Source organism: Parajatrophihabitans canadensis (assembly GCF_053764775.1).
Genome location: NZ_CM132445.1, coordinates 3,659,757 through 3,717,427, shown reverse-complemented (window position 1 = coordinate 3,717,427; position 57,671 = coordinate 3,659,757). Strand labels below are relative to the sequence as shown.

General features: G+C 63.4%; 46 protein-coding genes (2 of these 46 cut by a window edge). 18 read left to right on the top strand and 28 right to left on the bottom strand.

The annotated features are described in order from the left end of the window. The 3 genes in view from purE to ACSMXN_RS17860 are tightly spaced (each overlapping or abutting the next) and all read left to right on the top strand, a layout consistent with a single transcriptional unit that may run on beyond the window. Positions 1 to 443, top strand: partial view of a 5-(carboxyamino)imidazole ribonucleotide mutase gene (gene purE / locus ACSMXN_RS17870; protein WP_022913169.1) — the 3' portion only. Its footprint begins 106 nt before the window's first position; only the last 443 of its 549 coding nucleotides appear in the window; its start codon lies beyond the left edge, outside the window; the stop codon is at positions 441 to 443. Then, positions 440 to 3,247, top strand: a complete 2,808-nt coding sequence (locus tag ACSMXN_RS17865) for an alpha/beta fold hydrolase (RefSeq protein WP_022913168.1) — start codon at positions 440 to 442, stop codon at positions 3,245 to 3,247. The genes purE and ACSMXN_RS17865 overlap by 4 nt, the downstream gene beginning before the upstream one ends. Then, positions 3,240 to 4,169, top strand: coding sequence for an ABC transporter permease (locus ACSMXN_RS17860; protein WP_022913167.1), 930 nt, complete (start codon positions 3,240 to 3,242; stop codon positions 4,167 to 4,169). The genes ACSMXN_RS17865 and ACSMXN_RS17860 overlap by 8 nt, the downstream gene beginning before the upstream one ends. 32 nt (positions 4,170 to 4,201) lie before the next feature. On the opposite strand, the gene ACSMXN_RS17855 is transcribed toward ACSMXN_RS17860, so the two are convergent. Next, a complete protein-coding gene (locus tag ACSMXN_RS17855) occupies positions 4,202 to 5,554 on the bottom strand; it encodes a UDP-glucose dehydrogenase family protein (RefSeq protein WP_022913166.1) in 1,353 nt (450 codons plus the stop codon). A gap of 164 nt (positions 5,555 to 5,718) precedes the next feature. On the opposite strand from ACSMXN_RS17855, the gene ACSMXN_RS17850 reads away from it, so the two are divergent. Further along, positions 5,719 to 6,879, top strand: coding sequence for an acyl-CoA dehydrogenase (locus ACSMXN_RS17850; RefSeq protein ID WP_022913165.1), 1,161 nt, complete (start codon positions 5,719 to 5,721; stop codon positions 6,877 to 6,879). Between the two features lie 41 nt (positions 6,880 to 6,920). Here ACSMXN_RS17850 and ligD read toward each other — a convergent pair whose 3' ends face one another. From ligD to ACSMXN_RS17825, 5 genes are all read right to left on the bottom strand, one after another. Further along, the gene (gene ligD, locus ACSMXN_RS17845; RefSeq protein ID WP_081649101.1) at positions 6,921 to 7,862 is read right to left on the bottom strand and encodes a non-homologous end-joining DNA ligase; all 942 of its coding nucleotides are present in this window, start codon (positions 7,860 to 7,862) and stop codon (positions 6,921 to 6,923) included. Between the two features lie 50 nt (positions 7,863 to 7,912). Further along, a complete protein-coding gene (locus ACSMXN_RS17840; protein ID WP_022913163.1) occupies positions 7,913 to 9,310 on the bottom strand; it encodes an SIR2 family protein in 1,398 nt (465 codons plus the stop codon). Between the two features lie 61 nt (positions 9,311 to 9,371). Beyond that, positions 9,372 to 10,130, bottom strand: coding sequence for an ATP-binding protein (locus tag ACSMXN_RS17835; RefSeq protein WP_022913162.1), 759 nt, complete (start codon positions 10,128 to 10,130; stop codon positions 9,372 to 9,374). 139 nt (positions 10,131 to 10,269) lie between these two features. Continuing rightward, a complete protein-coding gene (locus ACSMXN_RS17830; RefSeq protein WP_022913161.1) occupies positions 10,270 to 13,044 on the bottom strand; it encodes a helix-turn-helix transcriptional regulator in 2,775 nt (924 codons plus the stop codon). Between the two features lie 427 nt (positions 13,045 to 13,471). Next, positions 13,472 to 14,305 carry an SDR family NAD(P)-dependent oxidoreductase gene (locus ACSMXN_RS17825; RefSeq protein WP_022913160.1) on the bottom strand — a complete coding sequence of 278 codons (834 nt, stop codon included), beginning with the start codon at positions 14,303 to 14,305 and terminating at the stop codon, positions 13,472 to 13,474. A gap of 160 nt (positions 14,306 to 14,465) precedes the next feature. On the opposite strand from ACSMXN_RS17825, the gene ACSMXN_RS17820 reads away from it, so the two are divergent. Genes ACSMXN_RS17820 through ACSMXN_RS17810 form a run of 3 tightly spaced genes read left to right on the top strand, consistent with a single transcriptional unit; the run spans position 14,466 to position 18,281 of the window. After that, entirely contained in the window at positions 14,466 to 15,071 is a 606-nt protein-coding gene (locus ACSMXN_RS17820; RefSeq protein ID WP_081649100.1) for a (2Fe-2S)-binding protein, read from the top strand. Then, positions 15,058 to 16,047: an FAD binding domain-containing protein gene (locus ACSMXN_RS17815; RefSeq protein ID WP_022913158.1), complete on the top strand. Its 990-nt coding sequence runs from the start codon at positions 15,058 to 15,060 to the stop codon at positions 16,045 to 16,047. The genes ACSMXN_RS17820 and ACSMXN_RS17815 overlap by 14 nt, the downstream gene beginning before the upstream one ends. Continuing rightward, positions 16,044 to 18,281, top strand: coding sequence for a xanthine dehydrogenase family protein molybdopterin-binding subunit (locus ACSMXN_RS17810; RefSeq protein WP_022913157.1), 2,238 nt, complete (start codon positions 16,044 to 16,046; stop codon positions 18,279 to 18,281). Before ACSMXN_RS17815 ends, ACSMXN_RS17810 begins: the two co-directional genes overlap by 4 nt. Here the strand turns inward: ACSMXN_RS17810 and ACSMXN_RS17805 are convergent. Both ACSMXN_RS17805 and ACSMXN_RS17800 read right to left on the bottom strand, forming a co-directional pair. Next, positions 18,265 to 18,852: an STAS domain-containing protein gene (locus ACSMXN_RS17805; RefSeq protein WP_022913156.1), complete on the bottom strand. Its 588-nt coding sequence runs from the start codon at positions 18,850 to 18,852 to the stop codon at positions 18,265 to 18,267. The genes ACSMXN_RS17810 and ACSMXN_RS17805 overlap by 17 nt on opposite strands. An 86-nt stretch (positions 18,853 to 18,938) precedes the next feature. Continuing rightward, a complete protein-coding gene (locus ACSMXN_RS17800; protein WP_027139400.1) occupies positions 18,939 to 19,466 on the bottom strand; it encodes a hypothetical protein in 528 nt (175 codons plus the stop codon). 247 nt (positions 19,467 to 19,713) lie between these two features. On the opposite strand from ACSMXN_RS17800, the gene ACSMXN_RS17795 reads away from it, so the two are divergent. After that, positions 19,714 to 21,471 (top strand): MFS transporter, encoded by a 1,758-nt coding sequence (locus tag ACSMXN_RS17795; protein WP_022913154.1) that lies wholly within the window; start codon positions 19,714 to 19,716, stop codon positions 21,469 to 21,471. 31 nt (positions 21,472 to 21,502) lie between these two features. On the opposite strand, the gene ACSMXN_RS17790 is transcribed toward ACSMXN_RS17795, so the two are convergent. From ACSMXN_RS17790 to pdhA, 3 genes are all read right to left on the bottom strand, one after another. Then, positions 21,503 to 22,825, bottom strand: coding sequence for a dihydrolipoamide acetyltransferase family protein (locus ACSMXN_RS17790; RefSeq protein WP_027139399.1), 1,323 nt, complete (start codon positions 22,823 to 22,825; stop codon positions 21,503 to 21,505). Further along, positions 22,825 to 23,814, bottom strand: a complete 990-nt coding sequence (locus ACSMXN_RS17785; RefSeq protein WP_027139398.1) for an alpha-ketoacid dehydrogenase subunit beta — start codon at positions 23,812 to 23,814, stop codon at positions 22,825 to 22,827. The genes ACSMXN_RS17790 and ACSMXN_RS17785 overlap by 1 nt, the downstream gene beginning before the upstream one ends. Before the next feature lie 83 nt (positions 23,815 to 23,897). Then, positions 23,898 to 25,010, bottom strand: a complete 1,113-nt coding sequence (pdhA, locus tag ACSMXN_RS17780) for a pyruvate dehydrogenase (acetyl-transferring) E1 component subunit alpha (RefSeq protein WP_027139397.1) — start codon at positions 25,008 to 25,010, stop codon at positions 23,898 to 23,900. A gap of 141 nt (positions 25,011 to 25,151) precedes the next feature. Here pdhA and ACSMXN_RS17775 point away from each other — a divergent pair, with 141 nt between their 5' ends. Next, complete coding sequence (locus ACSMXN_RS17775) at positions 25,152 to 25,634, top strand: Lrp/AsnC family transcriptional regulator (protein WP_022913150.1); 483 nt, start codon at positions 25,152 to 25,154, stop codon at positions 25,632 to 25,634. A 63-nt stretch (positions 25,635 to 25,697) separates the two neighbouring features. Here ACSMXN_RS17775 and ACSMXN_RS17770 read toward each other — a convergent pair whose 3' ends face one another. The 6 genes from ACSMXN_RS17770 to ACSMXN_RS17745 all read right to left on the bottom strand — a co-directional run bounded on the left by ACSMXN_RS17770 (position 25,698) and on the right by ACSMXN_RS17745 (position 33,351). Continuing rightward, the gene (locus ACSMXN_RS17770) at positions 25,698 to 26,600 is read right to left on the bottom strand and encodes a hypothetical protein (protein WP_155958353.1); all 903 of its coding nucleotides are present in this window, start codon (positions 26,598 to 26,600) and stop codon (positions 25,698 to 25,700) included. Between the two features lie 186 nt (positions 26,601 to 26,786). Further along, positions 26,787 to 27,512 carry a DsbA family oxidoreductase gene (locus tag ACSMXN_RS17765; protein WP_455407611.1) on the bottom strand — a complete coding sequence of 242 codons (726 nt, stop codon included), beginning with the start codon at positions 27,510 to 27,512 and terminating at the stop codon, positions 26,787 to 26,789. A gap of 76 nt (positions 27,513 to 27,588) precedes the next feature. After that, on the bottom strand, positions 27,589 to 29,271 hold the full coding sequence (locus ACSMXN_RS17760; RefSeq protein WP_022913147.1) for a Na+/H+ antiporter: 1,683 nt from the start codon (positions 29,269 to 29,271) through the stop codon (positions 27,589 to 27,591). Positions 29,272 to 29,351: 80 nt separating this feature from the next. Continuing rightward, positions 29,352 to 31,292, bottom strand: coding sequence for a propionyl-CoA synthetase (locus tag ACSMXN_RS17755; RefSeq protein ID WP_051148859.1), 1,941 nt, complete (start codon positions 31,290 to 31,292; stop codon positions 29,352 to 29,354). Beyond that, positions 31,286 to 32,626 (bottom strand): MFS transporter, encoded by a 1,341-nt coding sequence (locus tag ACSMXN_RS17750; RefSeq protein WP_022913145.1) that lies wholly within the window; start codon positions 32,624 to 32,626, stop codon positions 31,286 to 31,288. Before ACSMXN_RS17750 ends, ACSMXN_RS17755 begins: the two co-directional genes overlap by 7 nt. Positions 32,627 to 32,658: 32 nt before the next feature. Continuing rightward, positions 32,659 to 33,351 carry a methylated-DNA--[protein]-cysteine S-methyltransferase gene (locus tag ACSMXN_RS17745; protein WP_196811257.1) on the bottom strand — a complete coding sequence of 231 codons (693 nt, stop codon included), beginning with the start codon at positions 33,349 to 33,351 and terminating at the stop codon, positions 32,659 to 32,661. An 81-nt stretch (positions 33,352 to 33,432) separates the two neighbouring features. Here ACSMXN_RS17745 and ACSMXN_RS17740 point away from each other — a divergent pair, with 81 nt between their 5' ends. Continuing rightward, positions 33,433 to 34,473 carry a class I SAM-dependent methyltransferase gene (locus tag ACSMXN_RS17740; protein ID WP_022913143.1) on the top strand — a complete coding sequence of 347 codons (1,041 nt, stop codon included), beginning with the start codon at positions 33,433 to 33,435 and terminating at the stop codon, positions 34,471 to 34,473. Here ACSMXN_RS17740 and ACSMXN_RS17735 read toward each other — a convergent pair. Genes ACSMXN_RS17735 through ACSMXN_RS17720 form a run of 4 tightly spaced genes read right to left on the bottom strand, consistent with a single transcriptional unit; the run spans position 34,470 to position 38,365 of the window. Further along, positions 34,470 to 35,108 carry a CoA transferase subunit B gene (locus tag ACSMXN_RS17735; RefSeq protein ID WP_022913142.1) on the bottom strand — a complete coding sequence of 213 codons (639 nt, stop codon included), beginning with the start codon at positions 35,106 to 35,108 and terminating at the stop codon, positions 34,470 to 34,472. The two genes, ACSMXN_RS17740 and ACSMXN_RS17735, sit on opposite strands and share 4 nt — an antisense overlap. A 2-nt stretch (positions 35,109 to 35,110) precedes the next feature. After that, the gene (locus ACSMXN_RS17730) at positions 35,111 to 35,902 is read right to left on the bottom strand and encodes a CoA transferase subunit A (RefSeq protein WP_022913141.1); all 792 of its coding nucleotides are present in this window, start codon (positions 35,900 to 35,902) and stop codon (positions 35,111 to 35,113) included. 57 nt (positions 35,903 to 35,959) lie between these two features. Then, a complete protein-coding gene (locus tag ACSMXN_RS17725) occupies positions 35,960 to 36,670 on the bottom strand; it encodes a TIGR03089 family protein (protein WP_022913140.1) in 711 nt (236 codons plus the stop codon). After that, positions 36,671 to 38,365, bottom strand: a complete 1,695-nt coding sequence (locus ACSMXN_RS17720; RefSeq protein WP_022913139.1) for an LCP family protein — start codon at positions 38,363 to 38,365, stop codon at positions 36,671 to 36,673. Positions 38,366 to 38,512: 147 nt separating this feature from the next. Here ACSMXN_RS17720 and rfbB point away from each other — a divergent pair, with 147 nt between their 5' ends. After that, positions 38,513 to 39,517 (top strand): dTDP-glucose 4,6-dehydratase, encoded by a 1,005-nt coding sequence (gene rfbB, locus ACSMXN_RS17715; RefSeq protein ID WP_027139395.1) that lies wholly within the window; start codon positions 38,513 to 38,515, stop codon positions 39,515 to 39,517. After that, positions 39,514 to 40,467 carry a dTDP-4-dehydrorhamnose reductase gene (rfbD, locus tag ACSMXN_RS17710; RefSeq protein WP_022913137.1) on the top strand — a complete coding sequence of 318 codons (954 nt, stop codon included), beginning with the start codon at positions 39,514 to 39,516 and terminating at the stop codon, positions 40,465 to 40,467. The genes rfbB and rfbD overlap by 4 nt, the downstream gene beginning before the upstream one ends. On the opposite strand, the gene ACSMXN_RS17705 is transcribed toward rfbD, so the two are convergent. Beyond that, positions 40,446 to 41,591 (bottom strand): glycosyltransferase family 4 protein, encoded by a 1,146-nt coding sequence (locus tag ACSMXN_RS17705; protein ID WP_022913136.1) that lies wholly within the window; start codon positions 41,589 to 41,591, stop codon positions 40,446 to 40,448. The two genes, rfbD and ACSMXN_RS17705, sit on opposite strands and share 22 nt — an antisense overlap. Before the next feature lie 145 nt (positions 41,592 to 41,736). Between ACSMXN_RS17705 and ACSMXN_RS17700 the strand changes: the two genes are divergently transcribed. Beyond that, a complete protein-coding gene (locus tag ACSMXN_RS17700; protein ID WP_022913135.1) occupies positions 41,737 to 42,870 on the top strand; it encodes an FkbM family methyltransferase in 1,134 nt (377 codons plus the stop codon). 31 nt (positions 42,871 to 42,901) lie between these two features. Here ACSMXN_RS17700 and ACSMXN_RS17695 read toward each other — a convergent pair whose 3' ends face one another. Genes ACSMXN_RS17695 through ACSMXN_RS17675 form a run of 5 tightly spaced genes read right to left on the bottom strand, consistent with a single transcriptional unit; the run spans position 42,902 to position 49,170 of the window. Beyond that, positions 42,902 to 44,101, bottom strand: a complete 1,200-nt coding sequence (locus tag ACSMXN_RS17695; protein ID WP_022913134.1) for an ABC transporter ATP-binding protein — start codon at positions 44,099 to 44,101, stop codon at positions 42,902 to 42,904. Next, positions 44,101 to 45,003, bottom strand: coding sequence for an ABC transporter permease (locus ACSMXN_RS17690; RefSeq protein ID WP_022913133.1), 903 nt, complete (start codon positions 45,001 to 45,003; stop codon positions 44,101 to 44,103). Before ACSMXN_RS17690 ends, ACSMXN_RS17695 begins: the two co-directional genes overlap by 1 nt. Next, the gene (locus tag ACSMXN_RS17685; protein ID WP_022913132.1) at positions 45,000 to 46,568 is read right to left on the bottom strand and encodes a glycosyltransferase family 4 protein; all 1,569 of its coding nucleotides are present in this window, start codon (positions 46,566 to 46,568) and stop codon (positions 45,000 to 45,002) included. Before ACSMXN_RS17685 ends, ACSMXN_RS17690 begins: the two co-directional genes overlap by 4 nt. Further along, positions 46,565 to 48,169 (bottom strand): glycosyltransferase, encoded by a 1,605-nt coding sequence (locus tag ACSMXN_RS17680; RefSeq protein ID WP_022913131.1) that lies wholly within the window; start codon positions 48,167 to 48,169, stop codon positions 46,565 to 46,567. The genes ACSMXN_RS17685 and ACSMXN_RS17680 overlap by 4 nt, the downstream gene beginning before the upstream one ends. Next, entirely contained in the window at positions 48,166 to 49,170 is a 1,005-nt protein-coding gene (locus ACSMXN_RS17675) for an FkbM family methyltransferase (RefSeq protein WP_022913130.1), read from the bottom strand. Before ACSMXN_RS17675 ends, ACSMXN_RS17680 begins: the two co-directional genes overlap by 4 nt. 138 nt (positions 49,171 to 49,308) lie before the next feature. Here ACSMXN_RS17675 and ACSMXN_RS17670 point away from each other — a divergent pair, with 138 nt between their 5' ends. From ACSMXN_RS17670 to ACSMXN_RS17660, 3 genes are all read left to right on the top strand, one after another. After that, positions 49,309 to 50,295 carry a GDP-mannose 4,6-dehydratase gene (locus tag ACSMXN_RS17670; protein WP_022913129.1) on the top strand — a complete coding sequence of 329 codons (987 nt, stop codon included), beginning with the start codon at positions 49,309 to 49,311 and terminating at the stop codon, positions 50,293 to 50,295. 29 nt (positions 50,296 to 50,324) lie between these two features. Further along, complete coding sequence (locus ACSMXN_RS17665; protein ID WP_455407610.1) at positions 50,325 to 51,299, top strand: GDP-mannose 4,6-dehydratase; 975 nt, start codon at positions 50,325 to 50,327, stop codon at positions 51,297 to 51,299. Between the two features lie 148 nt (positions 51,300 to 51,447). Beyond that, entirely contained in the window at positions 51,448 to 53,616 is a 2,169-nt protein-coding gene (locus ACSMXN_RS17660) for a glycosyltransferase family 39 protein (protein WP_022913127.1), read from the top strand. Positions 53,617 to 53,634: 18 nt separating this feature from the next. Here ACSMXN_RS17660 and ACSMXN_RS17655 read toward each other — a convergent pair whose 3' ends face one another. Next, the gene (locus ACSMXN_RS17655; RefSeq protein WP_196811256.1) at positions 53,635 to 55,536 is read right to left on the bottom strand and encodes a carbohydrate binding domain-containing protein; all 1,902 of its coding nucleotides are present in this window, start codon (positions 55,534 to 55,536) and stop codon (positions 53,635 to 53,637) included. A 309-nt stretch (positions 55,537 to 55,845) separates the two neighbouring features. Here ACSMXN_RS17655 and ACSMXN_RS17650 point away from each other — a divergent pair, with 309 nt between their 5' ends. Then, positions 55,846 to 56,838 (top strand): glycosyltransferase family 2 protein, encoded by a 993-nt coding sequence (locus ACSMXN_RS17650; RefSeq protein WP_022913125.1) that lies wholly within the window; start codon positions 55,846 to 55,848, stop codon positions 56,836 to 56,838. Positions 56,839 to 56,905: 67 nt separating this feature from the next. Then, on the top strand, positions 56,906 to 57,671 hold the 5' portion of the coding sequence (locus ACSMXN_RS17645) for a lysylphosphatidylglycerol synthase domain-containing protein (RefSeq protein WP_022913124.1). Its footprint extends 203 nt past the window's final position; the window shows 766 of its 969 coding nt (coding positions 1-766); its start codon is at positions 56,906 to 56,908; the stop codon falls past the right edge of the window.

Below are 57,671 nucleotides of genomic sequence, written 5' to 3'. Positions count from 1 at the left end.
TTCAGGCGTTGCGGGAATTCAACGTGCCCTGCGAGGTGCGGGTGGTCTCTGCCCACCGAACTCCGGAGGGCATGCTCGACTACGCGCGGGCCGCGGCCGATCGCGGATTGAAGGTGATCATCGCCGGCGCTGGCGGAGCGGCACACCTGCCAGGGATGGTCGCCTCCCTCACTCCCTTGCCGGTCATCGGCGTGCCGGTACCGCTGAAATATCTCGACGGCATGGACTCACTGCTGTCGATCGTTCAGATGCCCGCAGGCGTCCCGGTGGCGACCGTTTCGATCGGCGGTGCGCGCAATGCGGGCCTGCTGGCGGTGCGCATTCTGGCTGCGTCTGACGTATTGCTCCGCGGCCGCGTCCAAGAGTTTCAGCGGGCCCTGGCTGAGAGTGCCCTCAGCAAAGACGCCGCACTGGCCGAGAAGCTCCGTACGCTCGCAGAGTGATCGACCCTTCCCGGAATCAGTCCGGCCTCAGGTCGTCGTCAGCTGCGTCATGGTCCGCCCGACTTCGGGTCATAGTTTCACGTCGAAACCGCTGGTGGTTGGTGGCAGCACTCGCCGTGCTGGCAATTGTCATCTCAGCGGTTCTGGTTCTGGTCAATCAGCCCGCCAAGGTAAGCGTGAGCGATCAGTTTGTGGCGGGCGTTGCTGAGTCGGACGGCTCGGTCGTCCAACTGGATACCTCCCTATTTCTTCCCGCCGCTGTTCCCGCCCCTGCCGTGCTCCTCGCGCACGGGCTCGGCGGCACCAAGGCGGACCTGGTTACCCAGGCGCGCGATCTGGCCAGACACGGCTATGTAGTGCTGACCTACACCGCCCGGGGATTCGGTCGCTCAGGCGGGCTCATCCATTTGGACTCGTTGCAGTACGAGGTTGCAGATGGTTCGAAACTGCTGGATTGGCTGCAGCAGCGGCCAGAGGTCGAACGGCGCTCCGGCGTGCCGGTCGTCGGTGTCGCAGGCAGTTCCTACGGCGGCGCGTTGGCCCTGATGCTCGGGGCGGTTGACCATCGCGTGGACGCAGTCGCGGCCGACATCACCTGGAACAACCTTGCGACCGCGCTGTTTCCCAATAATGCCGTCGCGGCTGACGGAGCTGGATCGACCGGGACAGCCGCCGGCGTGTACAAGAAACTCTGGACCAGCTATCTGTTCTCGTTCTCGATGGGCTCTGGCGGGGCTGTGGGCTCTGACGGATCTGTGGGTTCGGTGGAATCCGGCCCCTCGGCCGGTCCAGGCTGTGGACGGTTCGCGCCCGACATCTGCAAGATCTATCAGCAGATGGGCGTTGCTCAAACCGCGCAGGCGGCTGCGGCCGTGCAGACGGCGAACCACCAGCGACTGCTGCAATCGAGCCCGACCGCCGTGCTGAGCCGGATGAGAGCGCCAACGCTGTTGACGCAAGGTGAGCAGGATTCATTGTTTCCGCTCAGTGAGGCCGACGCCAACGCCAAGCAAATTGCGCAGGCCGGCGCGCCGGTGCAGGTGCGCTGGCGAGCCGGTGGTCATGATGCGGGCGATAACAGCGACAGTGTCGATACCTGGCAGCGCGCCTTCTTCGACCAGCACTTGAAATCGGCGACCGGTTCCGACGACGGGGCCGCGGATTCAGTTTCCGCAGCGGGTTCGGGCGGTTTCCTGCTTTCCGAGCGAGGCGCGGGGATCTCCGGCTCGACGGGACGGGCAGTGAACACCACACTGCGCGCGGTGAATGGCTATCCAGGGTTGCCAGGTAACGCGCATAACACCGCCAGCGTCGCCTTGACCGGGCCTACGCAGGTAATCGACGCGCCGCCCGGCGGCAGTCCGGCGGCGGTGTCGTCCTCACCTGGTCTCGGGCAGTTACTCAATGCGGCAGCGTCAGCGGGCGCCGCCGGGGCCATCGGAGCGGTCGGCCTATCCGAACTGCCTGGCCAGACCGCGACGTTCAGCACCGCCGCGTTGCCCGATGCCAGGTTGATCGTTGGATCGTCCAAGGTTTCCCTGACGATCGCTGCTCTTCCTCGCTCGGACGCGACTCAACGTGTTAGCAATGCGACTCTGTTCGTGAGCTTGCGCGACATAGCTCCCGACGGAGCCAGCACCCTGCCGGCGAACCTGGTCGCACCCGTGAACGTCGAGCTTGGCGCGGCGCAGGCGAAGGCCGTGTCGATTGATCTGCCCTGGATCGTGACCCAGATACCAGCAGGCCATCGGCTGGCAGTAGTCGTATCAACGACAGACAGCGGCTACGCAATGCCGGCCGATGCACGTGCGTACACGGTCACGTTGAATCCCAGCCAGTCCCAGTTGACGATCCCCGTTGTCGCCACGAAGACAATCCGCAACGGGAGTGTGCTCTGGTGGCCGATCTCAGCCGGGCTGGTCCTGCTCGTCTGCGCCGGCTATCTCGGCTGGCGATTCCGGTCCCGGCGGCAGGCCGATCGCGATCCCTTGCTGGCTGATGTACCGGTAGCGGTCTCGAACCTGGTGAAGGAATACTCCGACGGCTATCGGGCCGTCGACGGCGTGACGTTCCGGGTGGAACGTGGCCAGGTGGTTGGCCTGCTCGGGCCCAATGGCGCGGGTAAGACGACCACCCTGCGCGTCCTGATGGGGTTGATCATGCCGACCGAAGGCTCGGTGCGGGTGTTTGGCGAAGAGGTCGTACCGGGAGCGTCCGTGCTGTCTTCGTTGGGCGCCTTCGTCGAAGGGCCCGGCTTGCTTCCGCATCTTTCCGGACGTGAGAACCTCGAGCTGTACTGGGCGGCCTCCGGGCGCCCGAGGGAGGCAGCAGAGTTCGACACGGTGCTCGAAATTGCTGGTCTCGGTTCATCGCTGGATCGTCGGGTGAAGACGTTCAGCCATGGCATGCAACAGCGGCTGGCGATAGCGCAGGCCATGCTCGGTCTACCCGAAGTGTTGGTGCTGGACGAACCGACAAATGGCCTCGACCCACCGCAGATCGCCGAGATGCGTGAGGTGCTGCACCGCTACGCCGCGAGCGGTCGCACCGTGATCATCTCATCGCATTTGCTTGCCGAGGTCGAGCAGACCTGTACCCATCTCGTGGTCATGGCACGGGGGCGACTGGTCGCCGCGGGATCGGTCGCGGAGGTCGCCGGTGCGGGTGCTGAGCAGCTGGTCGTGCCCGACGCCGGCCAGGCTCTGGATGTCCTTTCCGCTGCTGGCATATCGGCACGGGCGGTGCCGGCCCGGCGTGCCCTCGAAGATGTCTTCCTCGATCTGATCGGTGAGCGCCATGAGTGACGAGCCCGAATCGACTAGCGCACCCGCCGCGGCCACTCGCCGGGGTATTCACGATCGCTTGGCGGCGTTGCCTGACGACCTGCCTGCAGCCTATCGACCCTTCGATCCTGGTAGGACGTTGCCGCTGCGGGTGGAATTCATCCGGCAGCTCAAACGCCGTCGAACACAGTGGACCGGTGTGTTTCTGCTTATCCTGCCGATCATCATGGCCTTGGCGTTCAAGATCGGCGGCTCGACCTCGAGCTCGCCAAACGGTGCCTTGGTCGACCTTGCTACCGCTGGCGCCGGGAATTTCGCATTGTTCGCCGAGTTCGCGTCGGTCGGGTTCCTGCTGGTTGTCATCGTTGCGATGTTCTGCGGCGACACCATCGCGAGCGAGGCTAGCTGGTCCTCATTGCGTTATCTGCTGAGCCTGCCGGTTCCGCGGGCCAGGTTACTTCGGCAGAAACTCATCGTCGCGCTCTGTTTCAGCTTCGCGGTCAACGTTTTGCTGCCGTCCTGGGCCTACGTGGTGGGCGGAGCGTTCTTCGGCTGGGCGCCGGCAAGATCACCGTTCGGCGGTAGCTTCAGCTACTCCGAAACGCTGCAGCGAATGGTGATAGTCGCGGTGTACGCATCCATTCAGGCCATCTTGGTTGCAGCCCTGGCCTTCTTGCTCAGCGTCTTGACTGATGCTCCGCTCGCCGCCGTTGGCGGAGCGACGTTTCTTGTCGTCGTGTCCAACATCCTCGACTCGATCACGGCACTCGACCCGTATCGAGTCGTGCTGCCGACGCACTTTCAGTACTCCTGGCTCGATGCACTGACCCCGACCATCTCGTGGGACGACATGGTTCGAGGTACCGCCTTGGCTGTGATGTACTCGGCGATCTTCTTCACGGCGGCCTGGACCCGCTTTGCCCGTAAGGACATTACGAGCTAGGTCGGCCGTTTGGGTCGCCAGCCGGACAAGCGCTAAGGACGCCCAAGCGACCGATACACCCAGCCCGCACCGCGCCACCGCTCCGGGTCAAGCACGTTGCGCCCGTCCACGACGTTGCGTTTGCGGACCTTCGAGCCGATGTAGTCGGGATCCATCGAGCGGAACTCCTCCCACTCGGTCAGCAACATCACCAGATCGGCCCCGGCAACAACCTCGTCCAGCGAATCGGCGTAGGTCAGTTCTGGGTGCAACCGTTGCGCGTTGGCGTTGGCCTGCGGGTCATAGAGCACGACGTCGGCGCCGCGGCGGGCGACCGCCGAGGCTACGTCGAGCGCAGGGGAATCGCGAACGTCGTCGGAGTTGGGTTTGAACGCTGCGCCGAGCACAGCGACCTTGGTACCGCGGTAGCTGCCATCGTTGAGATCCAAGCCAAGCTCGACCGTGCGGGCCCGTCGGCGCAGGTTGATCTCGTCGACATCGCGCAGGAACGACACCGCTTGATCGACGCCGAGCTCACCGGCCCGCGCGATGAACGCTCGGATGTCCTTCGGCAGGCAGCCGCCGCCGAATCCCAGGCCGGCGTTGAGGAATTTGCGTCCGATCCGTACATCGTGGCCGATTGCGTCGGCGAGTTGGGTGACGTCTGCACCCGTGGCCTCGCACACCTCGGCCATTGCGTTGATGAAACTGATCTTGGTGGCCAGAAATGAGTTCGCGGCTACTTTTACCAACTCGGCCGTCGCGAAGTCGGTGACGATGACAGGTGTTCCGGCCGCGATCACCGGTGCAAAGGCGGACCTGATGGTCTGCTCGGCCCACTCGCTCTGGACGCCGAAGACCAGTCGGTCGGGGCTGAGGGTGTCCTCGACCGCGAAACCCTCACGGAGGAATTCTGGGTTCCAGGCGAGCTCGACGTCTGAGTTCGGCGACTTTCGGGCCAGCAGCTCAGCCATCCGTACGGCGGTACCCGCTGGAACGGTCGATTTGCCGACCACGAGGGCCTTGCGAGTCAGTTTTTCGGCCAGCGACGAGAAGGCAGCCTCGACATAGGTCATGTCCGCTGCGTATTGGCCCTTTTTCTGCGGCGTACCGACACAGATGAAGTGCACATCGGCGAAATCAGCCACCTCGGTGTAGTCAGTGGTGAAACGCAGCTTGCCGGAGTCCATGTGCTTAGCTAGCAATTCGGGCAAACCGGGCTCGAAGAAGGGGATTTTGCCCGCCCGCAGCGCGTCGATCTTGGCCTCATCGACGTCGAGCCCGATCACCTCATAGCCCAGTTCGACCATGCACACCGCATGGGTGGCTCCCAGGTAACCGGTTCCGATCACAGACAGGCGAGGCTTCTCGGGCTTCTGAGGCTGCTGAGTCTGCCCTTGAGTCATGGTTGCGTTTCTCCAAATCTGGTCTTGCGGTAGTAGACACGATCAGCATGGCAATGACTGCATCAGGTTACGGGGCGCCGTATAGACGCTACTCAGGCGCGCTCACTGAGCTGGCTCAGGCGCCGAGTTGCACTTCGGCATGCTGCTGAGGAAGCCTTGTCGTCATGGCCCCGAATCGCGACTTTTCGCTCTACGAGCTTCCAGAGGAACACCAGATGCTGCGCGCGGCTGTTCGAGAGCTTGCCGATGACAAGATCGCTCCTCGGGCGGCCGAGATCGATGAGTCAGCAGAGTTTCCGTACGACGTGCTGGAGGCTTTGACCACTGCCGGCTACCACGCCACCCACATTCCTGAGGAATACGACGGACTGGGGGCAGACTCGATCGCAACCGCAATCGTGATCGAGGAGATTGCCCGGGCCTGTGCGTCTTCATCGCTGATCCCCGCGGTCAACAAGCTGGGAACACTGCCGATCATCCTGGCTGGTTCGGAGGACCTCAAGAAGCAGGTCCTGCCCCCCGTTGCGCACGGTGAGGCGATGTTCTCCTACGCGCTGTCCGAGCGGGAGGCCGGCTCAGACGCAGCGTCGATGCGCACCCGCGCGGTGTTGAGCGGCGAGAACTGGGTGCTCAACGGAACCAAGTGCTGGATCAGCAATGCAGGCGTTTCGTCGTATTACACGGTGATGGCGGTGACGGAGCCGGGCGCCGGCGCGCGGGGGATCTCTGCCTTCGTCGTTCACAAGGACGATCCCGGGTTCTCGGTCGGCACGAAAGAGCGCAAGCTCGGAATCAAGGGTTCGCCGACGTGCGAGATCTATTTCGAGGACTGCACCATTCCGGCTGATCGGATCATCGGCGAGCCGGGCACCGGCTTCAAGACCGCTTTGCAGACCCTTGACCACACCCGGTTGACGATCGGGGCGCAGGCGGTTGGCCTGGCTCAGGGGGCGATCGATGCTGCGATTGCCTACATGAAGCAACGCCGCCAGTTCGGCCAGGCGATTGCTGACTTCCAAGGACTTCAGTTCATGCTGGCTGACATGGTCATGCAGACCGAGGCAGCGCGGCAGTTGATCTACGCGGCGGCCGCAAAGGCCGAGCGCGGCGAACCCGGTCTGACCTGGATGTCGGCATCAGCCAAGGCCTTCGCCTCCGACGTTGCCATGAAGGTCACCACCGACGCGGTGCAACTCTTCGGCGGTGCCGGCTACACCCGCGATTTTCCGGTTGAGCGGATGATGCGCGACGCCAAGATCACCCAGATCTACGAAGGAACGAACCAGATCAACCGGATGGTGATCGCCCGCCAGATCTTGAAGTAACGCTAGTTCGTGCGTCACGACAGACGTAGCGACGGATCTAGCTACTGACGCAGCGACTGATCAGGGCGCTCGCGTACAACATCCGCCGCATTCTTGTCGGTGCGCAACCCGGTGTAACGCGGATGCCGCAACAACCCGGCCCGGGTCCATTCGGTGAAGCCGATCTGTGCCACGAGCTGCGGTTGAACCCATCGGACGTCCCGTTCGCGTACCTGCCCTTTGGTGAAGGGCGATTTCTCCTGCTCGAGACGTTGCATCCGCGCGTGTAGGTCGTTGAGAACGGCGGTGTCGAAGCCGGTGCCGACCTTTCCGGCGTAGACGAAATCCGCGCCTTCGTGGTAACCGACCAGCAATGCGCCGAATCCGATTCGCGAGCCCTTCGGTGCGGTGTAGCCGCCGATGACCAATTCCTGGTCATGTACACACTTGAACTTCAACCAATCGCGGGAACGACCTGCTGTGTAAGGGGAATTCGCCCGCTTGGCGACTACGCCCTCGTCGCCTCGCGCGCACGCCTTGCGGAACTCCTCCTCGCCGGTGGTGTTGCGGTGTGCCGTGAAGCGTAAAGGGTCGGCGAAGTGCACGGCGCCGCGCAGCAACCTCTTACGCTCGCGCAGCGGCAATGCACGGAGGTCGTAACCGTCGAGATGCAAGACATCGAAAACGTAGTAGTACACGGCGATGCCCGTTGCCCGCTCGAGGCCGGAATCTGTCAGCCCCATCCTGCCCTGCAGGCGCTCGAAACTGGTCCGTCGACCCGCGAACGCCACTATCTCGCCGTCCAGCACGGCCGCGACATCACACTCCTTGGACACGGCCTCGGCAATCTCAGGAAAGGTGCGTTCGAGCGGCTGGTCGTTTCGCGAATGCAGTCGTACCTCACCGGACTCGCTGCGGAACGCCAGGCAGCGCTCGCCGTCCCACTTGCGCTCGAACAGCCACTCCGGATCGGAAAAACGCTCATCGGTCAGCGTGGCCAACATTGCGCTCGCTGTCGTGGGCAGCGCCTGTCGCGTGCGATTTTCGGTCGCCTTCACTCGTCCTCCCTTCTCGGCCGGCACATCGCTTGGTCGATCGCGGTCATGGCGGCCATGACGGCGACGTCTGGATCAGCGTCGGCCAGATTGCGCCACACGGTGGGATCGCAGGGGCGACCGCCGAGGTCCGCTGGTGTTCCTGAGCTTTCCCAGACAGCTAGCGCGGTTGCTCCGCTGGCTGCCAGCGGGATGACGCTCACCCCGCGATCGAGTGCCCATTGCACCTCTTCGCTGGTGCCGCTTCCGCCACTGATGACAAGTAGCGCGCGGCAGTGGTCGAGGACGCTGCCGACGAGTTCTTCGCGCTGCAGGTCGGTGAAGATCGCGGTGCCAACGTGAGCATCCGTCGGTTGCGCTTGTTCCTCGGGCTTCTTCCCGAAGTAGAGGCGGAACCGGTCCGGCGTGTAATGGTTGTGCGCTCGTAGGAGCTCGGCTAGCCGGCTGGTGATGCCCCACCCCGCTGGGCCGCCGACGCAAGCCAGCTGCCACGAGGCCGGACGAGTCGCGAGTGCTACCGCGAGCTTGTCACACCACGGTTGTAGGTCGGCCCTGTCGCCGCTTCCGCTGAGGAATAGGCGCTCTGGTCTGGTGCGAAGGGTGATTGCTTGCAGCAGCGGAGTGAGCTCGCTGAAGTCGCCGATCTCGCAGACATGCACACCGCTGTTCTCCAGATCGCGAACCCGCAGTTCATGGAGTTGGATCGCCGCGGGGTCGGTCGGACGACGAAGCACGGTGAGGTGACGGTCGGCGGCTGTCGTGCCGTAACGGCGCGCTAGGCGCAGGAGGACATCAATGTTGGGATCAGCAAAGCTGAAACCGAGGAAGAGCATGGTGCGGGTCAGGTACGAGGCTCGCAGAAGTGCCCACATTCGTGGGTGGGTGTCCTCATACTGCTCGAAGTCGCTGCGGGTGATCACCGGTGACGAAGTCCATCTGGGGGTGGCATCGAGGCTCAGGCTGCCATGCATCTTGATGATCGTCCGACGCCCGGTACCGATATCGAGGGCGTCGTTGTCCTGAGCGGCGACGCTGGCGTCTGGAGCTGCCGTTTCGAGCAGCGGATCAAAGTTGGTCGTCCAAATCTCGTCGATCGGGAGCTTCGCGATGAGGTGATGGCTCTCCGCCGGCGTTCGGTATGCCGACAATGCCTCACGCATGTGGTTCTCCAACGCCGGACGCCGACCGGGAGCGTTCTGCTCGTAGTATTCGGCGAGCAACGGCAGATCAGAGAACTCGCCCGGTACGCCGATCTCAGCGGCGAGCGGGACGAGCAGATCGTTCCAGGTCGGTAACCCGGCCGCTGTCGAGAGGCCGGCGCCCACGAACAGCGACGCGACGCCCGCATCAACAGCGCCGCCGAAGATGCCCACGAGCTCGTACGGGTCGACGCTCACCCGACCAGCGTGCCACGTACCGCGCGAATAGTTCAGCGCCGTTATGGATCTAAACCGATTGCTAGCAGCGCGAGGGCTGCGCCCGAGGCGCTGTGAAGCTGAACCGTGCGCCGCCTTCGGGAGCCGTGTCAACCCAGATGCGTTGTCCATGAGCCTCAACGAATGCCTTTGCGATCGCTAGGCCAACACCGGTGCCCGAACCACCATGTGTAAAGATCTCGAAGATCTTTGCGCGCTGATGCCTCGCCACGCCAGGGCCCGTGTCGCTCACTGAGAAGGTGACCAGGCCAGCACCCGCCTCGGCCCGGATCGCGATGGGAGCTTCCGGGGCGCCATGTTTGGCCGCGTTCTCGACGAGGTTGACAAGAACTCGGGTAATCAGTCCCACATCGACAACGATGAGTGGGAGTGCAGCCGGTAGGCAGACCCGTGATGCGCGATCGTGGGCCTGCGCAGTGAGGCCATCGAGTGCGCCGTCGACGAGCGCGGTGGGTGATACGACTGTGCATTGAGGCGACAACACCCCCGCTTGGATCCGACTCATGTCCAACAGATCCCCGATAAGCCTGGCGAGTCTGTCCGCCTCGAGGTCGATGAGGCTTGCGAGGCTGATTCGCGTATCGCTGTCGAGGTAAAGTTGATTGTCCGACAGCGTTGACGATGCGATCTTTATCCCGGCCAGCGGAGTTCGCAGATCGTGCGATACGGCAGCTATCAGCAAAAGCGCAGTCTGATCGACGGCGTCTGGTCTCGGTGCTTCGTCCTTGCTTGTGACCGCGCGTCCGCGAACTCGATGACTGACACGTGTTGAGGCGTTCATAGCAGGCCCCTTCTGGTCTGGCTGCCGTCTCTTCCGTGAGTCCCCATCAGCATCACTGACCCGGGGGTCAGGTCGCACCTGTGGGTACCCTGGTCGATCACCGGGTCAGCCCAGCTGTTCAGCCCAGCCGGTCAACTTGTCAGGTGTTGGCGGCTTGCTGGCCGAGTTCGGCGTGCACCTGCTGGAGCTCTTGGCGTGAGGCAATTCCCAGTTTGCTGAACACCTTTCCGAGGTGCCATTCGACCGTGCGCGGGCTCAGGAACAACCGCCCGCCGATCTCGGGATTGGACAGACCCTCGCGTGCGTACCGGGCAACCTGTATCTCCTGTGACGTGAGCTTGCCCGGGACCTGGACGCGCCTCCTGAGCACTTTCTCGCCCGTCGCACGAAGCTCCCGCGCTGCTCGATCACCGAAGCCTTCGATCCCCATATCGCTCAACATGTCCGCGGCCATCCGAAGCTGATTCCGCGCCTGGACACGACGTTGCTGGCGGCGCAGCCACTCTCCGTAGACGAGGTGAGCCCGGGCCAGCTCCGCCCGCAGCCGCGTTCGGTCGAGTCGGTCGATCGCCTCGTGATAATCATCTTCGGAATCGGTCAGCAACGCCCGGGAACGAGCCTCGATGCCCAGTGCCCAGTTGCTCTGCACGCTCTGGGTGCCAGTCGACAGTCGCTCGAAGGCCATCCATGCCTGCTCCACCGACCCGGTCCGTGCCGCGGCTTCGACGAGCTCAACGAGGCCCCAGTAACTGGAGCTGAGTTCGGCTGGAAAGGCGCTGGAAATCTCCGCTTCGACTCGTGCATCCTCGTAGCGGCCGAGGCCGTTGTACATGAGCGCCAGCGCCCAATGTGCGACCGTCAGGCCGTTGCCCTCACCTCGCCGTGTGACGTCGGCGATGCAGGTCGTAGCGATGGAGCGGGTCCGCTCCTCCAGGCCACGCCACGCCGAGGCGGCCAGTGCGCCGTACGGTGCCAGCGCGGTTCCGGTCGCCTCGACGGCTGTGGACGCCTCGTCCACGAGTCCGTCAGCGGTCGCCAGCTGGCCGGCGAACGAGAGCGCTGTGCTGCGGTGGTTGAGGCAGAAGGGCAGTTCGCTGAGCGCGCCGCTGTATCGCACGATGTCGACATAGCGTGCCGTGTCTTCGAGCCAGCCTTCGTCATCCCACAATTCGACGCTTGCCGTGCACGACAGTCGTAGCCAACGCATCTTCTCCTCGGGCGCCAGGTCAGGCCCGCGTACAGCCTCAATCGCCTTCTGCAAGATCGGGCGGGCGACCGCGTGACCTTCGGTGAACAACAGGGCGAGGCCTTCTAGCAACAAGTCCGCCGGACGAGCGGACGCCGGCGCTGGGAGTCCGCGGGCCGCGAGCGCGACCTCGACGACCCCGGGGCCGACTGCCAAGCGGCCGCAGAACAGGCCGGCTAACAGGGCGTCGAGGTAAGCCTCTCGGGCTGCTGTTGTATCGAGGCTCTCAAATCGCCGAGCGGCGTCCAGAAGTAGGGAGGTTGCTTCGTTGCCGCGGTTCGCCGCGAACGCGATGTGACCGCGGAGCAGGCGCGATCGAGCATGGAGCAGGTCGTCGTCGGGGCCGGCCTCGACGACCGCCAGAAGCGATGTTGCCCTGTCCAACGCGCCCGCTTGGAGCTTCATCTCTGCCGCGTCAATTGAACGGAGCCGACGTCGACGGGAATCGACGGACAGCTCAGCCGCCCATTCCAGGAAAGCGGCTGCTGCAGCCACCCCGCCGCGTGCTCGAGCGCGGCCCGCCGAACGCTCGAGTTCGGCCGCCACGTCCTCATCGGGTCCGTCCGCGGCGTGCGCCAGGTGCCACGCACGCCGGTCTGGGTCGATCTCGGCGTCGGTGGCGATGGCCAGGGCGCGATGCACCCGACGCCGCGCCTCGGGCAGCGCAGACTGGTAGACCGTTGAACGGATGAGTGGGTGGCGAAATCGCAGCCACGCTCCGACATCGATCAGCCCTTCGGCCTGGGCCGGTCGCAGCGCATCGGCGTCGATGCCGAGCGCATCGGCGGCACGAATCAGCAACCGAACATCGCCCACGGGCTCGGCAGCAGCCGCCAGGACCAACAGTTGCGAATCGTCTGGCAAGGACTGCAACCTGCGCAGATAGCTTCGTTCGATGGTGATGGACATCGGGTGGGCATCAGGGACCGCAAATCCACCAGCTAGCTCGGTTGACGTCAGGGTGCGCGGCAGCTCGAGCAACGCGAGTGGATTTCCACGTGCCTCGGCGATGATCCGTTGCCGCACCTGCTCATCCAGACGTCCGGGCATCGTCGAGGACAGAAGCTGTCGGGCGTCGTCATCGCTCAACGGCGACACCGACAAGGTCGGTAGATCCTCCAGGTCGTGTCGGTCGTCTGCACCTTCTCGCAGCGCGAGGACGACAACGATCGGTTCGGCAGCCAGCCGTCGAGCAGCGAACACGAGCGTGTCCACCGAGGCGTGGTCGAGCCATTGGGCGTCGTCGACCAAGCAAAGCAGTCGCTGTTCGTCAGCAGCATCGGCGAGCAGGGTCAGCACCGCCAACCCGGTTAGGAACCGATCAGGTGCTGGACCGTCGAGCCGCCCGAACGTCACTTCCAAGGCGTTGCGTTGCGGCGGAGGCAACCGCTCGAGACGGTCGAGCAGCGGCGCGCAAAGCTGGTGAAGGCCAGCGTACGGAAGCTCCATCTCCGACTGCACGCCGGCGACGCGCAGGATGCGAAACCCGGACGCCTGATCGCGGGCATAACGCAGTAAAGCAGTTTTGCCGCAGCCAGCTTCGCCCCTCAGTACGAGTACACCGCTGGTGCGATGGGTTCGGGCCTGGTCCAGACAGCTCAGCAATTCTGCACACTCGCGGTCACGACCAGATAGCCCTGAGCTTGCCGAGCCGGTGCCCGCATACATAGCGAAAGCTAACTCCACACATAGCTAACTGGCAATGGTCATAGCGTGATGCGTTGCCGATTACCCGCGTTGCGCTGCGCTTAGGGGCTGGCATCACGGGCCAACGCGATCGCCCAAACGGCCTCCGATTGCGATTTCAGCGGTGCCGTTTCTGGTTTAGGTTCAAGGGTGAATAAGAATTATTCGGCGGCGCAGCGGCCGTACCGTGCAGCCTCGGCTTGAGGTAAATTCGCGATCTATAGGCCGATGTTCGCGTTGCCGTTGCTGGTCTGTGGCCTGCCTGAGGTCGTCTTACCGTGCCATCCCACGGGCCAGAGAGATCTAAACGTCGGCATCGCATTTGTTTCCTCTCTGTACGGTAGGACACCGCATATGCAATGCTTTACAGCTAACATATGCGCCGCATTACCGATAAGTTGTCAACGATTCATGTGTCAATCGCTTTCACCAAGCCGTTCAGCCGGAGGGCCGTCAGCTCGTGCAATCGATTTTGCGCTTCGATGTCCAGGGCGATTGGGTTCGGCGCGGCCTGACGGGCCTCGTCGTAATACGAACCGTTGTCTGCTGTTCGGGAGGCCACTGCGACGATCCGATGTGCCGCCAGCCGTGCAGGCTCGCCACCGATTGAGAACATTGCGTGCAGGAGCCCGGTCGAGATGACGCCGGGGTGCATGCTCACGGCCTCGATGTCAGGCGCGGGTAGCTGTGCGGCCAGCCAGCAGGTGTAGGTAACGAGGGCGAGTTTGGACTGAGCGTAGGCGGTGGTCGGCGCGTACCCAACTGCAAGATCCAGATCGTCCCAGTGCAAAGTCGCAGACAGGTGCGTCGCCGATGAGATGTTGACGATCCGACCGCCGGCTTCGGTCTGTAGGTGTTCGCGAAGCAGTGCGGTGAGCGCGACGGGCGCCAGGTAATTGACCTGGAAGGTCAGCTCGTTGCCGTCTGAGCTCATTGCTCGGTCGGGAGCACCGGGGATCGCCGCGTTGTTGATCAGCACGTGCAACTCTTGCGTCTGCAACCGGACCTGCTCGGCCAGCCGGACGACATCCTCCAGCCGTCCATAGTCTGCTTGAAGGTAGACGACCCGGCCGCCGGGGCGTAGCCGCAGCTGCACCTCATTGACCAAGTTGTTGACCGCAGCCTCTGGTTCCGGGCCATGCAGCAGCAGTTCCCCAGCAGAGGGCGCCAGGGCCAGAGCAGTCTCGCGTCCGATACCGCTGGTTGCTCCGGTCAGAAAAATCGTCTTGCCGGTGAGATCCATCAGTCTGCCCCCTTACTCCACAGACTTCCACCGATGTACGCGGGAGACACGCACCGGCGACGGCGTCCCGGGGATGAACCGGGGTATGCCCAGGGGCGAACAGCCCACGCCTGAACGATGGTAGGTGTATCCGGTGGTCCGCCAGCTGAATCGAGGTCACATGACCACGCACGAAGTAGAGAACTCTCTGAAAACTCCGGCCCAATTGCCCCGTCTCGCCTCGACTCTCAGCACGATGATGGCCGTCAACGGCCAGGCCCGGACGGTGAGCGCGGACTCCCGGATGACGCTCCTTGATGCGCTACGAGACCGGTTGAGGCTAACCGGGACGAAGAAGGGCTGCGACCAAGGTGCCTGCGGAGCCTGCACCGTTTTGCTGGACGGCAAACGGGTGTTGTCCTGTTTGACCTTATTGGCGCAGTGCAACGAGCGCACGGTGGTGACCATCGAAGGACTCGCCGACGACGGTCGGCTCCACCCGCTCCAAGACGCATTCGTGCGACATGACGGATTTCAGTGCGGATACTGCACGTCCGGACAGATCATGTCAGCGTTGGCGCTGCTGGACGAGGGCCGCGCGCAGTCCGATGACGACATCCGCGAGTTCATGAGTGGAAATATCTGTCGCTGCGGTGCCTATCCGAACATCGTCGCGGCGATCCGTGACATCGCGGCGATCCGTGACGTTGCCGCGAACGAAGTTGCCCCGAACGAAATGGACTCGAACGAAATGGCCCCGAGCGGAGTTTCCGATGCGAGCATTTGAGTACCTCCCCGTCCGCGACGTCGACGACGCGATTGCCACGATGACGGCACTGCCAGGGGCCGCATACTTGGCCGGCGGCACGACGCAGCTCGATCTGATGAAGGACGGCGTGCTCGCACCTGATCAGCTTGTCGACATCAGCCGCCTGCCACTTCGTGGTGTTGTGCTGCGCACTCAGTCCATCCAGGTCGGCGCGCTCACGACGATGGAGGAATTCGCCACCGACCCCATAGTGACGGCCCGCTTCCCGATCCTGCGGGAGGCGTTACTACTCGGCGCCTCGACGCAACTCCGTAACATGGCCACCATCGGTGGCAACCTGCTGCAGCGGACGCGCTGTCGCTACTTTCGCGATCCAGCGGTGGCGGCGTGCAACAAGCGGATGCCGGGCTCGGGATGTGCGGCAGTGACCGGAGCCGCGCGCATGCACGCCATCGTCGGAGTCAGTGATCGATGTATCGCACTGCACGCCTCCGACGTCGCTGTCGCGCTGGTCGCGCTGGATGCAGTTGTTCATCTGCAGGGCCCAGCGTCGGCTCGGCGGGTTGCCTTGACCGAGTTCTACGTCGAGGCCGCCGAGGATCCTGAGATTGAAAATGTGCTCGGGCACGGCGAACTCATCACCGGCATCGAGATTCCTCTGCTGCCGCAGGGCACGAGGTCGGGGTACCTGAAGGTCCGAGACCGCGTCTCCTACGAATTCGCGCTCGCGTCTGCTGGTGTGGCACTGCACTCTGCCGAAGGCTTGATCCGCGAGGCGCGAGTGGGACTCGGCGGCGTGGGTTCCAAGCCATGGCGAGCTCGCGAGGCGGAACGAGTCCTGATCGGCGCACCCGCGACCGGGGAGACGTTCGAACGGGCAGCACGCGCCGAACTCACCGACGCGTGGACGGTGCCGGGTACCGAATTCAAGGTAGAACTTGGCCGACGGACTCTGCAGCGGGCGCTGCAGGTCGTCTCGGGGGTTGCGCCGTGACGAGATCGACTTCAAACACCGCGACGTCAAGCACCACCACTTCATTGCCTTTCATCGGTGCGCCGCTGAACCGGGTGGACGGGCCGCTCAAGGTCACCGGCCATGCTCAGTACCCTGCCGATTTCGACGCGGTGAATACTGCCCATGCTGCGCTGGTGCAGAGCACCGTCGCCGCGGGCCGGATCGTTGCGATTGACACCTCCGCGGCCGAGGCGGCGCCGGGTGTTGTCAGCGTGATCACGCATCTCAACGCGCCGCCTTTGGATCGGGGTCCGATGACCGGCCTGGGCGCTTCGCCACCGCCACCGCTGCAGGACGACCGGATTCTGCATCACGGGCAGCACATCGCCCTGGTCGTCGCCGACACCGCCGAGCAGGCCGTGTACGCCGCAGGGCTGGTCTCCACTCGCTACGAAGCAACCGAAGCCGTCCTGCGGATCGACGATCCGGGGGCGGCAGTGGTGATGAACCCGTGGAATCTGGACAGCGACCGCGGCGACGTCGATCGGGCATTCGCCGATGCGGATGTGACGGTCGAAGGCGACTTCAGCACGCCGGACAACACCAACAACCCGCTCGGGCTGTTCTGCACTTTCGCCGAGTGGGACGGGGACCGGCTGACCGTCCACGACTCGACCCAGTGGCCCTCGATGGAGCGTGACTCACTGGCCATGATCTTCGGCGTACCGGCGGAGAACGTGCGGGTACTTGCTCCTTTCGTCGGTGGCGGATTCGGTAACGGCCTGCGGGCTTGGCCACACGTGATCCTGACCGTACTGGCGGCGCGACTGATCGAGAGGCCGGTCAAGCTCGTCCTGACCCGACCGCAGATGTTCACGTCGCTGGGTCATCGGCCGGCGTCGGAGCAACGCATCCGGGTAGGTGCCAACGCAGCGGGCCATCTTGTTGCAGTCGAGCACAGTAGCGTGTCACCGGTCGCGATGGAGGACGACGACTACGAGCCAGTAGCTGCCGGATCGGCCGTGGCGTACGCCTGCCCGAACGTTGCGACGCGAGACCGCCAGGTGCGGCTGAACATCCCGTGTCCCACTTCGATGCGGGGCCCTGCTCATGCTCAAGGCAACTTCGCGCTGGAATGCGCGATGGACGAGCTCTCCTACGCCCTCGGCGTCGACCCCGTCGAACTACGGCTACGTAACTATGCCGCTGTCCATCCGCAGCTCGGGATGGCCTGGACGAGCAATGCGCTGCGTGAGTGTTACGAGGTAGGCGCCAGGCGATTCGGCTGGTCTGCTCGCAAGCCCGAACCACGCGCCACTCGGGACGGAAACTGGCTCGTCGGCTACGGCATGGCGGGCGTCGGTTATCCGTGGTACCAGGCGCCTTGCCAGGCGCGCGCGACGATAACGGCCGATGGGCGGGCCTACGTGAGCAGCGCGGCCACCGATATCGGCACCGGCACGTACACGGTGATGGCACAGTTGGCGGCGGAGGCTCTGGGGCTTCCCTTTGATCGTGTCCGCTTCGATCTCGGCGACTCCAGCTTGCCCGAGTCCCCGCAGGCTGGCGGATCCGGCCTCACGAGCGCCCTCGGATCTGCCGTTTATGACGCCTGCAACCGCCTGGTGGCGGCCTTCGCCGACCTGGTGCGCGCTGACCCAGAGTCGCCCCTGCGAGGCGCGAAACCGCCCGGCGTCGCGGTCGATGCCGGCCATCTCTACCGGATCAATGACCCCTCGCGGCGCGAGGCCTATACCGACGTGCTCGCGCGACACCGGCTGTACGAACTGGCGGCCGACGGAGCAAGCGTGCCGGCCACGACCCAGGGTCTCAGCCTGGCGCCGGCGGGAGCGTTCGGCGCGAAGTTCGTCGAGGTGAGAGTCGACGCCGAGCTTGGGCTCGTCCGCGTGAACCGCGTCGTGTCGGTGATAGACGGCGGACGCATTCTGAATGAGAAAACGGCCGCTAGCCAGATCATCGGCGGAACCGTCGGCGGAATCGGAATGGCGTTGTTCGAGGAGACCATCACCGACGCCGTCTCCGGGCGGATCGCCAATGCGACCTTCGGTGACTATCTCGTCGCTGTGAACGCCGATATCCCCGAGCTCGATGTCGTCTTCGTCGGCGAACCCGATCGAGGCAACCCGATCGGGACGAAAGGGGTGGGCGAGGTCGGCCTGGTCGGAGTCGCGGCCGCAGTCGCCAACGCGGTTTACCACGCAACCGGAAAGCGCATCCGGTCGCTCCCGATCACCATCAACGACCTGTTGTGAAATCCGTCTGACCGCCAGGAGTGGTCGACGTCCCGGACTCGCACGATAACAACGCTTCCCTCAAACGGCCTACGTCCAGACTCGAGATCAACTCAACCGGGACGTTTGCGATCACAAAATCGCTGCCTCGGGTCCGGGCGCGGAGATCGACTCGCGCCAGCAGGGCGCCGAGCCGACCGTCATACGATCCGACATCGCCGAGATCCAGCACGATGCACCGCACGCCGCTTCCGAGGAGGTTGTGCAGGTGCTGTCGAAGGAGCGCGAGAGCTGCGCCATCCAATGCACCCGCTACGACCAGTGCCGCGTAGTCGCTGCCGGCTACCACGCAGGCCAGACTGAAATCGGTACGAACTGTTCCCGAGCTGCCTTGGCTCAACCCTGGCACGTCGGGTCGCGTCACTGACGCCCAGATCGCGGAATCGCGTAGCGAGGAGAGTTGCTCGTGGAGGGGACGGGCGCAGTGTCCGACGTTATGCCAGTGCACCGTTGGCGCTGTGTGCGGCGCCGCTGGGTCGAATGCCGCTGGGTCGAATGCCGCAGGGTCGGATGTCGAATATTCGGCGGTCATACCAGGCGTCCCCTCAGTGCGTTCGATCCCACTTCCCGTCACGGCGGACGGGCGAGCCTCAGGCGGCCAGGCAGAGGGCAAACCCGCTAGTAGCCGTTGCCGGTGGACGTGGCGGCACCTGAGTTCGAACCGGAAACGGGCGCGCCCGCCGGGGACACGACGGTCCACACCCCGCCGTTGAGGTTGACTCCCTGACCCTTTGTCTGACCGGGCGCCGAATCACCCGCGAAGGTGTACACGGGATGTGTCGCTACGGTGAGCTGCTTGCTGCCGTCCGAACGCGTGATCGAGCCGAGCATGCCGGTCACACCGGCGACAGACGTCGGCAGCGGTGTGGGCGCCGCGACCGGAGGCCAGTCCGCTGCACAGGCTGCGTTGCAGTTCGAGGTGTTGGCCGTGTCGTTGGCGAACACGTAGACGGTGCGGTTCGAGCCGTCGACGAGGATCGTGCCGAGAGAGCTTGACTGGGCGCTGACCACGCCGCCGGTAGTCGCGGCGGCAGGCGCGGATGTGGTCGAACTACTGGAGTCGCCAGAGCTGCTGCAGGCGGCGCCCATCGCGAGGCTTGCCGCGGCGAGTGAGACCAGCCCTATGTTGCGTGTCTTGAGCATCATCGGTTTCTCCTTGTCACGTTGGTAGATCCACCATCGCACCGAAGTCCGCTGGTCGCCCCCGAGTGCACCCGTGGGCTGTCCCGGGTCTGCAGGACCGGTGCACCAGGGCCCAAACCCCCGAATCGTGTAACTCTCGGCATCAATGTGATGCCGGTTGTCACACGATTCGGGAATTTGGACGGAGTAACGTTAGTTAAGCGAACGAAGAAGATCCGCCAGCGCGGTACGCGAGTCAGGAGTTGCATACGTGAGTGGGCAGTCCACCCAACCGGAAGCTCGGACGAGGGTCTCTCGGTTCACTGTTGATCAAGATCATCCCAATTACAAATGGGTAGCACTGTCGAACACGACGCTCGGCGTGCTGATGGCGACGATCAACTCCTCGATCGTCATCATCTCGTTGCCGGACATCTTCCGGGGGATCAAGCTCGACCCATTGCAGCCCGGCAACGTCAGCTACCTGCTCTGGATCCTCATGGGTTTCCTGCTCGTGACGGCGGTTTTCGTGGTGACGCTCGGGCGTCTCGGCGACATCTACGGCCGGGTGAAGATCTACAACCTTGGCTTCGTCGTTTTCACGCTCGCGTCGATAGCCCTGGCCTTCGATCCGGCGACGGGCGGTGCCGGGGCGATGTGGCTGATCATCTGGCGAGTCGTCCAAGGCATCGGTGCGGCGATGTTGTTCGCAAACTCGACGGCGATCCTGACCGATGCGTTCCCGTCCAACCGCCGCGGATTCGCCCTCGGCATCAACCAGGTGGCTGCTATTGCGGGCTCGTTCATCGGCCTTATCGTCGGTGGCCTGCTGGCCCCGGTGAACTGGCGCCTGGTCTTTTTCATCTCCGTTCCATTCGGGATCATCGGCACCATCTGGTCCTATCGAAGCCTCCGCGAGACCAGCGCTCGCACACCTGCGCGCATCGACTGGTGGGGCAACATCCTCTTTGCTGTCGGCCTCACCGCGATACTCGCGGCAATCACGTACGGCATTCAACCGTACGGCGGCAACAACATGGGCTGGACGAACCCCTGGGTGCTTGCCGGCCTGATCGGCGGGGCAGTGCTGTTGGCCATCTTCTGCCTCGTCGAGGCACGGATCGCCGAACCGATGTTCGACTTGGCATTGTTCAAGATCAAGGCGTTCACGGCCGGTAACATCGCCGGCCTGCTGGCGTCCGTCAGCCGCGGTGGCCTGCAGTTCATGTTGATCATCTGGCTGCAAGGCATCTGGCTCCCGCTGCACGGCTACACGTTCGAAAAGACGCCGCTGTGGGCAGGTATCTACTTGCTGCCGCTGACCGTCTCGTTCCTCATCGCGGGGCCGCTGTCTGGCTTCTATTCCGACCGATTCGGCGCCCGCACCTTCGCCACCGGCGGCCTCATCGTCGTAGCCCTCAGCTTTCTCGGCTTCCTGTTATTGCCGACGGACTTCAGCTACTGGGCGTTTGCGGGACTGTTGGTTTTGAACGGCATCGGTTCCGGCTTGTTCTCCTCGCCGAACACCACAGCGATCATGAACAGCGTGCCCGCGAATCGCCGTGGCGCCGCTGCGGGAATGCGTGGCACATTCTTCAACGCGGGAACTTCGCTCTCAATTGGCGTCTTCTTCACGATGATGATCATCGGGCTGTCCTCCACCCTGCCGCAGGCGCTGACTTCGGGCCTGCAAGCACACGGAGTATCGCCGGACGCGGCAGCCAGCATCGGTAACCAACCGCCAGTCGGCAGCTTGTTTGCGGCCTTCCTCGGTTACAACCCGATCGGGACCTTGCTCGGGGCGCAGCCGGCGTCCGCGACGCAGGGCGCGGACTTGAACAGCCTCACCAGCAAGGAGTTCTTTCCCCAGCTGATCTCCGCTCCCTTCCATCACGGCTTGGTAATCGTCTTCAGCGTGGCGATAATTATGTCGCTGATCGGCGCGGTTGCCTCACTGTTCCGCGGCTCGCGGTATGTCCACGTCGAGCCGGCGACAGCACCTGCAACTGATGCCAAGGTGAGCGTGTGATCAAGGAAACGTCTTTCCGAGCAGCGGATTACTAGACCTCGCCGAGGGCGATAATCGGCGATTCGACGCAATCAGCGACGAAGCGCAAAAAGCCCCCGGCCGTTGCGCCATCACAGACGCGGTGATCGAAGGTCAAGGTCAACTGGGTCACCTTCCGGACGGCCAGCGTGCCTGCAACCACCCATGGGCGATCGATGATCCTTCCTAGGCCAAGAATCGCAACCTCGGGGTAGTTGATGATGGCTGCTGAGCCGTCCACACCGAACACCCCGTAGTTGTTGACGGTGAAGGTGCCACCGGTGAGATCGGCGGGGCTCAGTGCCCCCGCGCGGCTTGCGGTCGTGTAGCGAGTAAGCGTGGTTGACAGTTCGCGGGTGGTCAAGAGGTGAGCGTCCTTGACGACCGGCACCATCAGGCCGCGATCGGTTTGTGCCGCGAAGCCTAGGTTGATGCCGGTCGGTAGCACGATCTCTGCGGGTCCGGAGTCGGAGCTCTCGACGCGCCCATTCAGCTCGGGGTACTTGCGCAGGCCGAGCATCGCGATCCGTGCGAACAATGCCAGCACGCTGACGGGCTCCTCTGGTCGCCTGGCATTCATGGCCGAGCGGGCAGCCAGCAACTCGGTCGCGTCGACGTCGACCCAGACAGTCGCCTCCGGAATTTCACGTCGCGATCGGCTGAGCTTGTCGGCAACAACTTTGCGAATGCCGTGGATCGGTATCCGCTGCTCGGCCGGCTGCTGACGAACTTGGGCCTGACCCAGGTCGCTCGGGTGCGGTGCCGAGCTCTTCGTTTGAGCGTCGGCGGATGCGCGGACCTGCTGCTCAAGCGCCCGATCGACATCGCGGCGAAGCACCAGCCCGTCCGCTCCCGTTCCGTGCACGGCGCGCAGGTCGAGGCCGCCATCTCGCGCGAGACGTCGGACCAGTGGCGAGATGACCGTGACGGGCGCTGAATGCGCTGTCGGTGCCGCCGCCGGTGCTGGCTCAGCGACACTGGGTTGGACCGCCCGGGGAGCCCTAGTGCTGCGAGGCGAACGCCTCCGGTGCCCGATCGTGTCCGCGCGAGTCCCGTAACCGATAAGGACGTTCCCACTGGACTCGGCGCCGGTTTCCACGTCTGCGGATGCCACGCTGATCAGCGAACTGCCCACCGCGAGGACGGAGCCGGCCTCGCCGTGCAGAGCAGAGACCACGCCGCTGAACGGTATCGGCACCTCGACGATCGCCTTCGCCGTCTCCACCTCGACGACGATCTGATCGATCTCTACCTCGTCGCCGACGTGTACGTGCCAGGCGACGATCTCGGCCTCTGTCAAGCCTTCGCCCAGGTCCGGTAAGCAGAAGTCTGGCATCAGGCCGGTCCGACCGCAGCGTTCGGGACGTCGTCCCATTGCAGCTTCTCGATAGCGTCCAGAATGCGGTCGACGCTTGGCAGATGAAGGTGTTCGAGTTTCGGTGGCGGGTAGGGGATATCGAACCCCGTAACGCGCAGGATCGGCGCCTGAAGATGGTGAAAGCACTGCTCGGTGAGCCGAGCGACAACCTCGGCGCCGTACCCACCGAAGCCTGACGCTTCGTGGATGACGATCGCCCTGCCGGTTTTGCGCACCGAGGCCGCGGTCGTCTCGTCGTCGAAGGGAGACAGACTGCGCAGATCAAGGACTTCGACATCCCAACCGTATTCCGCTGCCGCCTCGGCAGATTCGAGCGCGGTGGCTACGGTGCCGCCGTAGCTGATCAAGGTGACATCGGCACCGACGCGGCGCACGGCGGCCCGATCGAGCGGTAGACCGGGAGCAGCGAGATCAACAGACTCTTTTGTCCAGTAAAGGCGTTTCGGCTCGAGAAAAATGACCGGATCTGGACACGTGATCGACTCTCGCAACAGGCTGTACGCATCTGCAGGCGTCGCCGGTGTCACGACCCGAAGGCCAGGCGTGTGGGTGTAGTAGACCTCGGACGAGTCGCAGTGATGCTCTACGCCGCCGATGCCGCCGCCGTAGGGAATCCGCACCACGACGGGTAGTTCGATCAATCCGCGGGTACGGTTTGCCATCTTGGCGAGATGGCTGGTGATCTGCTCGAACGCCGGGTACGCGAAGGCGTCGAACTGCATTTCGACTATCGGACGCAGCCCGTTCATGGCCATACCGATCGCCGTACCGACGATCCCGGACTCTGCCAGCGGGGTATCGATAACTCGATGCTCGCCGAAGCGCGCCGCCAAGCCGTCGGTAACCCGAAAGACTCCACCGAGCGCGCCGACGTCCTCGCCGAAGATCAGCACTCTGTCATCGGCGGCGAGTGAGTCGGCAAGAGCTCGATTCAGCGCCGCAGCCATCGTGATCGGCTCGCGTTTGTCGCTGCTTGGTTCCACCGGTGCCGTACTACCGGAGGGTCTGGCTGGCCGATCCACCGTGCTGGTCATTTCTGCACCTGCTCGGCATCGCGCTGCTCCGAAAGTTCGCGGTCAAGCCTTATCTGCTGATTTCGTAATGACAAAGTGCGCGCGGAGTACACGTGGGCGAAGAGGGCATTCGGGTCGAGTGTGACGTCGGTGTTCATTCGGTCGCGCAACGCTGCCGCTGCCGCGCTCGCCTCCGCGTCGAGATGTTCGCGCCACGACACGTCGATCAGGTCTCGAGCTGTCAAGTACCTCTCCAATCGGCTGAGGGGATCGCGGGACAACCATGCCTGCACCTCGGCGTCGCTCCGGTAACGAGTGGAGTCGTCGGCGTTGGTGTGTGCCTCGATGCGGTAGGTCATCGCCTCGATCAAGGTCGGCCCGTGACCGTCGACTGCAGCGTTGATGGCCGCTTGAACGACCGAGTACACAGCTGCCGCGTCGTTGCCGTCGACGCGTACGGAGGAAATGCCGTAACCGATGCCCTTGTGGGCCAACGACGGTGCCGCTGTCTGCTTCGAGAGCGGAACGCTGATGGCATAACCGTTGTTCTGTACGAGAAACACGACCGGCGCCTTCCACACCGCGGCGAAGTTCAGCGCCTCGTGGGTATCACCTTCGCTGGTCGCGCCGTCCCCGAGAAGCACCAGGGCGACCGTGTCTTCGCCTTTGATCCTCGCGGCTTGGGCCACGCCGACCGCATGCAAGGTGTTTGTGGCCAACGGCGTGCACTGCGGGGCAACGCGATGTTCGTAGGGGTCATAGCCGCAGTGCCAGTCACCGCGCAGCAGCGTCAGAACCTCGACCGGGTCGAGTCCGCGGGTCACCAGCGCTACCGAATCGCGGTAGGTGGGAAACAGCCAGTCCTGACTACGTAGGGCAAGTACAGCCCCCACCTCACATGCTTCCTGACCTCGCGAAGACGGGTACACCGCGAGCCGCCCCTGTTTGGTCAGTGCGGTCGCCTGACTGTCGAAACGACGCCCGAGCACCATTCGTCGATACAGCTCCACAAGAGTCTGCTCGGACGGCCACGGCAAATCTCGGCATTGCGTCGGGGTGCCGTCCGCGTCGAGCAGCGCAAGCGGCTCGTCTGTTGGCAGCAGGCCTAGGTCGCCATAGCCCCGACTCACGTCGGGCTCGCTGGAAATCACCGCCGACAACCGCCCTTCTGACTCAAGATGTAGGGCTATCGTGCGCGTGCCGAGGCAAGTCATCTAGCAGTTTCGAGAATCATTGGACGAATGGCCTGTAAACCGCGCTATTGTCGGCAGATGGCCCGAGACTTGGACGACGGCAGCCCATCTCATAGACGTTTTATCGACCTCGATGCCGTAGATCGCCAGGTTGTACGAGCGCTTCAGGCGGACGGGCGGTTGTCGATGCGCGCCTTGGCCGAGCAGCTGCACATCTCGCGTGCGAGCGCCTATTCAAGGGTCGAACGATTGCAGCGAGAAGGCGTCATCACTGGATATACGGCAACCGTCGACCCCGAGAAGTACGGCTACGGTCTGGCGGCCTACGTCTACCTGAAGATCAGCCAGCACTCGTGGAAGTCGGTTCGTCATCAGATCCTGGACACGCCAGAGGTGGAACACGCTGCGCTGGTGTCGGGTGAGAACGATCTCGTACTACTAGTCCGTACACGGGACGCAGTCAGCCTGCGCGAGCTTGTGCTCGATCGACTTCAAGCCATGCCGGACGTCTTGTCGACCCAGAGTGTGCTGATCTTCGACGAGCTACCTCGGCGTGGGTGACGTCGTCGGGTTGACTGACAGAGGTCACTCAATACCGGCTCGGTCCCGCTCAACCTAGGCGGATCAGTAGTCGAACAAGCTCGTCCAGTTGAAGGTGTCCGGTGCCTGGCTGAGGCCGTTGGCGAAGGACAGCACCGCGGTCCCGGCCGAGCTCGCCCCGTCGGTGCCACGGCCGAACACCGACATTCGCAGCACGACCGTGAACCTGCTTGCCGGGAAGGGGGAAACTCTGCCACCGTCGAGGTGGACGCAATGGATGTCAGACTGTTGCGCGCTCGAGGTGGCAAGCGAGCAGCTCAGTTGCGGTGCGAAGAGCGTCTGCAGCAGCTTCCACTTGACTCCTGGCCCGGGTAGCCCAACATCGAGGGCCAGCACCGTCTCTCCGGGCACGATCGTCGTCGTGACCGCGATGTCTCCGTAACCGGTGGCGTCGCCGAAGAAATTTCCTCGAGTATCCAGATTTCGGACCTCGGCTCTGCTCATCGGGTCTGTCCGCCCGTCAACGACCGGGAACGTGTCGCTGTTGGAAGGGAATTCTTCGCCGTAGATGTCGGTCTTGTTGACCACGGTAATGCCGGTCAGGCCAACGATGCTGCCGATTCGTCGCACGGGCAGCGCCAGCTGATAGCTACCGGTCGGTAGGAAGAAGTTCCCGTTTTCCCAGTCTGCGGTGTTCGCACCGCACAGGTAATGCAGGTCGGCGCCCGGAACACCTTTGCAGTGGATGCCCAGCGTCGGAACAGCGATGTCGGCGCTCGCGGTCCACGATCCACCCGCGGCTGGGATCACGATCTCGAACCCGATGACCTCGTCCGTCCCGATTTGCGCCTGGACCTGCACCTGGCCGGCTCCGCCGATCAACGGCAGACGGCTCACGACGACCGACGTCTTGGGGTCGATCGATGTCTGGTCTGCCGACGCGGGCTGTGCAAGCAGCAAAGCCGTGAACACGCTGGCGGCGGTCACGACTGCAATGGTTAACGCCCGTAGCTGAACCGGACTCGGGCGGTCGCGCAAGCGGGGACGGGGGAGGGCAATGCGCATCGCGACGCCTCGATTTCGCCAAGCCGAATTATCGACTACTCAGAGTGATAATCGGACACTAACGATCACTAAGAGTGATAGCAAGATTTTGCGACGAGAAGCTCGCGATCAAACGGCGCAACCATCTGGACCGCAGGCACCCTCGTCGTTTGAACCCGCGTCCACCATGCTGAGCGGCTGGCTTTCGGCCATGGCCTGCTGGAGGGCACTGAGGAAAAGCTCCGCCGATTGCGCGCCCGAGACTCCATACCTTCGATCAATCACGAAAAACGGAACTCCGCTGACGCCGAGGGCTGCAGCCTCGGACTCATCGTCACGCACGGCCTGGGCATAGCGTTGGTCGGCCAAGCTGGCCGTGATCTCGGCGGGATCCAGACCGGCCTCGGCGCCGAGCTGGGCCAGCACCTCGCGGTCGGCCACAGCGGCGCCGTCGGTGAAGTACGCCTTCATCAAGCGTTCCTCCACCGCGTGCTGAACACCCCGGACTCGGCCGAGCTGGATCACCTGATGGGCGTCGAAGGTGTTCGCGGGAATCGCCTTCTCGAAGTTGAAATCCAGGCCTTCGACGGCAGCGGTGGTCGCAACCGAGTCCAACATCTGCTGCGCCTCAGTGTGCGAACGGCCATATTTCGCGGCCAATCGTCCAACGTAATCGATCTTCTCGCCCTTACCCGCGGATTCCGCCGACGGGTCGAGTTCGAAGCTCTTCCACTCGATGTCGATCTGATCGGCCTGACTGAACCGGCTCAGCGCCTGTTCGAAACGCCGTTTACCGATATAGCACCAGGGACACACGACGTCAGACCAGATCTCGACCTTCATACCATTCCTCATGATTCTGTCGTTTCAGCAACTGTAGTTGAACGCTGCACTACTCGGCGTCCATTCCCAGGCCGCCGAGAATGATCGGTCAGGCGATCTCGCGCTGCGGGGAGGTCGGCAGGCTGTACAGATCCAGCCGGCGCACCAGCGAATCGACCATCTCCGGTTCGACGCCTCGCTCCGACCTGGCAACTAGCAACTCCTCTCGAGCCGCGATGAGCATCCGTTCGAGGCCTTGAATGAATTGGATGCGGTCCCGTTTCAGATCCTTGTCAAGGCCGTGCTGCGCATCGCCGGCGAGCTGTGGACGAAGTCGCGACAGCAGATCGGTCGGGAAGGCGTTGAGTCTGTCCCACACATCGACGGGCAAGCTGGAGTCGAGCTCGTCTTGAAGGTGGTTGAGCGCCTCTGCCGCTGCGTGCGCTGCGCGTTCGATGAGGGCTGCCTCCTCGTCGTCGCGGTCGTTGTCCACGGCTCGGACCTTGAGCAGTTTCACCAGGCTCGGCAAGGTGACTCCCTGAACGACCAGGGTAACCAGCACGACCGCGAACGCGATGAACAGAATCCGGTCGCGAGCGGGAAACTCAGCACCTGAATCCACGGTGGTCGGTATGGCCAGCGCCAGCGCAACCGTTGCAACGCCGCGCATTCCGGCCCACCACACCACGACGGTCTCGCGCCAGCCGATCGGCACGTCACTATCGCGTTGGCGTTGCAACCGTCTGGACTCGGTCTGGCCGCTCAAAGCATCCTCCAGTGCGCGGCTCTGCAACCGTTCGTAGAAGCGCTTGGCGAGCAGGACGGAAGGCAGGAGGTACAACAACCGGACGACCACCACTACGCCGACCACCGCGGCCGTTTCGGCCACCAACTGGGTCCATGGCACGTCAAGCGCTTCGAAAGCCGTTTGAAACTCCAATCCCACCAGGCCGAAAGCGATACCGGTCACCAGAGTCTCGGTCATCGACCAGAACACATCTGTCGTCAAGCGTCCCTGTGCATCGCCGGCATCGATCGGGCGCGACACCGAATACAACGTGTAGACCAGAACCGCCAGTACTCCCGAGCCGTGAATCTCCTCGGCGGCGACGTAGGCCGCGCTCGGCGCGAGAATCGAGATGAGCACCTGCGGCCGCGGATCGGCACTGCCGAGCAACGAGATCAGTTTCGTGACTCCCCAACCGAAACCGAAACCGATTGCGAGCGCCAGAACAGTAGCCAGTATCAGCTTTAGCGCCGCGTCGGAGGGGGAGAAGCTGCCGCCGACGACCGCTGCGATCGCCACCTGATACAGCACCAACGCGCCGACGTCGTTGAACAACCCCTCGCCTTCGAGCATCGAAACCAAGCGGCGCGGTAAGTGCAGTTTGCTGGCAATCGCGGCCGCGGCGACCGGATCTGGTGGCGATACGAGCGCGCCGAGCGCCACGGCGCCGCCAATCGAAATTCCCGGCACGACCTTCGCGGCCACGAACGCGACCGCCGCGGTCGTCACGACAACCAGCGCAACCGCCAGCAGCAAGATTGGTCGGGCATTGGAAGCCCATTGGCGCCACGAGGTTCTTCTAGCTGTGGCGTAGAGCAATGGCGGTAGCACGATCGGCAGGATCAAGTCTGGTTCGACGTGGACCTGGGGTACCTGGGGTATCGCGGCCAGCACGATGCCGAAGACGGTGACCAGCACCGGCCAGGGCAAATTGATCCGATTGGAAACCGGAATGAGGATGGCCGTTGCCAGAATCACCGCGGCCACGAGGCCGAGCTGTTCCATACACCACCTCCGGCTGGCTGGACTCCGCTCGGTCAGACCCTGCCCGTCAAACCTACCGGCCCGGTGTTGCCAATGGCAGCTCAGCGAGGGTGCAGCACACTGCGAAGCTCGTCCAGAACGGCGACGTCCTCGATCGTCGAGGGCACCGCCGCGTCCTCGCCGTCCGCGAGCTGGCGCATCGTCCTTCGCAGAATCTTGCCCGACCGGGTCTTCGGCAGCCCAGGCACCACGTCCACTCCGGCCAGCGAAGCGATCGCGCCTACCTGCGAACGAACAAGCGCAGCAAGCTCGAGCTTCAACTGATCCGTAGAACCGGTGAAACTAGATTTCGTCACGACTAGGGCACGGGGGACCTGGCCTTTGAGCGGATCGTGAACGCCGATCACCGCGCATTCGGCCACCGCGGGGTGCGATGCCAGTGCAGCCTCGATCTGGCCCGAAGACAATCGGTGTCCGGCCACGTTCAATACGTCATCGGTTCGACCCAGTACGAACAGGTACCCATCGGAGTCAAGGTAGCCACCGTCACCGGTGACGTAGTAGCCGTCGACCTCGGACAGATAGGAATCGATGTAGCGCTGATCGTCGCCCCAGATCGTCTGCAGCGTGCCCGGCGGCAGCGGCAATTTCAGGCAGATCGATCCTTGCCGATCTGCTTGATGTTGACTGGCATCCTGAACTGGCTCGGCATCGCTGGACTTACCCTGCAGGCGCGGTAGCTCCTGACCGGCCTCATCGAGCACCCGCACATCGAAACCGGGTACCGGCACGCTAGGCGAGCCCGCCTTGATAGGCATCGGATCGAGGCCCCGCAGGTTGGCAGCGATCGCCCAGCCTGTCTCGGTCTGCCACCAGTGATCGACCACAGGCACCCGAAGGTGATCGGTGGCCCACTGATACGTGTCAGGATCGAGCCGCTCGCCGGCGAGGAAGAGCGTACGAAGCGAACTCAGGTCGAACTTGGTCATGAGCTCGCCCTCTGGGTCTTCACGCTTGAGCACCCGGATGGCGGTCGGAGCCGTGAACAGTGCCTTGACCCCGTATTCGCTGACGATCCGCCAGAATGCGCCAGCATCCGGGGTGCCGATGGGCTTGCCTTCGTAGAGCACCGTGGTCGCTCCGGTGAGCAATGGCGCGTACACGATGTAGGAATGTCCGACGACCCAGCCGACATCGCTGGCGGTGAAGAACACATCGCCCGGCCCGATGTCGTAGATGTTGGTCATCGACCACCGGAGTGCGACGGCGTGGCCGCCGTTGTCACGGACGATGCCCTTGGGCTTGCCGGTCGTTCCAGAGGTGTAGAGGATATAAAGCGGATCCGTCGCCGCAACCTCGACGCACTCGGTGGGTTGAATCGCCGACGAACGCATCACGCTTGCGTAGTCCACGTCCAGATCGCCCAGAACAGCCTCGGCTTGCGGCCGTTGGACGATGACGCAACGCTCGGGTTTGTGCGGCGAAAGTGCTATCGCCTCGTCCAGCAGGGATTTGTAGTCGATGATCCGGCTGGTCTCGATCCCGCAGGAAGCCGACACGATGACCTTCGGGGTGGCATCGGCGATGCGTCCGGCGAGCTCGGCGGACGCGAAACCGCCGAAGACGACAGAGTGGACTGCGCCGATGCGCGCGCACGCGAGCATCGAGACGACTGCTTCCGGGATCATCGGCAGATAGATGAGGACTCGATCGCCCTTGACCACGCCCAGGGCGCGCAGTACCCCCGCGAATTTCGCGGTTTGCTCGGTGAGGTCGGCGTAGCTGAAGCGCTTTTTCGTGCCGGTGACGGGTGAATCGTAGATCAGTGCGGTCTGATCGGCGCGCCCGAGTGCGACATGGCGATCGAGGGCGTTGAAGCAGGTGTTCAGGGTGGCATCAGGAAACCACCGATACAGCGGCGCGTCGCCTCGATCGAGAATTCGTACCGGGTTGCGAATCCAATGCACGCCGGTGGCAGCTGCTCGCCAGAACGAGTCGGGATCGGAAAGGCTGTGCTGATAGGCCTCGGGGTAGTTCACAATGCGACTCCCTCAGCGGCGACCGGCCCGATGGCCGTGCCGGGTCTGCTGGCCGGGGGATGCGCGGTGCTGACGTATTCACCTCGCTCCCGGATAGTGAAGAACAATAGAGCAGCCCCGACGCATAGAGCGCCCGCCGTGAGCCAGGCGATCCGGTAGTCGCCGGTATGCGCGCGCACGGCTCCGGCGAAGGATGCCGCGATACCGGCGCCGATCATGTGCGACGCGTAGACCCAGCCGAAGACGACGCCTGACCGTTCTACGCCGAAGTGTTCGCGGCACAGCGCCACCGTCGGCGGCACTGTCGCGACCCAGTCCAAGCCGTAGAAAACGATGAACAAGAACAGCGGTGGGTCGACCGTCGAACCCAGCACCGACGGCACGATGAGCAGCGACAAGCCGCGCAGGCCGTAGTAGGCCATCAGCAGGTTGCGGGGGTCCATCCGGTCGGTCAGCCAACCGGAGCCGATCGTGCCGACAATGTCGAAGATGCCTATCAGTGCCAGCAGATCCGCCGCCGTGGTCGGCGGCATCCCGTGATCGTGGGCGGCCGGAATGAAGTGCGAGCCAATGAGGCCGTTCGTGGACCAACCGCAGATGAAGAACGTGACCATGAGCACCCAGAAGGTCCAACTTCGCGACGCGCGGAACAGGGTCGTGATCGCGAGGCGAGCCGGGCTGTCGGTCGAATCCTCCACCATTCCGGGATTTTCGGCGGTTGCTCCGTAGGGTTTGACACCGACCGATGCTGGGGAATCGGCAAGCAGCCAGATCACCAACGGGACCAGGAGCAGCGCGAAGGCGGCGACCAGCGCGACGGCGGTGCGCCAACCGTGTCGTGCTATCAACTCAGCCATCAGGGGCAGGAACACCAATTGGCCGGTCGAGGATGCGGCGGAGAAGATGCCGGTAACCAAGCCGCGACGTTCTACAAACCAGCGGTTGGCGATGATCGCACCAAAGACCAATGCCATCGAGCCGGTACCGACACCGATGAGTACGCCCCACGCGACGACGAGTTGCCATGACTGCCGCATCACGATCGTGGCCAGGCACCCGAGGACGACGAGGCTCAGTGAAATCGCGACAATTCGTTTGATCCCGAACTTCTGCATCAGAGCGGCTGCAAACGGTGCGGTCAGCCCGTAGACCACCAGGTTCACGGTGATCGCAAAGGAGGTGGTCGATCGCGACCAGCCGAACTCGTGTTCGAGCGGCTCGAGCAGTACGCCGGTGGACGACCGGAAGGCCGCGGAGGCGATGAGCGCGAGGAAGGTGATGCCGGCAACCAGCCACGCCCGGTTCAGCCGACGGTTGGATTGTTGAACCGTGGTCACCGATCCATCATGCAGGATTCAGCGCGGTCTGATCAGCGCAATTGCGGACGTGTGCCGCCTAGATCCAGCCGCTGGGTCGGATCCCACCCGAGCGTAGGTGGCAGTACGCCCTCGAAGGTCAGCAGCCAACGCTTGGTCTCCAGGCCGTACGGACTTGAGCCGGCCTGCTGCTCAGCGGGTCGGTCTCGCTGACCGCCGCTGTAGCCGCCGAGGCCACCTGCGGCAAGCACTCGGTGGCAGGGGACAACGATGGGCAGCGGATTTGCCCCCATGACCGCACCGATTCCCCGAGCTGGGATGCCCGTACCGCTTAGTTTCGCGAGTTCGCCGTACGTGACCGACTCGCCGAAGCCGACCGAGTCGTGCAGCGTCATCAGAACGGCTTGGCCGCCTCCCGTCGTGAGCTGCCAATCGAGAGCCACCTCAAACTGCTCGCGGTCGCCGGCGAAATACTCCGATAACTCGCCGCGGGCTTGGGCGGCGTGCTCCACAGCGAGGGCCGACGGGGCGACCGGCCGAGCCAGGCGCTGAGATACCAGGCGGTCAAGCAGCGAACCCGGCTCGCCCCACTCGAGCGCGAGCAAGCCGATCGCGGTCGCAGCAATGCTCAACCGCCCCACCTGGGTCTCGAGGCCGCTCAGCGCGATATCGGTGGACACGTTCACGACGACCAGTCTGCACGGTGCCACTGACAGCCAGCGCTGTTCGACATCCACTCCAGCCACGCCTGTAAGCTCGCGTCGGCTGCCTTGCAGCTGCCTGCCGGCCAGTGTCCGCTACTAGACGATCACGAAAGGCATGCCAATATGCCGCTAGAGAACGCGTACGCGTCGGTCCGCGTCAAGGCTCGCCGAACTGCGGGCAAGGCGTTGCGAAGCAGCCCAGCACCGGTGCAGGACGCCGTACAGCGCGCCCGCACCAAGGTGAGCGCCGCGCGCCAGGCACGCGTGGAGCGCAAGCGGTGGGCCAAGGGAACTCTGGTGTGGCAGACGCCGCCGGTTCCACTTCCCGACGGCCTCACCTTCGAGGAGATCGAGCAGACCTTCCGGTCCTGGTCGGTGAACGGCGAGCCAGTCGGCCACATGAACGACTACGTCACCGATTCCAAACTACGTTTCCTCTACACCTGGGGACTGGTCCGCGACGACTCCGGCAGCTGTCTCGAGCTCGGAGGCAACCCGTACTTCACCACATGGCTGTTGGAGCAACACAGCAAACTTGATCTGAGCCTGGCCAATTACTACGGCGAGCGCGGCGAGACAACTGAGACCGTTTCGTGGTTGCCGCCTGGGGCCAGCGAGCGCGTCGAGGTGGCACGGCACTCGCAGATGTTCAACGTCGAAGAGGACGAATTCCCTTACCAGGACGACTCCTTCGATGTGGTGCTGTTCTGCGAAATGATCGAGCACATGCTGATGGACCCGTTGGCGACGTTGCGTCAGATCCATCGTGTCCTCAAGCCCAACGGTGTCCTCATTCTCACCACGCCGAACGTCGCGCGGATCGAGAATGTGTTACGCCTGTTGAGCGGCGCGAACCTCTATGACCCGTACTCAGGCTACGGTCCGTACGGGCGACACAATCGCGAGTACAACCGACACGAATTGCATCGTCTGCTCGACTTCGCAGGCTTCGAGGTCGAGACGTCATTTACCGCAGACGGACATCCCTCCGACGCCACCAAGTGGGAGTTCTACGACGACGCGGCGCCGTTGATCGAGTACCGCAAGGCTGATCTCGGCCACTATCTCTACATTCGAGCCCGCGCCAGCCGCGCACCGCGGGAGGGGTTGCCGAGCTTCCTGTACCGAAGCTGGCCAGAGGGCAAGATCGTGCGGTTCGACTAACCCAGCGCGTTGATCAGCGCCGGTTCGGTGGCATTGCGCACCTCGTCCTCGCTGACACCCGGGGCGAGTTCGCGAAGTAGCAGGCCTTCGCCGGTGACGTCGATGACGGCGAGGTCAGTGATGATCTTCTGAACACAGCCTTTTCCGGTCAACGGCAGGCTGCAGGCGGCAACGATCTTGGGGCTGCCGTCCTTGGCGGTGTGTTCCATCATCACGATGACCTTGCGAGCACCGTGAACCAGATCCATCGCTCCTCCCATGCCCTTGATCATCTTGCCCGGGATCGTCCAGTTGGCAAGATCACCATTGGCCGCAACCTGCATCGCTCCCAGAATCGCAACATCGATGTGGCCGCCGCGGATCATCGCAAATGACGTTGCCGAATCGAAGAACGATGCGCCGGGCAGCACCGTCACCGTCTCTTTGCCCGCGTTGATCAAGTCCGCATCGACTTCATCGTCGTAGGGATACGGGCCGACGCCGAGAATGCCGTTTTCCGATTGCAGGACGAGGTGCACACCGGCGGGTACGTAGTTCGGCACGAGAGTGGGCAGGCCGATGCCAAGATTGACGTATTGACCATCGCTCAACTCGCGCGCGACGCGCGCAGCGAGTTCGGTTCGCGATAGCGCCATACTCAGTCTCCTGTTTCTTGGCTCGCCAGGCCGGAGGGCGCATCGTTGCGCTGACGGACCGTGCGTCTCTCGATCCGTTTGCCCGCGATGCCGACCTCGACGACCCGTTGGACGAACACCCCGGGGGTGTGGACTGCGGCTGGGTCCAGTTCGCCGGGCTCCACGAGCACTTCCACCTCGGCAATCGTCACCCGGCCGGCCATTGCGCAGAGCGGATTGAAGTTTCGCGCCGAGGCGTCGTAGATGAGGTTTCCGTGGCGGTCGCCTTTCGCCGCTCTGACGAGCGCGAAGTCGGTGACGATGCCCTGCTCAAGCACGTACTCCTGGCTGCCGAAGACTCGGGTCTCCTTCGCCGGCGAGGCCAGCGCGACCGAGCCGTCGGCGTTGTACCGCCAGGGCAAACCACCCTCGGCAACCAAAGTTCCGACGCCGGCAGGAGTGTAGAAGGCGGGTATTCCTGAACCGCCAGCGCGCAGGCGTTCGGCCAAGGTGCCCTGGGGGGTCAACTCCAGCTCGAGCTCGCCGGAGAGATACTGTCGCGCAAACTCACGGTTTTCGCCTACGTACGAGCCGATAGTGCGCCTAATGCGGCGCGCGAAGAGCAGCACGCCAAGGCCGGCCTCGTCGACACCGCAGTTGTTCGAGACCGTCTCCAACGAGCTCGACCCGAGGGCGAAAACCGCGTCGATCAGCACATGCGGGATGCCGCACAGACCAAAGCCCCCAACCGCGAGCGATGAACCATCAGCAATGTCGGCTACCGCCTCAGCCGCGCTCGAGACGACTTTGTCCATCTGGATTCATCCCTTTCGACGGAGCCGCTGGTGCGATCGTGCTAATCGAATGGTGCCTCATCGAATGACCGTCACGTGCTCGGCACTCGCCCGGCTCGCCAGCTTTGCCGGATCAGCATTGCTCACCAACACCACCGAACCGCTCACCGCCAGCGGGGCCAACAGCGCTTGCAGCCATGCCGTTGCAGTGAAGTCCGCCGCTGACCACAGCAGCCGACCGCCCGGTAATAGTCCCAAATCCGCCGCGGACGCGCGGGCAGATTTGGCCAACTCGGCGCGAGAAAGACCGTCCAGGCCAGCGTCGGCCTCAGTACCGCGCGCCCGCACTGTTGGCCAGGCGTCCGGGTGTGGACGTACCGAAGCTGCGTAGTCGGACATGCCGCGGGGCGGCTCGGCTGAGCGAGCCATCGACAGCAGTGAGACGGCGAAGACATCAGCTACGTTGCTGAGGTCGGCTTTCTCCAGCGATGCGGCATCGCCGAATGCGACAGCGGCGTTGCTCGGGTCGGACACGATCTCCAGCCCGGCGAACCACGAACCGAACAGGATCGGTGCCGCGAGCCAGTGCACCGGCAGGCTCAGGTAGGCACGGTCACCGGGTCCAAGACCGAGCTCATCGATGAGCATGAAATGAGTCTTCGCGACCCAGTTCGCGAGGGACTTGGCCGACAGCTCAGCGCGCTCGCCGCTGGCGTCGTCGTAAAAGGTGATCAGTGGCCGCGTCGGGTCGTTCGCCAGTCGGTCGTCGAACAGCGATTCGGGTGTCATCTAGTTGATGCAACCTGCGTCGGCGGCGGTGGTGACCTGAGCCGCGCCGGCAGTGCTGGCAGAGCCTGCGGCGGCCGTGGCTGAGCCTGCGGCGGTACTGGCTGAGCCTGCGGCGGTACTGGCTGAGCCAGCAGCAGGGTCGGTCGCAGGCGGGGTGGTGCTGACCGGCATCAGCGACTTGACCTGGACGCCGTTGTTGCCCAAGAGCAACGTGACGGTCGTGACATCGGCAGTCTGAGTCAGCGTGGCCTGCGGCACCTGGGCCTGCAGCGCCTTGGCCGCGGCCTCCATACCTTTCGGATACCGGATGGTCGTACGGTCAAGTACGTCGGTGGTCGCCGGCGGGACCACGGTCTTGAAGCCGACGGCACGCAGGGCGGCGGCGTTGGTGTTCTCCAGCCCATTCGCGTTCGCGTCGTTGACAACGGTCACGGTGACCGAACTCGGTGCGGCAGCCTTGACGGTCTGCAGCGCCGTCGAAGGCGCGATGCCGATCAGGCTGTCGATGAAGGCAGGCATGGCAGCGGTGTTCACCAGCACGACGTTCTGCGTGCCGCCGTCGATCTGTTCGTCCTGGGTGCCGTTCGTCGGAATCGTCGTGAACTTGATGTTGCCCGCCTGCAGGTTCTGCATTTGCTGGGCCAATTTCAAGGGATCCAAACCTTTGTGACCAGTCGAGTCACCATCGAGTTGGAGTGAGCTCGTGATGGCTTTGAGCAGGCTCTGCAGCTTGAACGGATTGAGTAGCGTGCCCGCCGAGGCCATCTTGCGAAAGACCGCTGACAAGAAGTACTGCTGGCGCTTGATTCGATCGAGGTCGCCGCCTGCCAGACCGTGTCGCTGCCGCACGAAGGCCAACGCGGTCTTGCCGGAGATCGTGTGGTGACCCTTGGAGAGCTCGAGCTGCGAGTAAACGTCGTTGACGTCGTTGTTGAGGCAGACGTCGACGCCGCCGATGGCATTAGATATACGCACGAAACCGATCAAGTCGACCTGGACGAAGTGGTCGATGCTCAGCCCGCTGAGATTCTCGATCGTCGTGACCAGCAATTGAGCACCGGCGGACTTGTCACCGTTGGAGTCGGAAAGGCCGTCGGTGTATGCGGAGTTGAGCTTCGCCATGCCGTGGCCGGGAATATCGACGTATGAGTCCCGCGGGAACGAGATGATGCTGGCCTTGCTTCCGTTCGCCGGGACGTGCAACAACATCATGGTGTCGGTGTTCAGGCTGCCGCCGTCGGCTTCGATGCCCAAAGCTGCGAGCTCGGCCGGCGTGGCAGAGCTACGGTCGTCATTGCCGACGATCAGAATGTTCTGGTCTTGGCCGTCGATGTTTTTCTTCGAGGCCGCCGTTCCACCGGCGGAGATCGCGTTCACCCGCTTGATGTCGGCACTGAAGTTGCGGTAGGTGGCCCAAGCCCAGCCGCTGCCGAGCAGGACGACGAGCGACAGCATTGCGCACACGATCTGAACCCCGAGGGTCGCGCCCGCTACGACATCTGCACCCGACCGCCTGCTGGCTCGGCGCTCGCTGCGGGTGGGTCGTCGCTCCGTCGTTGCGGGACCGTGTGAGGCCGCAAAACTGGGGCGCCCGGACCCCGATGGGCCCGCCCGTCGGCGCCCACGACGTGGATCGAGCTCCGGCGGCAGTTCTGGTTTGCCCGGATAGTCCGGTCCGTCATTGTCGAAAGGCACCCGTGCAGGCTACCTGTGGAGTGTGAGGACCTATCACAACCAGGGACCGGTATACTCCGTCACCCACCTCACACCCCGCCGAAGGACCCCGTCACTTCGGCGTCTTCGCCTGTGGGTCTGTCAGCTGGATGTGAAAACATGCATGGCATGCGCATCTTCGTCACCGGCGGCGCCGGGTTTATCGGTTCGCAATACACCCGCGAGATCCTGACCGACAGCTACCCGGCATTTGCAGGGGCCGAGGTGACGGTATTCGACAAGCTGACCTACGCCGGTAACCTGGCCAATCTGGCGCCGGTCTCCGAGAGCCCGCGCTTCAAGTTCGTTCGTGGCGACATTTGCAGCGCCGCTGACCTCGATGCCGCCTTGCCCGGCCACGACGTAGTGGTCAATTTCGCCGCAGAGTCGCATGTCGATCGCTCGATCACCGGCGCGGCCGACTTCATCCAGACCAACGTTCTCGGGGCCCAGCAGGTGTTCGATGCAGCGCTACGGCATCAGGTCGGCAGGGTTGTGCACATCTCCACCGACGAGGTGTACGGCACGATTGATGACGGCTCCTGGGTTGAGAGCAATCTCCTGGAACCGAATTCGCCCTATTCGGCCGCCAAGGCCGGTTCGGACCTGATCGCCCGGGCATACGCGAAGAGCTACGGGCTGAATATTTCGGTTACGCGCTGTTCCAATAACTACGGGCCGTACCACTTTCCGGAGAAAGTCATCCCGTTGTTCGTGACCAATCTGCTGGACGGTCAGAAGGTGCCGCTCTACGGCGAGGGGGCCAACGTTCGCGACTGGTTGTATGTAGCTGATCACTGCCGTGGTATTCAGCTCGTCGTCGAAAAGGGCCTGCCGGGTGAGTTCTACAACATCGGCGGCGGCCGGGAATTGTCGAACAAGGTGCTGACCGAGCTGTTGCTCGACGCGACGGGTCGAGACTGGTCTTACGTGCAGCCGATCATCGATCCGCGCGGCGGCGGCCACGACCTGCGATATTCGGTCGACTATTCCAAGGTCGCTGAACTGGGCTACGCCCCCCAGATGAGTTTCGAGCAGGGCCTCGCGGAGACCGTTCAGTGGTACAGAGACAATCGCGACTGGTGGGAACCGCTCAAGGATCGGGCGGGCGTCGCGCATATCGAGAAGGTGTGAGCACGCCTACCCGCCCGCTCCGCTGGCTCGTCACCGGTGCCGCGGGCCAGCTGGGTAGCGATGTGCAGCGGGTGCTGAACGACGCAGCGCACGCGCCTGGGGCCGAAGCGCCGGCGGTCCTGGCTCTCGGCTCGTCCGAGCTGGACATCACCGATCGCGTCGAGATCGACCGCGTGATCTCGGAGTTCAAGCCGGACGTCATTCTGAATGCGGCTGGCTATACGGCCGTCGACCAGGCCGAAAACGACGAGGCCCGGGCCTTTGTGGTCAACGCCACCGGGCCGGCCCTGTTGGCAGCGGCTGCTCAGCGATCGGGGGCGAAACTGCTGCACATCTCCACGGATTACGTGTTCGCAGGCGATGCGACGACACCCTATGCAGTGGACGAGCCGACCGCTCCGAAGTCCGCCTACGGACGTACGAAGCTGGCGGGGGAGCAGGCGGTTCGGACGCTGGCCCCCGACCACGGGTTCGTGATTCGCACTGCCTGGGTGTACGGAGCGGCCGGCGGGAATTTCGTGAAGACAATGGCCGGGTTCGAACGTAGCCGAGAAACCATCTCGGTGGTCGACGACCAGGTCGGATCGCCAACCTGGTCCTACGATTTGGCACGTGGGTTAGTCGAACTTGCGCACAGCTCCGCGCCCGCAGGTGTCTATCACTGCACGAATTCAGGCTCGGTGACTTGGCACGGTTTGGCGCGCGCGGTGTTCAGCGAACTAGGCGCGGACCCGGCCAGGGTTTTGCCGACTACGACCGAGGCTTTTCCGCGGCCTGCGCCCAGGCCCGCGTACTCAGTGCTTTCGGATGCGGCCTGGCGCGCTGCTGGGCTTACTCCGCTACCGGACTGGCGTGTCGCATTGCATGCGGCGTTCGAACGGGACAGTGAGGCGCTTGCGGGCCGGCCTGCCGGTGGCACGGCGGAGAGTCAGGACAGCGCCAACTCGTAAGCTTTCCGACTCGATGCCACGCAACTCTGCCAGGTCCAGCGTCTGGCCCGGGCCACTCGGGCAGCTCGTACGGCAGGGTCGCCGCCATCGGCCGAAGCCGCCCGGCTCAGCGCCGCCGCCCACCCCTCGACGTCATTGGGAGCAACGAGGTCGGCGGCCTCGCCGAGTACCTCTCGGGTGACGGCCAGATCACTGGCCACTACCGCTGTTCCGGCTGCGAGAGCCTCCACCGGCGGCAATCCGAATCCCTCATAAAGAGAAGGGAAAGCCAGGCACCTCGCCGCGGCGACGACCCGCTGGAGCAGTGGTGTCGCCAGATAGCCGGTAAGCCGTACCGCGCCGGGCGCGAAGGTGTCTAGTTGCAACGCGGGCCCCCAGCCCGTCGGGCCGACCAGGACCAGCGGGGGCACGTCAGCGCGCTCGTCACGAAGTCGGCGGTATGCGGCAATCAACGTGCTGAGATTTTTGCGAGGTTCGAGTGTTCCGACGGCCAAGAAATATTCGCTCGGTAGATCGAGTTCGGTCCGGTCCTGCCTGGTCAATGGCGACACGTCGAACCAGCTGGCATCAACACCTGGAGACGCCACGATCACCCGGGCTTCGTCGATGCGATATTCCGCGACGATCTCATCCGCCACCGATTGGCTCAGCGTCGTAACGATCGCCGCGCGGCGGATGCCGTCCGGTACCAGATCACGGTATCGCAGCGTTTTCGCAGTGACAGTATGTGGGAACCGAAGATACGAAAGATCATGCACCGTCAGCACACCGGCAGCGTGACGTAGCGGCGGAAGCACGAAGTTCGTGGCGTGGAATACGTCCTGGTCACCACAGAGGGTTTCGACCTTGGGATGACCGGTCCGCGACCAGCTTTGCTGCAGCAGCCGCGCCGGAGCCCGAGACCCCCGGGCCCTCACGCTGTCGGGCAGGTGGGCTGAGAGGGCGTGGCTACCTGCCGAACTGAATGCCGTAGCGGTGATTGCCAGATCGTGGCCGGGCCCGCTAGTGCCGCCCTGCTCGCCAAGCGACCCACCCGCTGCCAAACCGTGGATCAGATGGTCGACGTAGGTACCGATGCCGGTTCGGGCGCCGAGCAACGGCGTTGCGTCGATGCCCAGCCGCATAGCCCTGCCTCCCCGCATTGCGCGGTTCGTCCGAACCGCGTTTGGTAGCCCAGCAGACGCTACTGGACGCCGACGGTCGACGTTGCCAAGGCGGTGAATCCTCTAGACTGTGGACTGCCCACCGCCCCATCGAGAGGATCTCGCTGTGAACTCATTCCCCGACGACGACCTCGTCGGGCTCGACGACGGTGCGGTGCGGCGGGTACTCATGACGGCTTCCTGTTCGGACGCCGATGAGTTGCCGAAGGTTGCTGGCGCCGGTGAGGTGTTCGAGGTCGACGGTGCGCGAATGCAGCGTATGCACAACGGATTGGTCATCGAAGAAGGCAGCTACTACGGGCCGATGATGACAGCGATCATTCGCCGCCTGCGGGGCCACCACGAGCCTCAAGAAGAGGTCGTCATCGACGCGATCATTCGACGGCTCAAGGGCGAGCTCGCCGATCGAGCCGACACCGATCCGAGCGCACCGGTGTCGGTGTTGGAATTCGGCAGCTTCTGGAGCTACTACAGCATGTGGTTCTGCGCGGCGATCGAGCAGGCCCGCGCGGTCGCGATGGAGCCTGATCCGGCCTACCTCGCGGTGGGGAAGAGACACGCTGAGGCTAACGACCTCGCGGACCGCATCACGTTCTTCAGCGGTGCGATTGGTGATCGACCCGGAGAAGAGCTGGAATTCGTGGCTGAGAGCGATGGCCTCAGCTACCCGGTTCCGATGTATGACCTGCAGACATTGATGGCTGCCGCCGGAGTGAGCCGAGCCGATGTGGTTCTCGTAGATGTCCAGGGCGCAGAAAGCATCTTGCTAGAACGCGCCAAGCCAGAGTTTGCAGCCGGTGCGGTGCGGTTCATGGTCGTCTCGACGCATCACCAGGTGATCTCCGGTCAGGCAATTACGCACCAACGCGCGCTGGAGTTGCTGATCGATGCGGGTGCACACGTGATCGCCGAGCACACCGTCGGGGAATCCTATTCGGGCGACGGCCTTATCGCTGTCTCCTTCGATCCACGCGATGCCGATTTTGTAGTGAATGTCAGCCATGCCCGCTACAAAGACAGCCTTTTCGGCGAGGTTGAATACGAACTCGAGACCGCCCTTGCCCGGGCGGACGCAGCGGAGAACGACAGCCAGCATGCCCATCGGCACATCGCACAGCTCGATTCGAGGATCGAGCAGCTCGAGGCTGAAAACAGGGCTCTCGCAGAGCAGGCTGCTCGGGGGAGCAATAGCCGGGCCAGGCAGCGCCTCGGCCGCTTGATGAGTAAGCGGACTTCCTGAGGCTGAAACGGTAGCGCAGTCGTCCGGAGCGCTAACCGACCGTCAGTTCGGACTTGGCGTACACAATCCCAAGTGTCGTGCCGTCCGTTTGCACGCTGAAGGTTGCGGCGTCGACCTTACGATCGATCTCGACCCCTGAACCCTCGGCGACGGCGGCGATAACGCTTATCTGCCCCTCTCCGAGGAAGAAGTCATTGACGCGGAAGGTGAAGGTCTGAAGGCCTTGAAAGGTCGGCAGCGCAATCCCCAACAGCTTCGAATTGGTGCCGTAGACGCCCTGGCCTGAGGAGTTTTCCAGGCTGAAGCCGACAATGCCATTTGCCAGCGACGTGTCTGCTTCGACATCGATTTCGACGCAGACCGTTGAACCCGAGTTGAGGACTGCACGACTCCTACCGTCGGCGTCGGTCACTCGCACAGCGGCGATTCGTGCACTCGTGGTGGCAGTCCGCTCGCCGGAGACCCTCTCGCGCGCCCGCTCAGCGTTACGCACCTCCTCGAAGTCAGCCCGAAGATGGCGTAGGGCGTCGCGTGGCTCGCCGTCGGCAACCACGATTCCGTGCTCTAGTACGACCGCCCGGTCGCAGACCTCAGCGACCTGGTCAAGGGCATGGCTCACCAGAATGATGGTGCGGCCTTCGCTCTGAAAGCTGCGGATGCGGTCCATGCACTTGCGCTGGAAGGGCTCATCGCCGACCGCTAGGACCTCGTCGACGAGGAGGAGGTCCGGATCGACATGCACTGCGACGGCGAAGGCCAACCGCACGTACATACCGGAGGAGTAGAACTTGACCTGGGTGTCGATGAACTGTTCGATACCGGAGAAGTCCACGATCGCATCGAAGTATTTTTCGGTTTGTTTGCGCGTGAGACCAAGAATCGACGCGTTAAGAAATACGTTCTCGCGTCCGGTCAGGTCCGGGTGGAAGCCTGTCCCGAGTTCGAGCAGCGCAGCGAGGCGGCCGCGACGCGTCACACTGCCGGCTGTGGGCTGAACGATGCCGCCGATCAACTTCAACAACGTGCTCTTGCCCGAACCGTTGGGCCCGATGAGGCCTATCGTCGAGCCGGAGTCGATCTCGATATTGATGTCGCGCAGCGCCCAGAAGTCGTCCTTGTGCAGGTTCGAGCGGCCGAAGTTGACCAAACGCTCTTTGAGCGATTTCTCCTTGCGGATGACGAATCGCTTGGAGACGTTCTCGATCCTGACAACGGTCGTCGCGTCGTTCATCACAGCTCCTGCGCAAAGTTGCTCTGGAGCCGGGCGAAGACGCGTTGTGCGATCCACAGGAACACCAACCCGATCAACAGCGAAATGACCAGGTCCTGACCAATGTGCGGCGGCACCTTCTGTGCATCGCCCCGGACCCAAAATGCACGTTGGAAGCCGAACACGGCGAGCGCCATCGGGTTCGCCAGATAAATGGTTTCGAGCGTGCCGGTGACGTGTTGGGATACGGCCTGCCACGTATAGACAACGGGAACCGACCAGAACATGAACATGAGGACGATCTCGACCAGGTATGCAACGTCGCGGAGGTAGACGTTTACTGCTGAAAGCAGAAATGCGAGCGCAGTACTCCACACGAGGATGACGGCGACAGAAAGTACCGCGAACAACAGCCGATCACCGGTCGGTGGCTTGCCCACCAGGAAGGTCGCGCCAATCAGGATTACCAACTGAATCCCAAAGTTGAACAGGGCAGAGCCCACCACGCTGAGCGGGAACACTTCGCGCGGCAAATACACCTTCTTCACCAGGCCTGCGTTGGCGATGATCGAGTTGGTTCCGAGGCCTACGACCTCTGCGAAGAGGTTCCATGCGGTGAGCCCGGCGTAGATGAAGACGGCAAAGTCTGGCGTGTTGCGCTGTGCGCCGAGGAACTTGCCAATCGCCACGTAGTAGACCGCAAGCAGGGCGAGGGGACGTAGCAGGCTCCAGAAGAACCCGAGGGTGCTGTCCTTGTAGCGAGCCTTCAACTCCCGCCGAACGAGCATGCCCAGCAGCTCACGATGAGCCCAGATGTCTTTTATCGAGAAGAACGTTCCGCGGACGAACCCCCGCGTTGGCCCCGCCGCGACCATCGGCTCGGACGCCAAACGGGCGGTGCGTTCGTCGACGATGGCGCTCACGCGTGGACCTCGGCTTCGTCTTGGCTGACTGTCTGGTGGTCAACTGGAACCAGGCAGTCCCACACCTCGGCCGCGTAATCGTCCCAGCTGCGGCGGGGCCTGGCGGCGGCATCGGCGGCAAGTTGATCTCGCAGTTCGGAATCGGTCAGCAGCCGACGCATCGCGTCGGCAAGTTCGTGATCGTCTCGAGGATCGACCAGTAGTGTCCCGCCGTCCTTTGCGATTTCGGCCATGCTCCCAAATCCAGACGTGACAGCCGGAGTGCCACTGGCAAGTGATTCCGCGACGGGCAGGCCAAATCCCTCATTAAGCGAGGGAAATACTGTGAAGTGGGCGATCCGGTATGCCGCCCACAGGAGATCGTCGGTGAGCCCGGCAACCGACTCCACCGGCCGACCACCCTGGCGGAGTTCGTTGAGTCGTCGGACGAACAGTTCGCCGTTCCAGGAATTACCCCCGACGAAGACCAGGTTGAAAGAGTGCCCTTCCCGCCAGAGCAACTCGGCGGCATGCAGCACGGCCAGGTGATTCTTGCGCGGTTCGTGACTCCCGACAACGAGCACAAGGTGATGAGTTGCGATGTGGAATCGCTCGCGCGCCTCGGCAATTGCCGCCTCGGATGGTTCCGGCGCCTCGACGGGCAGGACGACAGGGGTGATATCCGGCCCAGCGATACCGGCGGCTTGGAGCATGTCTCGCCAGCCCACGTACTCCACTGCGGCGCCATGGGAGATGGTGGCGATTCGAGCGGACTTGGCCATCGCGGCAAGGTTGAGTGAGAATGCGCCGCCCATACCAGCAGCTACGGTTTCGGCCGAGGTAATCGGAACGCAGTCAAAGCCGATCGCTGAGACGGTGCCGCGCGAGAACTCGGCGATACTTCCGACTGACCTTGTCCTGGGCGGCTCAGCACCGAGTTCTGGAATCAACAGCGTGCTCTTCCAAGGGATCAGCACCGTCGATTCGGGTCGATGGTCATTGGTCGATGTCCGGCGGCCGAAGAGCGCCCGCTGTTGCTCATCGGCGCTGAGCCGGCGTAAGTGGTCGTATCGGTTCGACCAGCCCACGAGCACAACGTCGTGATTTTCGGCCCAGCGGCGCGCGGTCTCACGTGCGACCCGCTGGATGCCGGTGGCGAAAGTCGTCTGAGATGTGTGCTGGAGGTCGACCAGAACCGCGTTGGATACCACCTCTACGGTCGGCCACCGCTGATCACCTCGCAATAGCTCCAATCGCGGTGCGACCAACAACGGACTCAGCGTCTCCAGGGCACCGTCGAGCATCGTCGTCCGAGTTGCGTTGAGGACCTCGCGTTGCAAGACATTCCGGCCCGAGATCACCGAAAGCGCCAGCCAGTGTTCGGATGCGTCACTCGCTTCGAGCCGGCTCGCGAGCGCAGCGAGCAAGGTCTTGGAGTCCAGCGACTCAGCGACCTCCCGCGGCGCCCCGAGCGCGGCGAGTATGGTGCCGATCCGCGCACGGAGCGCGTCCCGGCGGCGGTTTCCCCGGTAGTCAATATTTCGCGCCAGCCAGCCGAGAGAAGGACTTCGTGCGGGCTTGTTCATGAACTACTCTTCCTCGCATTTGCTGACGTCGGCACCAAACCAGGCCCGTCGGCCGCATCGCCTACTGCATTGTCTGCTGGCTCCTCCGTCAGGAGTGCATCGTCTGCCAGGAGCTGCCACAGTTCTTGAGCGTAATCGGCCCAGCTGCGTTTGGGTCGCATATCAATCTCAGCAATCAGGTTCGAGCGAACAGCCTCGTCGGTCAACAAGGTGCGCATCGCATCGACAAGTTGCTGGTCGTCGCGAGGGTCGATGAGCAATGCTCCACCGTCGCGACCAATCCGACCTGTGCTGCCGTATTCGGTCGCGACGACTGGAGTCCTGGCGGCGAGTGATTCAGCGACCGGTAGTCCGTAGCCCTCGTGCAGCGAGGCGAAGACTGTGAAGTGTGCGCGCTGGTATTCGGCCTGCAGTTGAGCATCGGTAACCCGGGACCGAACCGTGATCGGTCGGCCTCGTGCACGTAATCGCTTTACTTTGTCTGGGAATTCCCGTCCCCATCCGCTGCCGCCGATCAGAACGAGTTGAAAGTCTCGACCTTCACGCCAGAGGACTTCGGCGGCGTACAAGAGGCCCAGTTGATTCTTTCGCGGCTCGAAGGTCCCCACCGATAGGACCGTGGGTGACTCGGCCGCCGATGCCGATGCCGGTTCGGCCGTCGAGGTAAGGAGTGACTCCGCAGGGCCGGCGATTTCTACCGGCAACTCGCAGGCGCTGACGACCGGGGCCGCGAGACCTTGAGTCGCGAGCATGCTTGCGAATCCACGGAATTCCGCCGCCGAGGATTCGCTGATCGCGGCGATCCTCGCGGCGTGCTTGATGGTCGCCAGGTAGTGCACGAACCGCTCCGATTCACCATCGGGCATGAGATCGGCGCTGACCACGGGAATGCAGTCGTACCCGATGACCGTGAGTTGGCTTCCGGAAAACTCGGCAAGAGCGGCCAGCCTGCGGTTCGCCGCTGGCGGAGGCACCTCGGGCAGGACGACCACGCTGCGCCACGGCACGACCAAATCCGTCTCCGTGGTCTCGGTTGGGATATCGATATCGACCAGGGACTCCCAGTTGGAGACCCTCGCGAGCTCGGCCTGGGTCAGATGTTGGTACGCACCGAAGGTTGGGGTCCACGCGACGGGCATGAATTGCGGTTTGGACTGCCACCGAGGGACGAGCTGCCGTACGACCCGCTGAATACCGGTATGAAGGTCGTTTCGGGCCGTGAACTGTACGTCGACGAGCACTCGGTCGCGGACGATGTTGATGCCGTGTGCTGCGGTGCCTGTCGTTTCCCCGACGCGGTAGGGCACGCTCAGCAGCCAGACAGCGATTTCCAGCGGATCGCGCAGTTCCAGCTCGCGACGGGCCCTGGCGAACTCTTCCGGAGTCGGGAAGGTCCCTGATACCGCGGTCAGCAGCAGCCACAACCGATCGGGCGCTGGATCGTCGTGGATCGAACTCGCCAGCAGACCCAGGTTCAGGGAGGCGTCTTCGGCGGCGTTCGCGACTGGGTCCGGCACTTCGCTGAGAAGGACCTCGGCTGCACTACGTAATCGCTGAGCGAGCGCCGAGGAGCCAGTTGGGCTCTCCTGCGTTCGATTCATCGTCCTGACCTCGCCCGAGCCCTGACTCGGAGGGCAAAGGCAACCTGGCGGTCCAATCGCGGCCGTACGCGCCGGATGGGCGCGGTGATGCGCCATGAAATTGTTCGGCGCATCGCCTCGAGTTCCTGTTGAGCATCAGGTGAAACCGGCCGGCCCGAGGAGACATTCGCCATTCCCTCGATTGCCAGAGCGCGCCACCGAACCACCTCGCGTGCGGCGCCGTGCAACTCCTGGTCGAGACTGCCGACGCGCTCGCGCAGACCGGTCAGTTCCTCATGATCGGCGGTCTCCTGGGCGGTCGGCACGCGGGTGTAGTTGTCGAGCACACAGGCCGGGTAACTCAGCATCTGTCCGATCTGATCGGCCCGTTCGGTTGCTACGTAGTAGCGGGAGAGCCCGTCGAAGAGGCTCAACTGATAGCCAGCGCCCACGACGAGATCCTCCCACGCGCCGTGCGTGGACTCATTGGTGAGCGGAGCAGTGGCTTCGATGACCAGAACCCACGGGCGCCAGGTCGTGAAGTCCATGGACTCCAGCACCGCTCGTTCGGAACCCTCGGTATCGATCGTCATGAAGTGAATCGGGTCGCCGGGGCTGAGGTGTTCGGCGAGCACGTCCCGAAGGGCCCGGGCTGCGACCTTGATCTCATGCGGCTGCCAGCCCGCTTCGCGGTGTCGTTCGCTGATGTCGGCGACCGCCGTCGACAAGCCAGTGTCCGGTATGTCATAGAGCGTGATGGAATCGACGGGCTCCGCGGTGATGGCGGCTTCGACCATCGTGTCGCGTGGCCGCTCCTTGCGATGTTCCTCCGCAAAGGCCGGCACTGGTTCGATCGTGATCCCGCTCCAGCCAGCGTCGTAGAAGGCTTTTGAGATCGAGTAGTGGGAGGGTGAGTTCGCACCGATCTCCACATATCGGCCCCCGGACACCTGGTGCAGTGCCCTCCAGAGGACGACGTCCTCGCCGTTTTGGGCATGAGAGACTAAGTACGGAGCGGTCACTGGGACATAATAGGGCCGCTGCGGGCTGTAACTGGCCGTGTCGAGATGCCACGCGGCATAAACGATTGCTAGTACGGTGCCTGATGTACACCGGCCGACTGCATTAACACTGCATTGACATGAATTGACGAGGTACTGATGCCACGCGCGCTCATCACTGGGATAACTGGCCAAGATGGCCTTTACCTGGCCGAGCTGTTGCTGTCGAAGAATTACGAAGTCTTCGGCCTGATCCGCGGTCAGAACAACCCGAAGCGCGAACTCGTCGAGACGACCGTGCCAGGCGTTCAACTACTGACGGGCGACCTGACAGATCTGTCGAGTTTGATGCGCGCCCTGCAGTCGTCCCAGCCCGACGAGATCTACAACCTCGGTGCAATCTCGTTCGTCGCGTACTCGTGGGAGAACGCTCGGGTCAGCTCCGAGGTCACCGGCCTTGGCGTTTTGAACATCTTGGAGGCGGCGCGCCTGTACGCCGGTGCAGATCTGAGCAAGGTGCGGTTCTACCAGGCGTCGAGCTCAGAGATGTTCGGCAAGGTGCAGCAGGTTCCCCAGAACGAGCACACCCTGCTGTGGCCCCGTTCACCGTATGGCGTGGCAAAGGTGTTCGGCCATTACATGACCATCAACTACCGCGAGTCCTACGGCATGCACGCCTCCTCCGGCGTGTTGTTCAATCACGAATCGCCAAGGCGCGGACCAGAATTCGTGACTCGCAAGGTCACCCGCGCCGTCGCCAGAATCTCACTTGGGCTCCAGGACCAGCTCTCCCTGGGCAATCTCGACGCCAAACGTGACTGGGGCTTTGCCGGCGATTATGTCGACGCGATGTGGCGGATGCTGCAACAGGACGAAGCCGATGATTACGTCGTCGCTACGGGGCAGACCCATTCGATCCGAGAGTTACTGGACATCGCGTTCGCCCGCGTCGGCATCGACGACTGGGAGAAGCACGTTTTTCAAGATCCGAAGTTCTTCCGTCCCGCCGAGGTCGACCTGCTCATCGGTGATCCGAGCAAGGCCCGCGAGAAGCTCGGTTGGCAACCCCGGGTGGGCTTCGAACAACTCGTCGAGATGATGGTCGATTCGGACCTGACCGAGCAACGTCTGCTCGCTGGCCTGTAGTCGCCTTGACCACCGCTTTCGTCACGGGCGTGACGGGCCAGGACGGCGGATACCTCGTCGAACAGCTCGTCGCCGAAGGCTGTGCCGTGCACGGACTCGTGCACGAACAAGACCTCACCGCGCAGGAGTTTCGTGACCGGAATCTCCCGGTCACCTTGCACACGGCCGACCTTTCCGACGCCCCTGGCTGCACGGCACTGATCGAAGAGATCGCCCCTGACGAGATCTACCACCTGGCTGGCGTGAGCTCCGTCGCTTTCTCCTGGGAACAACCGGTTGTCACCGGGCAAATCACCGGCCTGGCGGTCGCCGTCTTGCTTGAAGCGGCCTGGCAGTCGCAGGAGAAGACCGGTCGGCCGGTGCGCTTTGTGCAAGCCTCGAGCGCAGAAATCTTTGGAAATGCACAGGTTTCACCGCAAAATGAGCTGACGCCGCTGCGGCCGACGTCGCCGTACGGCGCAGCAAAGGCTTACGGTCACCATCTCGTAGGCGTCTACCGAGGCCGCGGCCTCGGGGCAAGTGCCTGCGTGCTTTACAACCACGAGTCACCGCGCCGGCCCCCGCAGTTCGTTACCCGCAAGATCACCCGGGCGGCCGCCCGAATCTCTGCCGGGTTGGAACGCGAACTCGTCCTCGGCAACCTCGAGGTACGCCGGGACTGGGGCTGGGCACCTGACTACGTCGCGGCCATGATCCGTACTGCGCGGCACCCCGAGGCAGAGGATTTCGTCATCGCCACCGGGGAATCTCATTCGGTAGGCGAATTCGTGGCGGCGGCTTTCGCCGCGGCTGGCGTTGAAGCGTGGCAGGACCTGGTCCGAACAGATCCCGAATTCGTCCGTCCGGTAGATGCCACCGAGCAGGTCGGCGATTCGGCGAAGGCTCGATCGGTGTTGGGCTGGGCGCCCACGGTTACGTTCGTCGAATTGGTCGAACGGATGGTCGCCGCCGATCTCGCGGACTTGCCCCATCGCTCCAGCGGCAATCCCTCGAGCGGTAACTAGCCGTCTACATCCAACGCGTCTACATCCAATGAGGCGGCTCATCTTGGACGAAGGTTTAACCTGTAACGTCAGCCAGAATGAAAAGTCGTGACGTACGCGTGCTGAACCCTTTGACGCGGGCCGACCGCTACACCAGAGGACTTCATTAGTGTCTACGTTTGATCATGTTGCCGAGCCGACAGCGGTGGCCGATCCAGACTCGTCTGCGCCCGCAGAAGGCGATTCGACCCGCGGTGATTCCGAACCGGGTCGGCTGGCTTCGACCGCCCCCCGTGACCAACTTCCGCTGTGGTTCGAGCGAGGGCTCGTAGTCGCGGTTTCGGGTGTCATCTTCTTCGGCGGCTTCGGGCTACTGATGGCCGTGCTCGGGCACTACAGCGCCCCGCTGGTGTTCAGTGTCGGCGCCGTGGCAACGCTTGCCGCATCAGCCCTCGCGTGGCCGAAACGCGACCGAACGGCGCCGCGCGATGGCCACCGTGCTTCGAACGCGGTGCGCCTACCAGCGATCGGGATGTGCATTGTCGCGCTGGCATTCCTGGCCTGGAACGGCAAGGACAACGGGCACTACGTCTCCATAGACCGGGACCCAGGTGTCTACGCCGCCGCTGGCAAGTGGATCGCGACCAACGGGACCCTCGAGGTCCCCGCAGGCACCGACTGGGTTACCAAAGGCACTGAGTTCAATTGGGCTTCTGCGGGTATGTACCCCGAGGGCAACGGCCGTCTCGAGTTCCAGTTCAATCACCTCGCACCGGTGCTTTTCGCCGAGGGCGAGGACATTGGCGGTGACCGGCTGCTCTTTCTGATGCCCGCCTTACTCGGAGCGCTGGGGCTGTGCGCCATCTACGCGGTCGGGTGTCGACTGGTGCGCCGACCTTGGATCGCGTTGGCCGCAGTCACCGCCCTGGCCGTTTCGTTGCCTCAGATCTCGGTGGCCAGAGACACCTATTCCGAGACGAGCGCGCAGTTCTTGCTGTGGTCTGGCTTGTGGCTATTACTGATGGCGTATGAGAAACGGCGCCTGGGGATTGCCCTGCTAGCGGGTCTCGCAGTCGCAGGAACGATGCTCAGCCGGGTCGATGCGCTCGTGTACTTGATCCCGCTCCCGCTTCTGGGCGCCGCCGCCTTGCTTGCCGTGCGAACTCGCGAAGACAAACGGTTCTTGTGGCGGATGTACCTGATGGTGTTATTGGGCGCTGTGCCGATGACGGTGCTCGGGACGATCGACGTCAAATACCGCAGTACCGGCTATTACGCTGCGCTTCACAGCCAGATCTCCCAGCTGCGAGTCGGTTTCACCGTATCGGTAGTCGGCGCACTGCTCGTGCTGTTCATCTGGCCCCGGTTGTCGGGCCTGCAACGATGGGCACAAAGCCATCGGGCCGGGCTGGGGATCACAGTCGCAGCGGTGTCGGTTTTCGGGCTATTGGGCGCCTGGGCGCTTCGACCTGCTCATCCGGTCCGCGCAGCCGGGCCGGCAGCGGCCACAATCGCCGCAGCGCAAAAGGCCGAAGGGCTCCCACTGGACCCAACTCGCACGTACAGCGAACAATCGATGGTCTGGTTGTCTTGGTACCTCGGTGCGATCGGGCTGGCGCTGGCGATCGTCGGTATCGCGATCCTGATCGTCAGGCTGTTTCGCCGTCCGGAGCCCGCGATCGCGCTCGTGCTCACGGTTGCCGGGATCGGCACAGCGCTTTACATCTACACACCGCAAATCACTCCGACCCAGATCTGGGCGATGCGCCGCTATGTTCCCGCTGCGCTGCCGTTCCTGGTTCTCGCCTCAGCGATGGCGATCGATACCGGCATGGCTCTGTTGCCGAAGCTGACGCTCAACCGAGCGTGGCTCCGGTTGGTGCCGGCGGCCGCGGTAACAGCGCTGATCGCATTCCCATTAGGTTCAGTCATTCCAGTGCGGAGCTTTCAGTCGCAAGCCGGATTCATCAGCGTGGTAAACAGGACTTGCGATGTCATCGGGCCCAACGCTGCAGTTTTGCTCGTGCCAGATGATCGATTGCGCCTTACCTTTCCTCAGACGATGCGTAGCTATTGCGGCGTAGAGGCAAGTCAGTTGTACCGGGCAGTGTCTGCGGCTGATCTGAAGACGGTCGCCGATGAGTTCAAGGCCGAAGGCAAGACCTTGTGGGTCATCGGCTCGACTCCGGCGCTGATCGACAAGTCGGCGCCCGGCCAGGACCCGGTATTTGTCGGGCTGGCTGTCAATCCGCTCAAGTTGAGCGAAACGCTCACCAGGCCACCCGCTACCTACACGACTGAGCAACTGCAGATCTTCGTCGCGAAGGTCGCTCCCTGACCGCTCTAGCCGTACTGCTCAGTTGATGCGCAGGTCGGTCGAGTAAGGCAGGCTGCCTTGGCTGGTTCGTGGGTTGCCATTGATCGCCGTCCACAGGCCGTTCCACGCTTGGTTACCACCGAGGCTAGAGCAACTGCGTGCCTGGACGCAGGCGGTGTACTCGGTGAGCGGGCCGCCGAAGTTGACCCGAACGCCCGTCGTGCTCGCCCCGGTCAACGAGATGAATCCCCATTGCTTGGGCATCGTGGTGTTGTAGATCTGCGGAAGGCTGATGATTCGCGTTGGTGCGGCGCCGGAGTTGAGCCAGTACATGTCGCTGGCACGCCAACCGTTGTTGCAGGTGCCGTTCACAGCGGTCCACGAGCACCCGTCTGCCGAGCCATTGAACACGAACTTGGCCGACGTGGCGCCGAGGTAGCCGGAGAGCCAGGCCCGCGACGCTGCGGCGGAGGCGCTGAAGCCGGGCTCGGTGTCGTCCGCACCGGCGATTGTCATTCCCAAGAACTGTTTGGCGTACGCGACGAGCGGATCGACGACCTTGTTCGCCCAGTCGGCTCCGGTTGCCGCCGACACGCTGACGTCATTGTTCGTACCGAACGCGATCAGCACCGGGGCTCCGGGTAGCTGTCTGCTGGCGTAGCCGGCGATGTAGGCCTGCATCGCCGTGACGGTCTGGGCGTAGGTGATGAACTTGCTTGTCGCCGAAAGCAGGACGCCACCACGAGCCTGATCCTGACCGCCGATGTCGATCAATTGCAGGTACGAGTGGTTGGACGGGTTGTTGCTGGCGTCGGTCGCTCCGCGCGCCCGCATGACGGTCGCGTCGCCCGTCGACCCGGTCAGATCCCGAACGTAACGGCTCGTGGAGATGGGTGCGGGACTCGTCTGGGCGGGTGGGCTCACCGGGGACAGCACGATGTTGTCGAGATAGACCTGGCTGTTCACGCCGCCGTAGATCTGGACGCGGATGCCGGTGGTTTTCGCCTTCAGTGGCATGGAGATGATGACCTGTTGCCAGGTTGTGGTCAGGGCGACATGTGCTGAGGCCGCACCGGTGCCACCAAGATTGCCGAACAGGGCGAACGTCGTCACGACGCCCGCGGACGGCACCGATCTGTACCAGAAGCTGGCTTGGTAGATCTGACCGATCCCCGCCGTCACCGGAACGTCCTGATACATCGATCCGCCGGTTGGCGAGGAGACGAAGTCGTTCCAGTAGGTGCCGTTCTGGGCACCGCCGGTAAAGGAGCCGGCGTGCCCGCTCGTCACCTTCCACGTCGGGGTGCCGCCGCCATTTCTGGTGGCCGACTCAAATCCGCCATTCGTCAGCAATTGGTACGTCAGTACGGCGTTGTCGATGAAAAGGTGCGTGCTGACCAAGCCTCCGATCACCTGAAAGCGAATCGCACTGGTCGTCGCGGTGATCGGTAACTGGAGCGTGATTTGCTGCCAGGTCGTGGTGCTTGCAGCGCTTTTGAAGGCATGACCGGTGGCATTCAAGTTGCCATACAGGGCGAAGGTCACCGGTACCGATGTCGCGGTTCCGGACTTTATCCAGATGCTGGCTTGAAAGTACTGGCCGGCACGAGCCGAAACCGGGACGTCTTGGTAGATCGAGCCGTTGCGGACGGTCGGAAAGACGTCCGCAAAGTAGGTGCCATCGACTCCGCCACCGGTATATGCAGCCGAATGTGCGTTGATCGTCTGCCAGCCTGAGGTTGGTCCCGGGCTTACTCCGGCGCCCTCGAAGCTGCCATTGCTCAGGAGATTCGGATCCGCTGAGGCGGCTACGGCTGACGATGGTCGCCCGCTCAGGACGACGCTGATCGCAGCAATCAGCACGGCGATGACCACTGTGGCGCAGCAAACGGACCACCGGGTCCGGCGATGTGCTAGCAAGGCGTCCCTACTCGATGTCATGACCCGCGTCCGCATGGGTCGTGTGTTATGCCGCCCCGTCGGCGCTGACCAGCCCCTTATCGCCAAGCTGCCGGATCGCGCACGCTATGAGTGTGCACTGAAGCCCGGCTAAGAATTCGCCGTGAAATAGCCGAAATCAGCCGCCATAAGGTCCGTATTAAGCTAGCAGGCCGCGCCCGACGGGCGTATGAAGGCCGCTCGGCGAGTCGGCCACGGTATTCTGAACGTCAGAAATCAGCGATATCCAGCTGTCTACCGGCCGAGCCACGACATGGTCGGCCATCGATACTCAGAACGAGGTCATATTCCGTGCGTCTGGTTGTTCAGATTCCGTGCCTGAACGAGGAAGAGACACTGCCGTCCGTCCTGGAATCAATCCCCCGTGAGATCCCGGGCATCGACGAAATCATCGTCCTTGTGATCGATGACGGCTCCACAGATCGCACAGTTGAGGTAGCCAGGGCACACGGTGTGCGTCACTTCGTACGGCATCCGCGCAATCAGGGTCTGGGTCGCTCGTTCCACGACGGGGTTTCGCGCGCGCTCGAATTGGGCGCCGACATCGTCGTCAACACCGACGGTGACAACCAGTATCCGCAGGCACGCATCGCCGACCTGGTGCAGCCCATCCTCAATGGCCAGGCAGACATCGTCATCGCCGACCGACAGGTACATCTCGTCGAACACTTCTCGAGGTTCAAGATCCTCTTGCAGCGATTGGGCAGCAAGATCGTCAACCGCGCCGCCGGCACCGACCTGCCCGATGCCGCGAGTGGATTCCGGGCGTACTCGCGAGACAGCCTCATCCGCTTGAACACGATCACCCGGTTCAGTTACTGCATGGAGACGATAATCCAGGCTGGTAACAAGAGGCTCGCAGCTGTGAGCATTCCTGTCGTCACCAACCCGAAGACCAGAGAGTCGCGGCTGTTCAAGTCAATGCATCAGCACGTTCTGATGTCGGCAGGCGCCATCATTCGGGCCTACATCATGTACAAGCCTTACGTGATCTTCAGTGCCCTGTCGGTAGTGCTCGGTGTGCTCGGTTTGGCTCCGTTCGTGCGATTCGCGATCCTGCAGTTCGACGAGCAGCCCGGCAGTCACTTGCAATCGCTGCTCGTTGGCGCCGTCCTGCTGATCATGTCGTTTCTCAGTGTGATTCTCGGGATAATCTCCGACCTCATCCGTACGAACAGGATTCTTATCGAAGACAATCTCGAGCACTCGAAGCGAATGCGCTTCGGTGTGGGCGACGATGTACCCGAGCCATCGAACGTGATCGGCCTGCAGGCTCGGGGATGACGCGGGTCGCCGTCGTGAGGGCCGGCTCCCAGCGACTGCGCGTGCAGACGCAAGCGAAAGCCGAGCCATGGCGATGAAGAGCGACCTCCCCGGCACGGTGGACGAGTCGACCAACCGCCCGGTGAAATCGTCGCGGCTCCGTGAACTCGCGAGCGGTGTGATCGTCCTGCTTGTGGTCGTAGCCGTAATCGTGACCGTAAGCCGCAACAGAGAGGCGTTTTCCACCAGCCTGCACGAAATCGGGTTCGGCGGTATGGCGTTGAGCCTGGTGTTCGGCGTTGCTGCCGTCGCTGGTACCTATCTGCAATGGCGGGCGGTACTCATCGGCCTTGATGTACATTTCGGCCTGCTCGAAGGCGCGAAGGTGTTCTTCGTCAGCCAACTCGGCAAGTACGTCCCTGGTTCGGTCTGGCCGGTTGTCATGCAGATGGACGCCGGCCGTCGCCGGGGTGCAAACAAAAAGACCATCATCGCGGCGAACCTGATCACGGTGGTTCTGAGCATCGTCGTCGGTGTGACCTTGGCTGGGGCATTGTTGCCGTTCGCCTACCCGGCTGCACTGCAACGATTCTGGTGGGCACTGGCGGCGTTGCCACTGCTTGCTGTGCTCGCTCACCCGAAGGCCATTCCGTTCCTTTTGGATCGGCTATTACGGGTCCTTCATCGGGCTCCGCTCGGTGTTCAGATGACGAATCGGGCGACCGGCCAAGCGATGATGTGGTCCATCGTGACCTGGGTCTTCTTTGGTCTGCACCTCACTGTTCTGGCCGCCGCGGTCGGCGAGCCGAGTGCAGGATTGCTGGCTCTCTGCATCGGCGGTATGGGGCTGGCCG

What these genes read in the sequence shown, in the direction of transcription:
- ligD (WP_081649101.1), bottom strand. Translation starts at nt 7,862, where the DNA reads ATGTTGGCCACGCTGACCGATGAGCGTTTTTCCGATCCGGAGTGGCTG.
- ACSMXN_RS17670 (WP_022913129.1), top strand. Translation starts at nt 49,309, where the DNA reads ATGCCACGCGCGCTCATCACTGGGATAACTGGCCAAGATGGCCTTTAC.
- ACSMXN_RS17655 (WP_196811256.1), bottom strand. Translation starts at nt 55,536, where the DNA reads ATGACATCGAGTAGGGACGCCTTGCTAGCACATCGCCGGACCCGGTGG.
- ACSMXN_RS17830 (WP_022913161.1), bottom strand. Translation starts at nt 13,044, where the DNA reads ATGTATGCGGGCACCGGCTCGGCAAGCTCAGGGCTATCTGGTCGTGAC.
- ACSMXN_RS17685 (WP_022913132.1), bottom strand. Translation starts at nt 46,568, where the DNA reads ATGAACAAGCCCGCACGAAGTCCTTCTCTCGGCTGGCTGGCGCGAAAT.
- ACSMXN_RS17835 (WP_022913162.1), bottom strand. Translation starts at nt 10,130, where the DNA reads ATGAACGCCTCAACACGTGTCAGTCATCGAGTTCGCGGACGCGCGGTC.
- ACSMXN_RS17815 (WP_022913158.1), top strand. Translation starts at nt 15,058, where the DNA reads ATGCGAGCATTTGAGTACCTCCCCGTCCGCGACGTCGACGACGCGATT.
- rfbB (WP_027139395.1), top strand. Translation starts at nt 38,513, where the DNA reads ATGCGCATCTTCGTCACCGGCGGCGCCGGGTTTATCGGTTCGCAATAC.
- ACSMXN_RS17760 (WP_022913147.1), bottom strand. Translation starts at nt 29,271, where the DNA reads ATGGAACAGCTCGGCCTCGTGGCCGCGGTGATTCTGGCAACGGCCATC.
- ACSMXN_RS17730 (WP_022913141.1), bottom strand. Translation starts at nt 35,902, where the DNA reads ATGGACAAAGTCGTCTCGAGCGCGGCTGAGGCGGTAGCCGACATTGCT.
- ACSMXN_RS17725 (WP_022913140.1), bottom strand. Translation starts at nt 36,670, where the DNA reads ATGACACCCGAATCGCTGTTCGACGACCGACTGGCGAACGACCCGACG.
- ACSMXN_RS17705 (WP_022913136.1), bottom strand. Translation starts at nt 41,591, where the DNA reads ATGCGGCTGGGCATCGACGCAACGCCGTTGCTCGGCGCCCGAACCGGC.
- ACSMXN_RS17735 (WP_022913142.1), bottom strand. Translation starts at nt 35,108, where the DNA reads ATGGCGCTATCGCGAACCGAACTCGCTGCGCGCGTCGCGCGCGAGTTG.
- ACSMXN_RS17850 (WP_022913165.1), top strand. Translation starts at nt 5,719, where the DNA reads ATGGCCCCGAATCGCGACTTTTCGCTCTACGAGCTTCCAGAGGAACAC.
- ACSMXN_RS17790 (WP_027139399.1), bottom strand. Translation starts at nt 22,825, where the DNA reads ATGCCAGACTTCTGCTTACCGGACCTGGGCGAAGGCTTGACAGAGGCC.
- ACSMXN_RS17855 (WP_022913166.1), bottom strand. Translation starts at nt 5,554, where the DNA reads ATGACTCAAGGGCAGACTCAGCAGCCTCAGAAGCCCGAGAAGCCTCGC.
- ACSMXN_RS17800 (WP_027139400.1), bottom strand. Translation starts at nt 19,466, where the DNA reads ATGATGCTCAAGACACGCAACATAGGGCTGGTCTCACTCGCCGCGGCA.
- ACSMXN_RS17765 (WP_455407611.1), bottom strand. Translation starts at nt 27,512, where the DNA reads ATGAGGAATGGTATGAAGGTCGAGATCTGGTCTGACGTCGTGTGTCCC.
- ACSMXN_RS17785 (WP_027139398.1), bottom strand. Translation starts at nt 23,814, where the DNA reads ATGGCTGCGGCGCTGAATCGAGCTCTTGCCGACTCACTCGCCGCCGAT.
- ACSMXN_RS17775 (WP_022913150.1), top strand. Translation starts at nt 25,152, where the DNA reads ATGGCCCGAGACTTGGACGACGGCAGCCCATCTCATAGACGTTTTATC.
- ACSMXN_RS17805 (WP_022913156.1), bottom strand. Translation starts at nt 18,852, where the DNA reads ATGACCGCCGAATATTCGACATCCGACCCTGCGGCATTCGACCCAGCG.
- ACSMXN_RS17740 (WP_022913143.1), top strand. Translation starts at nt 33,433, where the DNA reads ATGCCGCTAGAGAACGCGTACGCGTCGGTCCGCGTCAAGGCTCGCCGA.
- ACSMXN_RS17695 (WP_022913134.1), bottom strand. Translation starts at nt 44,101, where the DNA reads ATGAACGACGCGACGACCGTTGTCAGGATCGAGAACGTCTCCAAGCGA.
- ACSMXN_RS17680 (WP_022913131.1), bottom strand. Translation starts at nt 48,169, where the DNA reads ATGAATCGAACGCAGGAGAGCCCAACTGGCTCCTCGGCGCTCGCTCAG.
- ACSMXN_RS17860 (WP_022913167.1), top strand. Translation starts at nt 3,240, where the DNA reads ATGAGTGACGAGCCCGAATCGACTAGCGCACCCGCCGCGGCCACTCGC.
- ACSMXN_RS17825 (WP_022913160.1), bottom strand. Translation starts at nt 14,305, where the DNA reads ATGGATCTCACCGGCAAGACGATTTTTCTGACCGGAGCAACCAGCGGT.
- ACSMXN_RS17820 (WP_081649100.1), top strand. Translation starts at nt 14,466, where the DNA reads ATGACCACGCACGAAGTAGAGAACTCTCTGAAAACTCCGGCCCAATTG.